Origin of the sequence: Anaerostipes sp. MSJ-23 (genome assembly GCF_018918155.1) — a bacterium.
Taxonomy (GTDB): domain Bacteria; phylum Bacillota; class Clostridia; order Lachnospirales; family Lachnospiraceae; genus Anaerostipes.
Genome location: NZ_JAHLPY010000020.1, coordinates 1 through 44,092 on the forward strand (window position 1 = coordinate 1; position 44,092 = coordinate 44,092).

At 35.0% G+C, this 44,092-nt stretch carries 40 protein-coding genes, 2 pseudogenes and 1 riboswitch; of the genes and pseudogenes, 13 read left to right on the forward strand and 29 right to left on the reverse strand.

Annotated features, from left to right (window positions below; all coding sequences use genetic code 11):
- Nucleotides 1-108: 108 nt before the first annotated feature.
- Both KQI71_RS10905 and KQI71_RS10910 read right to left on the reverse strand, forming a co-directional pair.
- A pseudogene (locus KQI71_RS10905) lies at nt 109-501 on the reverse strand (ATP-binding cassette domain-containing protein); the annotation flags it as partial.
- 4 nt (nt 502-505) lie between these two features.
- Nucleotides 506-892, reverse strand: a complete 387-nt coding sequence (locus KQI71_RS10910; RefSeq protein ID WP_216436201.1) for an ABC transporter substrate-binding protein — start codon at nt 890-892, stop codon at nt 506-508.
- A gap of 399 nt (nt 893-1,291) precedes the next feature.
- Here KQI71_RS10910 and KQI71_RS10915 point away from each other — a divergent pair, with 399 nt between their 5' ends.
- A complete protein-coding gene (locus tag KQI71_RS10915) occupies nt 1,292-2,656 on the forward strand; it encodes an NCS2 family permease (RefSeq protein ID WP_216436163.1) in 1,365 nt (454 codons plus the stop codon).
- Nucleotides 2,657-2,751: 95 nt separating this feature from the next.
- Here the strand turns inward: KQI71_RS10915 and KQI71_RS10920 are convergent, their stop codons facing one another.
- The 4 genes from KQI71_RS10920 to KQI71_RS10935 all read right to left on the reverse strand — a co-directional run bounded on the left by KQI71_RS10920 (nt 2,752) and on the right by KQI71_RS10935 (nt 6,003).
- Complete coding sequence (locus KQI71_RS10920; RefSeq protein ID WP_216436164.1) at nt 2,752-3,411, reverse strand: C40 family peptidase; 660 nt, start codon at nt 3,409-3,411, stop codon at nt 2,752-2,754.
- 98 nt (nt 3,412-3,509) lie between these two features.
- Nucleotides 3,510-4,100 carry a GTP pyrophosphokinase gene (locus KQI71_RS10925; RefSeq protein WP_216436165.1) on the reverse strand — a complete coding sequence of 197 codons (591 nt, stop codon included), beginning with the start codon at nt 4,098-4,100 and terminating at the stop codon, nt 3,510-3,512.
- A gap of 14 nt (nt 4,101-4,114) precedes the next feature.
- Nucleotides 4,115-5,332, reverse strand: a complete 1,218-nt coding sequence (locus KQI71_RS10930) for a sensor histidine kinase (RefSeq protein ID WP_216436166.1) — start codon at nt 5,330-5,332, stop codon at nt 4,115-4,117.
- Nucleotides 5,329-6,003 (reverse strand): response regulator transcription factor, encoded by a 675-nt coding sequence (locus KQI71_RS10935; protein WP_216436167.1) that lies wholly within the window; start codon nt 6,001-6,003, stop codon nt 5,329-5,331. The genes KQI71_RS10930 and KQI71_RS10935 overlap by 4 nt, the downstream gene beginning before the upstream one ends.
- A 424-nt stretch (nt 6,004-6,427) precedes the next feature.
- On the opposite strand from KQI71_RS10935, the gene KQI71_RS13030 reads away from it, so the two are divergent.
- The 3 genes from KQI71_RS13030 to KQI71_RS10950 all read left to right on the forward strand — a co-directional run bounded on the left by KQI71_RS13030 (nt 6,428) and on the right by KQI71_RS10950 (nt 9,296).
- The gene (locus tag KQI71_RS13030) at nt 6,428-7,627 is read left to right on the forward strand and encodes a PucR family transcriptional regulator ligand-binding domain-containing protein (protein WP_334300765.1); all 1,200 of its coding nucleotides are present in this window, start codon (nt 6,428-6,430) and stop codon (nt 7,625-7,627) included.
- Nucleotides 7,585-7,866, forward strand: coding sequence for a helix-turn-helix domain-containing protein (locus tag KQI71_RS10945; protein ID WP_216436168.1), 282 nt, complete (start codon nt 7,585-7,587; stop codon nt 7,864-7,866). Before KQI71_RS13030 ends, KQI71_RS10945 begins: the two co-directional genes overlap by 43 nt.
- Before the next feature lie 176 nt (nt 7,867-8,042).
- Nucleotides 8,043-9,296 carry a dicarboxylate/amino acid:cation symporter gene (locus tag KQI71_RS10950; RefSeq protein ID WP_216436169.1) on the forward strand — a complete coding sequence of 418 codons (1,254 nt, stop codon included), beginning with the start codon at nt 8,043-8,045 and terminating at the stop codon, nt 9,294-9,296.
- Nucleotides 9,297-9,358: 62 nt separating this feature from the next.
- Here the strand turns inward: KQI71_RS10950 and KQI71_RS10955 are convergent, their stop codons facing one another.
- The 13 genes from KQI71_RS10955 to KQI71_RS11015 form a co-directional block, all read right to left on the reverse strand.
- A complete protein-coding gene (locus tag KQI71_RS10955) occupies nt 9,359-11,248 on the reverse strand; it encodes an ABC transporter ATP-binding protein (RefSeq protein ID WP_216436170.1) in 1,890 nt (629 codons plus the stop codon).
- Entirely contained in the window at nt 11,241-12,974 is a 1,734-nt protein-coding gene (locus tag KQI71_RS10960; protein ID WP_216436171.1) for an ABC transporter ATP-binding protein, read from the reverse strand. Before KQI71_RS10960 ends, KQI71_RS10955 begins: the two co-directional genes overlap by 8 nt.
- The gene (locus KQI71_RS10965; protein WP_216436172.1) at nt 12,967-13,449 is read right to left on the reverse strand and encodes a MarR family winged helix-turn-helix transcriptional regulator; all 483 of its coding nucleotides are present in this window, start codon (nt 13,447-13,449) and stop codon (nt 12,967-12,969) included. Before KQI71_RS10965 ends, KQI71_RS10960 begins: the two co-directional genes overlap by 8 nt.
- A 227-nt stretch (nt 13,450-13,676) precedes the next feature.
- Nucleotides 13,677-15,089, reverse strand: coding sequence for an oxaloacetate decarboxylase subunit alpha (locus KQI71_RS10970; protein WP_216436173.1), 1,413 nt, complete (start codon nt 15,087-15,089; stop codon nt 13,677-13,679).
- 21 nt (nt 15,090-15,110) lie between these two features.
- Nucleotides 15,111-16,232: a sodium ion-translocating decarboxylase subunit beta gene (locus KQI71_RS10975; protein WP_216436174.1), complete on the reverse strand. Its 1,122-nt coding sequence runs from the start codon at nt 16,230-16,232 to the stop codon at nt 15,111-15,113.
- A 25-nt stretch (nt 16,233-16,257) separates the two neighbouring features.
- Nucleotides 16,258-16,620: a biotin/lipoyl-containing protein gene (locus KQI71_RS10980; RefSeq protein WP_216436175.1), complete on the reverse strand. Its 363-nt coding sequence runs from the start codon at nt 16,618-16,620 to the stop codon at nt 16,258-16,260.
- An 18-nt stretch (nt 16,621-16,638) separates the two neighbouring features.
- Nucleotides 16,639-16,965: an OadG family protein gene (locus KQI71_RS10985; protein WP_216436176.1), complete on the reverse strand. Its 327-nt coding sequence runs from the start codon at nt 16,963-16,965 to the stop codon at nt 16,639-16,641.
- A gap of 14 nt (nt 16,966-16,979) precedes the next feature.
- Nucleotides 16,980-18,389 (reverse strand): acyl-CoA carboxylase subunit beta, encoded by a 1,410-nt coding sequence (locus KQI71_RS10990; protein WP_216436177.1) that lies wholly within the window; start codon nt 18,387-18,389, stop codon nt 16,980-16,982.
- Nucleotides 18,390-18,545: 156 nt separating this feature from the next.
- The gene (locus KQI71_RS10995; protein ID WP_216436178.1) at nt 18,546-19,190 is read right to left on the reverse strand and encodes a GntR family transcriptional regulator; all 645 of its coding nucleotides are present in this window, start codon (nt 19,188-19,190) and stop codon (nt 18,546-18,548) included.
- 2 nt (nt 19,191-19,192) lie between these two features.
- Complete coding sequence (locus KQI71_RS11000) at nt 19,193-19,768, reverse strand: GntR family transcriptional regulator (protein WP_253288058.1); 576 nt, start codon at nt 19,766-19,768, stop codon at nt 19,193-19,195.
- 190 nt (nt 19,769-19,958) lie between these two features.
- On the reverse strand, nt 19,959-20,585 hold the full coding sequence (ttdB, locus tag KQI71_RS11005; RefSeq protein WP_216436180.1) for a L(+)-tartrate dehydratase subunit beta: 627 nt from the start codon (nt 20,583-20,585) through the stop codon (nt 19,959-19,961).
- The gene (ttdA, locus tag KQI71_RS11010; protein ID WP_216436181.1) at nt 20,585-21,484 is read right to left on the reverse strand and encodes a L(+)-tartrate dehydratase subunit alpha; all 900 of its coding nucleotides are present in this window, start codon (nt 21,482-21,484) and stop codon (nt 20,585-20,587) included. Before ttdA ends, ttdB begins: the two co-directional genes overlap by 1 nt.
- A 71-nt stretch (nt 21,485-21,555) precedes the next feature.
- Nucleotides 21,556-22,827 carry an SLC13 family permease gene (locus tag KQI71_RS11015; protein ID WP_216436182.1) on the reverse strand — a complete coding sequence of 424 codons (1,272 nt, stop codon included), beginning with the start codon at nt 22,825-22,827 and terminating at the stop codon, nt 21,556-21,558.
- A gap of 336 nt (nt 22,828-23,163) precedes the next feature.
- Here KQI71_RS11015 and bioB point away from each other — a divergent pair, with 336 nt between their 5' ends.
- Nucleotides 23,164-24,117 carry a biotin synthase BioB gene (bioB, locus tag KQI71_RS11020; RefSeq protein WP_216436183.1) on the forward strand — a complete coding sequence of 318 codons (954 nt, stop codon included), beginning with the start codon at nt 23,164-23,166 and terminating at the stop codon, nt 24,115-24,117.
- A 79-nt stretch (nt 24,118-24,196) separates the two neighbouring features.
- Here bioB and KQI71_RS11025 read toward each other — a convergent pair whose 3' ends face one another.
- Nucleotides 24,197-25,219: an alpha/beta hydrolase gene (locus tag KQI71_RS11025; protein ID WP_253288056.1), complete on the reverse strand. Its 1,023-nt coding sequence runs from the start codon at nt 25,217-25,219 to the stop codon at nt 24,197-24,199.
- A 289-nt stretch (nt 25,220-25,508) separates the two neighbouring features.
- On the opposite strand from KQI71_RS11025, the gene KQI71_RS11030 reads away from it, so the two are divergent.
- On the forward strand, nt 25,509-27,149 hold the full coding sequence (locus KQI71_RS11030) for a SulP family inorganic anion transporter (protein WP_216436184.1): 1,641 nt from the start codon (nt 25,509-25,511) through the stop codon (nt 27,147-27,149).
- A 58-nt stretch (nt 27,150-27,207) separates the two neighbouring features.
- Here the strand turns inward: KQI71_RS11030 and KQI71_RS11035 are convergent, their stop codons facing one another.
- Nucleotides 27,208-28,440: a dicarboxylate/amino acid:cation symporter gene (locus KQI71_RS11035; RefSeq protein ID WP_216436185.1), complete on the reverse strand. Its 1,233-nt coding sequence runs from the start codon at nt 28,438-28,440 to the stop codon at nt 27,208-27,210.
- Nucleotides 28,441-28,617: 177 nt separating this feature from the next.
- Nucleotides 28,618-30,249, reverse strand: coding sequence for a hydroxylamine reductase (gene hcp / locus KQI71_RS11040; protein ID WP_216436186.1), 1,632 nt, complete (start codon nt 30,247-30,249; stop codon nt 28,618-28,620).
- Nucleotides 30,250-30,490: 241 nt separating this feature from the next.
- Here hcp and KQI71_RS11045 point away from each other — a divergent pair, with 241 nt between their 5' ends.
- The 4 genes from KQI71_RS11045 (at nt 30,491) to KQI71_RS11060 (ending at nt 33,863) form a co-directional block, all read left to right on the forward strand.
- Complete coding sequence (locus KQI71_RS11045; protein ID WP_216436187.1) at nt 30,491-31,273, forward strand: class I SAM-dependent methyltransferase; 783 nt, start codon at nt 30,491-30,493, stop codon at nt 31,271-31,273.
- Nucleotides 31,274-31,466: 193 nt separating this feature from the next.
- Nucleotides 31,467-32,447: a TAXI family TRAP transporter solute-binding subunit gene (locus KQI71_RS11050; protein WP_256442160.1), complete on the forward strand. Its 981-nt coding sequence runs from the start codon at nt 31,467-31,469 to the stop codon at nt 32,445-32,447.
- An 18-nt stretch (nt 32,448-32,465) separates the two neighbouring features.
- Complete coding sequence (gene gltS, locus KQI71_RS11055) at nt 32,466-33,653, forward strand: sodium/glutamate symporter (RefSeq protein WP_216436188.1); 1,188 nt, start codon at nt 32,466-32,468, stop codon at nt 33,651-33,653.
- 18 nt (nt 33,654-33,671) lie between these two features.
- Complete coding sequence (locus KQI71_RS11060) at nt 33,672-33,863, forward strand: hypothetical protein (RefSeq protein WP_216436189.1); 192 nt, start codon at nt 33,672-33,674, stop codon at nt 33,861-33,863.
- Between the two features lie 75 nt (nt 33,864-33,938).
- Here KQI71_RS11060 and KQI71_RS11065 read toward each other — a convergent pair whose 3' ends face one another.
- Both KQI71_RS11065 and KQI71_RS11070 read right to left on the reverse strand, forming a co-directional pair.
- The gene (locus tag KQI71_RS11065; protein WP_216436190.1) at nt 33,939-34,541 is read right to left on the reverse strand and encodes a class I SAM-dependent methyltransferase; all 603 of its coding nucleotides are present in this window, start codon (nt 34,539-34,541) and stop codon (nt 33,939-33,941) included.
- Nucleotides 34,538-35,929 carry an MATE family efflux transporter gene (locus KQI71_RS11070; protein WP_216436191.1) on the reverse strand — a complete coding sequence of 464 codons (1,392 nt, stop codon included), beginning with the start codon at nt 35,927-35,929 and terminating at the stop codon, nt 34,538-34,540. Before KQI71_RS11070 ends, KQI71_RS11065 begins: the two co-directional genes overlap by 4 nt.
- A gap of 147 nt (nt 35,930-36,076) precedes the next feature.
- Here KQI71_RS11070 and fliB point away from each other — a divergent pair, with 147 nt between their 5' ends.
- The gene (fliB, locus tag KQI71_RS11075) at nt 36,077-37,225 is read left to right on the forward strand and encodes a flagellin lysine-N-methylase (protein WP_216436192.1); all 1,149 of its coding nucleotides are present in this window, start codon (nt 36,077-36,079) and stop codon (nt 37,223-37,225) included.
- A 26-nt stretch (nt 37,226-37,251) separates the two neighbouring features.
- Here the strand turns inward: fliB and KQI71_RS11080 are convergent, their stop codons facing one another.
- Nucleotides 37,252-37,755: an NUDIX hydrolase gene (locus KQI71_RS11080; RefSeq protein WP_216436193.1), complete on the reverse strand. Its 504-nt coding sequence runs from the start codon at nt 37,753-37,755 to the stop codon at nt 37,252-37,254.
- 248 nt (nt 37,756-38,003) lie between these two features.
- Nucleotides 38,004-38,504, reverse strand: coding sequence for a GNAT family N-acetyltransferase (locus KQI71_RS11085; RefSeq protein ID WP_216436194.1), 501 nt, complete (start codon nt 38,502-38,504; stop codon nt 38,004-38,006).
- A 199-nt stretch (nt 38,505-38,703) separates the two neighbouring features.
- Nucleotides 38,704-38,792, forward strand: a riboswitch (glycine riboswitch).
- Between the two features lie 142 nt (nt 38,793-38,934).
- Between KQI71_RS11085 and glyA the strand changes: the two genes are divergently transcribed.
- Together glyA and KQI71_RS12625 are read left to right on the forward strand one after the other, a co-directional pair.
- Complete coding sequence (gene glyA, locus KQI71_RS11090) at nt 38,935-40,182, forward strand: serine hydroxymethyltransferase (RefSeq protein ID WP_216436195.1); 1,248 nt, start codon at nt 38,935-38,937, stop codon at nt 40,180-40,182.
- 134 nt (nt 40,183-40,316) lie between these two features.
- A pseudogene (locus KQI71_RS12625) lies at nt 40,317-40,886 on the forward strand (IS3 family transposase); the annotation flags it as partial.
- Nucleotides 40,887-40,975: 89 nt separating this feature from the next.
- Here KQI71_RS12625 and KQI71_RS11105 read toward each other — a convergent pair.
- The 3 genes from KQI71_RS11105 to KQI71_RS11115 form a co-directional block, all read right to left on the reverse strand.
- Entirely contained in the window at nt 40,976-41,467 is a 492-nt protein-coding gene (locus KQI71_RS11105; RefSeq protein WP_216436198.1) for a superoxide dismutase family protein, read from the reverse strand.
- Between the two features lie 76 nt (nt 41,468-41,543).
- The gene (locus tag KQI71_RS11110; RefSeq protein WP_216436199.1) at nt 41,544-42,422 is read right to left on the reverse strand and encodes a helix-turn-helix transcriptional regulator; all 879 of its coding nucleotides are present in this window, start codon (nt 42,420-42,422) and stop codon (nt 41,544-41,546) included.
- Between the two features lie 130 nt (nt 42,423-42,552).
- The gene (locus KQI71_RS11115; protein ID WP_216436200.1) at nt 42,553-43,758 is read right to left on the reverse strand and encodes a chloride channel protein; all 1,206 of its coding nucleotides are present in this window, start codon (nt 43,756-43,758) and stop codon (nt 42,553-42,555) included.
- Nucleotides 43,759-44,092: the final 334 nt, after the last annotated feature.

The following is a 44,092-nucleotide window of genomic DNA, read 5'->3' on the forward strand; positions in this document are numbered from 1 at the left end:
GTTTTTAATGGAAATTCAACAATAAAGTTTGCCATAATATTCACCTCACTTTCTAATATAATATTCTCTTTTTCTAATATCTCTTCTTTTGATTTTCTACATACTTTTTAATTGTTTCGGATATTTTTTCTCCGTTCCTTCCAACCCAAATTCCTGAAATAATGGAGCCACTTTTTCTCGCGCTTCTTTTTTCTTTTCTCCTTTTACAAGTAATGGGAGTATCACATTATCTTCAATCGTTCGATAAGGAAGTAAAAGATCCTTTTGTAACATATAGCTAACAAAGCCAGGCTTCCCTGTAATATCTTTCCCATTTAAAAGCACTCTTCCTTCATCTGGTTGATTCAATCCGGAAATAATATGAAATAATGTTGTTTTTCTGCCACCACTGGCCCCAAGAAGAGAAACCAGTTCCTGATCATGAAGTTCCATATGAATATTTTCAAGAATCTTTTGTTTCTCATGGGAAAAAGAAACATTTTCTATCACTAATTCTGCCATTTGTTTACTCCCGATAGTCGTTCGTAAATCCAGTATTTTCCGGAATATTTTTCTTCACCAACTTATTTTTATTTAACCAGTTATAAAATCTATTCCAACGTTTTGGATTAATGTATCCCCACTGTTTTACTTCTGCTTTGTATTGTTTGGTCATATATTTTTGACTGTTCTTTACAAGCTTCTTATCAAGTTCCGGTGAAGCTTTGCAAAGAATATTGGCTGCATCATCTGGATTTTTAATTGCATATTCATGCCCTTTTTTTGTTGCAGATAAAAATTTCTTTGCTGTTTCTGGATTTTTCTTCATCCAATCACTATTCCCAATAATCACTGGTGTGTAATAATCAAAAACTGGATCAATATCACGGAATGCAAAGAAATCTGTTTTCAGACTTTATTATAAAGACTTTATACATATAAAGCAATTCTTTTTCCTGTTCTTTATTGAAAATTCTTTTTATGTTTTTTAGATTCATAAGAATTCCTTAAGGTCATTTAGAAATCGTTTATATTTGTTTAGATTCCTTATATTGATTCTCATTCAGCTTGCATGTATACTTAAACCATACCTGAAAGGAACACCAAAACGAAGTGAGGCGCTCTGATTTTGGGATGGCCTTAAGGGTATAGTTTTTCATATATATTTTTTAATCCTCTCTTTTCAAAAAAGAAACCACCTGGCACCGGGTGGTTTCTTTTTCATTGCTTTCTATTTTTGATTATAATATAATCTTGTAGTAATAATTTTTTTATTTATAAAGAAAGGAGCGTATATTTTATACGAAAAACTATGTTAGAAAAAATTTTTAAACTAAAAGAGCATAATACCTCTGTCAAAACAGAAATTATTGCTGGAATTACTACTTTTATGACAATGGCCTACATTCTTGCTGTTAATCCAAGTGTACTTGGTGACGCCGGCATGGATGGCACAGCTGTATTACTTGCTACCTGTATTGCTTCCTTTATCGGAACAATTTGTATGGCACTTTCTGCAAATCTTCCTTTTGTTCTGTCTGCAGGTATGGGGCTGAATGCCTACCTTGCATACACGGTCGTTGGTGTCATGGGATATCATTGGCAGGTTGCATTACTAGCTGTATTTGTTGAAGGTCTGATCTTTATTGTTTTATCACTGACAAATGTCCGTGAAGCAATTTTTGATGCAATCCCATTAAACTTGAAAAAAGGTGTATCCGTTGGTATCGGTATCTTCATTGCTTTTATTGGGCTTCAAAATTCCAAATTAGTCATTGCAAATAGTTCTACGCTTGTATCTATCACAAACTTTACAAAAGATTTTCATTCTGCTGGAATTTGCGCACTGCTTACCGTAATCGGATTATTTATTACTGTTATCCTTTACATTAAACAAGTTCCTGGATCTATCCTGATTGGTATCCTTGCGACATGGATCATCGGTATGCTTTGTCAGGTTACTGGATTATATGTTCCAAATGTGAAAACTGGATATTATAGTCTCTTCCCGACATTCGCAATGACAGATTTTTCAAAACTCGGAGAAACTTTCGGAAAATGTTTTCAATATGATTTAAACAAAGTAGGAATCGTTAACTTCATCATCGTCGTATTCTCTTTCTTATTTGTTGACCTATTTGATACTCTTGGAACTTTAGTTGGAGTCAGCACAAAAGCAAATATGTTAGATGAAAATGGAAAACTTCCTGGAATCAAACCAGCTTTATTATCTGATGCGATTGCTACAACTGCTGGAGCTGTTCTTGGAACTTCTACTGTTACAACATTCGTGGAATCATCTTCTGGTGTTGCAGCTGGTGGACGTACTGGATTAACTGCTATTGTTTCTGGATTCCTATTTTTAATTTCTATGTTTTTTGCACCAATTTTTACAGCAATTCCATCCTTTGCAACAGCACCTGCGCTGATCATGGTTGGATTCTTAATGTTTGGTGCAATCACGGATATCAAATTTACAGATGATAATATGACAGAGGCTGTTCCTGCTTATCTTTGCATTATTTCCATGCCACTGTTTTACAGTATCTCTGAAGGGATCTCTATTGGAATTATTTCTTATGTAATTTTAAATCTTATCTGTGGAAAAGCAAAAAAAATTACTCCATTAATGTACATTCTCGCAATCTTATTTATTTTAAAATATGCATTCTTATAAACTTTCAATCAAAGCGGATTTTTCAAAATCCGCTTTTTTTATTATAAAAAAAAGAAAAGATATCTATAAAAAATACCTTTTCTATTTCTTCTATATTATTTTACAATTCTTCTTACACCCCATACACTGCGGAAATTTGCAGGTGAAGTATGAATTCCTGTTCTCGCGCTTCCGGCATGTACGACACGATTGTTACCAATGTAAATACCAACATGTCCAATACCATTTTGTGCATTATAGCAAATTAAGTCACCAGCTTTTTTATTGCTCCAACTTACGGCACGTCCATAATTTCTCTGGTCAATAGAGCTGTGTGTCAGTGAATATCCAAAATGTGCATAAACAGATTTTGTAAATCCTGAACAGTCTGCACCTCTTGTCAAACTTTCTCCACCCCACACATAAGGATTCCCAACAAATCTCAGTGCATAACTGGCAACGTCATCTCCGGTTGTTTTCTTTACTTTCTTGTCTGTTAAATATCTTGTTGCTACATATGCATCATTACCTTTAAATTTTACAATTGTCCATTTTCCAGATGTTCCATAACAGGTAACTTTTGTTCCCTGATCATATGCACCAAGGAGTTTACTGCTTGCAGAAGGCTTTTTTCTTATATTCAAGCTCTCTGTTGTGTATCTTGAATAAGTCGATGCTGCATAAACATCTTTTGATCCGGATACTGTAGATAATCCAAGCAGACAACAAAATGCTAACACGCAAGAAAACATAATACTAATAATTTTTTTACTCATGTTTCCTCCCTTGCAACTATGCTACAAGAGAACATTTTACTACTAAAGCATAAATTTGTAAACACTTTTGTAATATTTTTAATATTTTTTTATATTCGTTAAGAATCTGTATAAATCAAATCTTTAATTGTCTGCATAGATAAATCTACGGACGCAATCTCATCTGCACATCGCTTTAACTCTTCTCGAATTAGTTTCTCATTTTTTATATTATGTTTGTACTTCATTTGATGTTCGAGGCTCGCCCAGAAATCAAGCGCAATTGTACGAATCTGAACTTCCGCACAAAAATCAAATGGTTTTAGATAGAGAATCATATGATAACTTCGATATCCATTCTCCTTTGGATATGCAATATAATCTTTTATTTTTCGAACCTCAATTACATTTTGCTGGCTAATCCAATCTGCAATCTTATAAATATCATCTGAAAAAGAGCAAATAATTCGAATTCCAACGGCATCTCTTACTTCTTTTACAGCTGATTCTGCACAAACCTTAATTCCACGTTTTCTAAGTTTTTGTGTCATACTATCCGGACTTTTAATCCTTGATTTGCAATAAGCAACCTTACTCTCGCCATCTATTCCTCCACCAATTTTTTCGAATTCACTAACCATATGTAAAAGCATTTTCTCTGCCGCTCTTAACCTATCATAATATTTTCCATAAAAACTTTCGTATGTCATTCTTAACCTCCATACTATAAGATAACTGTGATAAGTAATGATTTTCCATCCATACTAGATGCCGTAATCTTTCCTTTATGTGCTGCCACTACTGCCTTTGCAATTGATAACCCAATTCCATAACCACCTGTCTCAGAATTTCTTGATGCATCCGTCCGATAAAACCGATCAAATAAATGTTCAATATTTTCTTTTGTAATAGACTGCGCCGTATTATAAACAGAAATCTTTAAGTTTTTCCCTTTCTTTCTAATATCAAGGCAAATTTTTCCACGATCTCCTGAATATTTCACCGCATTATCCAAAAGAATCGATAATAATTGCCGAATTGCATTCTCGTCTCCACACAAATTAAGCATTGGATCAATCTTCACTTCAAAAACTTTTCCCTGTACCTTTGCGAGATTTTGAAATGACTGCGCTATTTCCATGGCAACATCCGAAAATGGAAAATCAATCATTTGAAGTTTTGTATTTTCCTCTTCCATTCTGGAAAGATAAATCAAATCATTCGTAAGTCCTGCGAGTCTCTTGGTCTGCATTTGAATATCTTTGATCCACTCACTCTCCCCATATTCTATTTCAAGAATAGAAGTATCTGCATCAATAATTGTCAATGGTGTTTTAATCTCATGACCTGCATCCGTAATAAATCGTTTCTGCTTTTCATAACTTTCTGACACAGGATCTACTGCCATTTTTGATAATAAAACTACTAAAAGAAAAACTGCAACAATTCCTAATGCTGACACAAAAAGACTACTAAACAAAAATGCTCGAAATGATGTCACCGACCTTGTGCAATCCAAAAAGAAAATTTTTGTTTCTTCTGATGTTTGTTTCTTTACATAGCGATAAGAGGAAATAAATCCTCGTTCTTTTGAATGACTGTTTAGCTGCTGTGCAAAAAAAACTGCCTGATCTTCATCCACTGCTGCAATTTTATCTGTATCTACCTCATAAGTTGTATTATTTTTTTTCAGAAAAACAGAAAAATATCTTGATTCAAATGATGTTTCTGGGGATATTTTCCCATGATTTCCTTGTTTTGATTTATACACATTTTTGGGTAAAACTCCATTGTTTTCCACAAGAAGATTTAAGATCATATCTGAATTTTGTACCATTTCTCTATAATTTAATAAATTAATAGAACCAAGAATCACGAATAAAACAATCACCATTGAAAGCGTAGAAATTGCAATAAATTTCAATCGAAGTTTTTTGATCATTCCATCACCTCCAAAGAATATCCTGCGTTTCTTGTTGCTTTAATTTGAAGATTTGCATGCAAGGCCTCTAGCTTTTTTCGAAGGTATGAAATATATACCCAAACTACATTAATTTCTGCATCACTATCATATCCCCAAATTTTTTCCATCAAACGTTCTTTAGAAATCAAATGTCCAGGATTACACATAAAGATTTCCATCATTTGAAATTCTTTATTTGCTAACCGAAAACTTCCAGTCTTTGATGATAATTCAAAGGTTGCACGGTCGAGCGAAATATTTCCTACATGAAGCATAGAATCTGGCTGCACTGTCTGTGTCCTTAACATTGCCCTGATTCTTGCAAGAAGTTCTTTTGCTGCAAAAGGCTTCGTAAGATAATCATTTGCTCCAAGATCCAGTCCTTCTACTTTATCATCAATTTCTGCTTTAGCAGTCAGCATCAAAATTGGCATCAAATTTCCTTTGTCTCTTAATGTCTTCAAAACTTCAAGTCCATCTTTCTTTGGCATCATAATATCAAGAATTGCACCATCATAATTTCCTGTTTCAAGATATTCTAAAGCAGCTTCTCCATCATAAACTGGATCTACTGCATAATTATTTTTTTTAAGAATCGTCACTAATGCTCTGGATAACGATTTTTCATCTTCTGCAAGTAATAATCTCATTTTTTCTCCTCATTTCCTGTTGTTATATTTTATTTTATCTGCCTAACCTTAATTATACTTAAAATTACAATAAATTTCTGAAAAAGCCCTGTTACCATTCGAAATATGCATGGAATTGCAATACCTGTTATATTAACCTATAAAATATTCTCTGCTTCCTATCGTTTCTTTTGATTTTCTATCTACTTTTTTCTTCTTTTATATATATTTTTTAAATTTAATATTCATAAATCTTTTTCTATTGCATTCTTTTTTCATTTATGTTGTAATAATCTGTATTAATTTTTACAAAGGAAGGAGTTACTTATGGGACTTACTGTAAACTGGCTACTGCATAACAGTACACTAAAAGATTTGTCAGGAATTTTCTAACACAGAAATTACCGGTGTAAACATTTTAGATAACCCGGATTCTATCCAATGGATCAAACCTGGAGAACTCGTTCTTACAACCGGATATATTTTTATCAATAATCCTCCTTTGCAGGAAAATACCATTCGTGGATTAAAAAATGCTGGCTGCGCTGCTCTATGCATTAAAACCAGACGCTTTTTTGAAACCATTCCTTCTTTCATGAAAAATGCCGCACAGAAGACCGGTCTAATGCTAATCGAACTTCCTCTTGATTACTCCCTTGCAGACATCTCAAAAGAAGTTACAAAAAATTTATACCAACAAACATTTTATGAAATTGCCAGAGAACAAACTCTTTTCAATGCCTTATTTAACAGTCATTTTGAAGGGAAATCTTTTAAAGAAACCTTAAAGATTTTATCTGATTACCTAAATCAATCTGTCTTTGTCTTGGAAAATCATCAGCTTGGAGAATGGTATGCTCTAAGTAAAAAAGACAAAAATTTCTTGAAACATGAACAACCCAAATTAATCCTGCTTTTAGAAACTATCAAAGAGGCAAATCATTATAAGATTGGGTCTGTCCTGTTTGAATCTCTCACAAGAACTGCCGCTTTCCTCCCATTTTCAAATGCTTCCTATATATTATGTATTTTATCTGATAAACCAGAAAGTCTTCCGTGGAGTACTATTTCTCAAGCACTCAAAATTCTTGATTTTTCCAGAAATAACGAAACGATTCGTCGACCTTTCATTAACAATTATTTTGACTCTCTCTTTCGCTTTCTAATGCTGCGGGAGCATGTTTCTGAAACATTTATCCTTCAAATATGCGAATATTATGGAATTCCTCATTCTTCTGACAGTATCTGTATGTTGATTACATCCAGAAATTCTGCTTTTGATACACAAAATTTTGCCTTATTATGTCGGCAGACATTAGAACAGCTTTCTTTTTCTTCAAACTCTTTTTTTATTGCCTGGAATACAAAGATGGTTTATATTAGTTTCTTTCCGACTAATAACCCTCCCATTTTGGAAAAACTTGATAACTTTATTAAAAACATAAATTTGACTCCAAATATCACTTATAGCATCAGCCGATTAAATGGAAATACATTACAAAAAGCTTTTGAAGAAGCCTCTTTTATGCTTTCTCTTGCTAAGATATTCCCTGAAAAGCACTTTTTTTCCTTTCAGGAACATATTTCTGGGAAATTGCCCAAATGCTTTCTGAAGAAAAAGATTCTATTTATCATACAAGTGTGAAACCTCTTGTTGACTTTGATAAAGAACATCATTCTGATCTTGTACAAACACTTTTTATTTATTATCAGTGCAATTTTAATGCAAGCATTGCTGCAAAAAAACTTTTTATTCATCGAAATACTTTTTTAAATCGTATTCATAAAATTGAAAATATTCTTCATCTCCATACAGATAATTTTAATCATTTATTTTCTATTTATCACGGCTTATGTATTTATCTTCTTTCGACATTATCGTGACAGGAAAAGTCAATTATATGTATATTATGCATATAATTTTCTAAATAAAAATGTGCACTTTATCTATTGCAGAACCACTTATTATTTTTTATAATGTGTTGCATAAGAAAGTAAAAGTTCCAAGGATGGAAATTTCCTTGGGACTTTTTTGTGTTTACAAAAGAAAGGAGATTTATATGAAAAAATTCAAAATCAACAGCACATTAGCCATTTTTATTGCCATGATCATTGGTATGATCGCCGGATGTATTTTTCCAACCTTTATGGTAAAAACAAAATTTATCGGAGATATCTTTTTACGCTTGATCCAAATGACTGTCGTTGTTCTTGTTATGGGATCTGTCATTGAAGCCGTTGGATCTTTAAAACGCGGGGAAATCGGGAAGCTTGGTGGAAAAGCATTTATTGGATTTACAATTACCACACTAACTGCCTCCGTCTTCGGAATTGCTGCTGCTAACATCGTAAAACCTGGTTCTGGTATTCATTATGTTGGTAAATTAACATTCAATGTTAGCACAACAAATCAAAACATAACAGAAATTATTACGAATTTTTTTCCTTCCAACATTGTAACATCTCTAAGCGAAGGAAATACCATTCAAGTCATCGTCTTCGCTTTACTGGCCGGAATTGCTATCAGCCTTTTACAAGAAAAACAAAGTACAAATAAATATTTAAATGCAGTCAAGAGTATCAATGAAGTGCTACTTACCATTATTAAAATAGTTATGAAAACCGCACCTTTGGGTATCTTTTCATTGCTTGGATGGGCCATTGGTAATTATGGTTTTTCTGTTATTCTTCCATTATTGAAATTCCTTGCAGCATTTGGCGTTACTGCAACCATACTTCTCTTTATTTTTCTAATGATTACTTCTGCTGTTGTAAAAGTTAATCCAGCAAAACTTGCCAAAAAACTTCTACGTATGGGTGTCGTTGCCTTTACAACAACTTCTTCTGCAATTACATTGCCTACAAAAATGGAAGATTCCGAAAATAAAATTGGAATCAGTCGTCGTGTCTCTAGGCTCATTAATCCTCTTGGCATGTCATTAAACAGTGATGGACTTGCTCTTTATCTTGCTTTATCCTGTCTGACCATCGCACAGTTTTTCCATGTAAATTTAAGCCTACAACAGCAATTTGTGGTCGTCATTATGTCTACGCTTGCTACTCTTGGAACTGTTGTTGTACCTGGCGGCGGACTTGTAGCACTTGCCATTGTTCTTCCGACAGCAGGACTTCCTATCGAAGGAGTTGCTTTGCTAGCCGGTATCGACTGGTTTTCTGGTATGTTCCGAACAACACTAAATGTTATTGATGATGTACTAGTCGCACTGATCGTAGCCAACAGCGAAGGAGAATTTTACAGAGATATCTTTGATGAAAAAATAACTGCAGATGAATTTTATACAAAAGGAAACTAACATATTATAATAGAAGAAAAAAATCAGGGAAGCAAAAACTCCCCTGATTTTTTATTTCTTTATTATGATAATTCCAATTTTCCTGTATATAACTGGTAATAGGTTCCTTTCATCTTAATTAAATCTTCATGATCACCTCGTTCAATGATCCTTCCATGCTCAAGAACAATAATTGCATCACTATTTCGAATGGTAGAAAGCCTATGAGCAATCACAAATACCGTACGTCCTTTCATCAGATTATCCATACCTCTTTGTACAATACTCTCTGTACGAGTATCAATGCTTGAGGTTGCCTCATCAAGAATCAACACTGGCGGATTGGCTACTGCGGCTCTTGCAATAGAAAGGAGCTGTCTCTGTCCCTGTGAAAGTCCTTCTCCATCCCCACTAATCATCGTATCATATCCATTTGGAAGCATTTTAATAAATTGATCAGCATGTGCCAATCTAGCTGCTCCATAAACTTCCTCATCTGTCGCATCTAAATTTCCATAACGAATATTTTCTTTGATCGTTCCTGTAAACAAATGTGTATCTTGCAATACGATTCCAAGAGAACGTCTCAAATCATCTTTCTTAATCTTCTTAATGTTAATTCCATCATATCGAATTTTACCATCCTGAATATCATAAAATCTATTAATCAGATTTGTAATTGTTGTCTTACCAGCACCAGTAGAACCTACAAAAGCAAGTTTTTGTCCAGGTTTTGCAAATAAACTAATATCGTGAAGAATCACTTTATCCTCATTGTATCCAAAAGTAACATCTTCAAAACGTACATCTCCTGTTAATTCTGTATAAGAGACAGATCCATCTGCAGAATGCGGATGTTTCCATGCCCACATGCCAGTTCTTTCTTTGCATTCAACAATATTTCCACTTTCATCTTTTTTTGCATTAACAAGTGTTACATATCCTTCATCTTCTTCCGGTTTTTCGTCAATCAATGCAAAGATACGCTCTGCACCAGCCAACGCCATAACAATCGAGTTAAACTGCTGCGCTACCTGCATAAACGGCTGTGTAAAACTCTTCGTAAACTGAAGGTAAGAGGCCATAACACCAAGAGTAATTCCTCCAACACCTTCAACCGCAAGAACACCTCCAAATACTGCAGTCAGAACAAACTGAAGATTTCCAATATTTCCAATCACAGGTCCCATCATATTAGCATATTTATTAGCGCTTGCTGCACTTTCAAACAATGCTTCATTTAACTGATCAAACTCTAATTCTGATTTGCGTTCATGATTAAATACCTTGATAACACGTTGACCATTCATACGTTCTTCAATAAATCCTGTTACATCCGCCAAGGATTTCTGCTGACGAATAAAGTATTTTCCACTATTTCCTCCAATTGCTTTTGTTACAACTAACATAATTCCAATAACGATTACCGCAAGAATTGTCAATAAAGGACTTAATACCAACATTGAAATAAAAGTTACAATAATCGTAAAGAAGGACATCAAAGCCTGTGGAATTGCCTGACTAATCATCTGACGCAGAGTATCTGTGTCATTCGTATATAAACTCATAATAGATCCATTTGTATTCTGGTCAAAATAGCGGATCGGCAATGTCTGCATATGTTCAAACATATCATCTCTAACACGTTTTAAAACACCCTGACCAATATAAACCATCATTCTTGTATAAATAAACGTTGCAATAACTCCCGCTGCAAAAATACATCCAAGCACTGCCATTGCATGATAGAAGTTTGTAAAATCTGGATGACTATGTCCAACCAGCGGAAGGATAAAATCATCCAGCATAAACTTCAGAGAAAGTGATACAGACACAGATGCCGCTGCACTAATAAAAATGCAAACAAAAACAAGAATAAATTGTAACTTATAGGTTTCTGTTACATATTTCAAAAGACGCTTTGCAGTCTTGAGAGTATTTTTTGAAACTACTTTTTTCTGTTCTTTATTCATCGTCTTCTCCTCCTTTCACCTGTGATTCATATACTTCTCTATAAATATCGTTTGTCTTTAATAATTCTTCTGATGTTCCAACACCCATAATCTTTCCATTATCTAATACAATGATTTGATCAGCATCTTCAATAGAAGAAACTCTCTGAGCAATAATAATCTTTGTTGTATCCGGAATTTCCTCACGAAAAGCTTTTCGAATAAGTGCATCCGTTTTTGTATCAACTGCACTCGTAGAGTCATCAAGAATCAAAATCTTTGGTTTCTTTAATAATGCACGAGCAATACAAAGTCTTTGTTTCTGCCCACCAGAAACATTATTTCCACCCTGCACAATCTTTGTATTATATCCTGCAGGAAATTCATTTACAAATCCATCTGCCTGAGCTAATTGACACATTCTCTGGACTTCTTCATCTGTTGCATTTTCATCACCCCAGCGAATATTTTCATAAATGGTCCCTGTAAACAATACATTTTTCTGAAGCACCATGGAAACTTGGTCTCTTAACACTTCCAAATTGTAATCACGAACATCTACACCACCAACTTTTACACATCCTTCTGTAACATCGTAAAGCCTTGGTATCAACTGAACCAATGTTGATTTTGCACTTCCAGTTCCACCGATAATACCAATGGTCTGTCCGGATTTAATGTGAAGGTTCACATCTTTTAAAGAAAGATTTCCGCCTTCTCCTGCATAACTGAAGTTTACATGATCAAAAATAATTTCTCCGTCTTTTACTTCTGTAATTGCATTTGCCTTATCCTGCATTTCAGGTACTTCTGTTAATACTTCAGTAATACGGTCTGTTGAAGCTTCTGCAATCATAATCATAACAAAGACAAAAGTAACCATCATCAAAGACATCAAAATCTGCATAGCATATACAATAATACTCGTCAGCTCTCCCGTTTCCATTGTACCATGAACAATACCTGTTCCACCAATAGATACCAGAATCAATACAACAACATACATTGTAAACTGCATAACTGGTGAGTTCCAAGCAACGATCTTCTCTGCCTTTGTAAAAAGTTTGTATACATATTTAGAAATTCCATGAAATTTATCAATTTCATAATCTTCTCTTACAAATGCCTTTACAACACGAGAAGCATTTACATTTTCCTGCACAGAATTATTTAATACATCATATTCATCAAATACTTTAATAAAATGAGGATGTGCTTTTTTTGCAATAAACATCAATGTTCCGCCTAGTAGTGGGATAACAATTAAAAATAGTAATGCAACAGTTTTACTATAAGTTAATGTCATCACCCAAGATAAAATAATCATAATCGGGGCCCTTGCAAGCAATCGAATACTCATCATATAGGCCATCTGAATATTTGTAATATCTGTTGTCATTCTAGTAACAAGACCTGATGTTGCAAAGTGATCAATATTTTTGAAAGAAAATTGTTGTACTTTATAGAAAATATCATGACGAAGGTTTTTCGCATATCCAGCACCTGCAACAGCTGCCGTATTTCCAGCAGAGATACCGAAAAACAACGCAAGCATTGCCATAATTACAAGGATAATACCTCGTTGAATAATATAGTGTAAATCTCCATGCGCCATACCGACATCAATGATCTTTGCCATTTCCATCGGAATTAAAACTTCCATCAATACCTCGAGAACAACCAAAATCGGAGTGAGTAGCGATTGTTTTTTATATTCTCGGACTGACTGTAGTAAAGTCTTATTCATCTTTTTTTACTTCCTCCTTGTCTCTTTTTATAAGATTTTGTAACACATGATATAAAACTTGTTTACAGGTTATTACATCTTCATCTGGAATTCCCTCTACCATTAGCTTTTCATTTCGTTTAATATCTTCTAAAATTGCAACTCGAAGATCTTCTGCTTTCGCTGTTGGTACAAGTCGTTTCTTTCTTGCATCTTCTTTTGCACTTTCACGTGTCAGAAACCCATTTTTCTCCATTAATTGTACATAGCCTGTCACTGTGGATTTTCGGATTTGAAATTCTTCCTCAATGTCCTTTTGATAAATGTCCCTGTGCATTGTTTCTAATAAAATAAACTTTAAAATATGCTTCTGCATAATCGTTAAATCCTCATTGATTACTTTATCGATTGGATAATTTCTCTTCATTTCATGCGACAACATATGAATCAATTTTCCCATATGAATGTTGTTTATTTTATTATTTATATCTTGCATTCATTCATCTCCTTTGAAATTAGTTAGTTTCCTAACCTTTTTAGTATTATACAGATCATAATTTTTATTGTCAAGAATTTCTTCAAAACAATCTTAATAATCTCTCAAACTTCAGAAACAAAAAACAGTACCCCACCACTCCAAAAAGGGTACTGTTTTTCTATATAGGTTAATCAAGTAAGGAGATTGTTGACACAACAAATCCTGTTTGGGATAACAGGCATTTTTTAGACTGGATAAGCTCCATTTTCCATGTCAGCTTTTCCAAGATCAATTTTATTTTTCTGTGCTGCACGATATTTAAAGAAATCAGTTGCTACCTGTGGAAAAAGCGCATAGGACAATACATCTTCATCTTGCTCTTTCCATTGTGCCATTTCTTTTTCAAGTTTCTCGAGTTCTGGTTCCAGAGTATCTGCCAATCTACATGTAATCGGTTTTTCATCCCCAATTGCTTTTTTCTGGATTTCTTTGTTTACCGGTTTTACTGTTTGACCATATTTTCCCTGTAACAGATCTTTTGATTCTTTTGTAATCATCTTATAACGTTCTCCAGCCAGCACATTTAATACAGCTTGAGTTCCAACAATCTGGCTGGATGGTGTTACAAGTGGCGGTTCTCCAAAGTCTTTTCTGACTCTTGGAATTTCTGCCAGTACATCATAATATTTATCAGATGCTCCCTGTTCTTTTAACTGGGATAACAGGTTAGAAAGCATTCCTCCTGGCACCTGATACATTAATGTCTTAATATTGACACCTAATGCCCTTGGATTCAATAATCCAGATTCAATTGCATCTTCTCGAATCGGACGGAAATAATCCGCAATTTCACCTAACAGCTGCATATCAAGCCCTGCATCATATGGTGTTCCCTTAAATGTTTCCACCATAACTTCAGTCGCAGGTTGAGATGTTCCAAGTGCAAATGGTGAAATCGCTGTGTCGACCATATCGACTCCTGCTTCTACTGCCCTCATATATGTCATCGATGCAACACCACTTGTATAATGGGTATGCAGATCGATCGGAAGACTTGTTGCTTCCTTTAAAGCCTCCACAAGACGCGTTGCTTCATATGGAACAAGTAATCCTGCCATATCTTTAATACAAAGAGAATCCGCTCCCATATCTTCAATTCGTTTCGCTGTTTCTTTCCAATAATCTAATGTATAAGCATCTCCCAGTGTATAAGCAAGTGCAACCTGGGCATGTCCTTTTTCTTTATTTGCTGCCTTCACTGCTGTCTCCAAATTACGAAGATCATTTAGACAGTCAAAAATACGAATAATATCAATTCCATTCGCAATGGATTTTTGCACAAAATATTCTACAACATCATCTGCATATGGCCGATATCCAAGGATATTCTGCCCACGGAACAACATTTGTAATTTTGTATGTTTAAAACCATCACGTAATTTACGAAGTCTCTCCCATGGATCTTCTTTTAAGAATCTTAAAGAAGCATCAAAAGTAGCTCCTCCCCAACATTCTACTGCATGGTATCCAACCTGATCCATTTTATCAATGATTGGTAACATCTGTTCTGTTGTCATTCTTGTTGCGATCAATGACTGATGTCCGTCACGCAGTACAGTTTCTACGATTTTTATTGGTTTTTTCCCTTTTTCAGACATAATCTATTCTACTTCCTTTCCTTAAACTCCGAAAATAGCCATAAAGATTCCGGCTGCTACAGCTGTTCCGATAACTCCTGCCACATTTGGTCCCATCGCATGCATCAGAAGGAAATTTGATGGATCCGCTTCTGCTCCAACCTTCTGGGATACTCTGGCTGCCATTGGCACTGCTGATACTCCGGCAGAACCAATTAGTGGGTTTACTTTTCCATGTGTCAGTTTGCACATCAGCTTTCCAAAAAGAACTCCGCTGGCTGTTCCAACAGCAAATGCAATTAACCCTAAAATAACAATTTTGATTGTACTAACATTTAAGAAGGCTTCAGCACTTGTTGTCGCTCCTACCGATGTTCCAAGAATAATAACAACAATATACATTAATGCATTTGATGCAGTATCAGATAACTGCTTTACAACTCCACTTTCACGGAATAAATTTCCAAGCATTAACATACCAACCAGTGGTGCTGTTGTCGGAAGGATTAAACAAACAATAATTGTTACAATTACTGGGAATAAAATCTTTTCAGTCTTTGAAACCGGACGAAGCTGTTCCATTTTTATTTTACGTTCTTCTTCCGTTGTCAGTAATTTCATAATTGGTGGCTGAATAATTGGTACCAAAGACATATAAGAATATGCCGCTACAGCAATTGGTCCCATATAAGCAGTCTGTCCAAGTTTTCCCGCAAGGAAAATGGAAGTTGGTCCATCCGCTCCTCCAATAATAGAAATTGCTGCTGCTTTATCTGGAAATTTCATAAAAATTGCCAAAAAATATGCCGCATAAATTCCAAATTGAGCTGCCGCTCCAAGAAGAAAGCTCTTCGGATTGGCAATCAATGGTCCAAAATCTGTCAAAGCTCCAACTCCAAGAAAGATCAGAGATGGAAGAATACTCCACTCATCTAACAGATAAAAATAATGTAACAACCCGCCTTCCTGCATAATCTGCGGATATAAATTTACCAGTAACATTCCAAAAGAAATCGGCACTAATAATAATGGTTCATACTGTTTTGCAATCGCCAAATATAAGAAAACTAGTGCGACTACGATCATAATGAAATTTCCTGGTTTCAAAAAAGCAAAACCGGTCTGATTTGCCAGATTGGTCATGGTATTAATAACATAACTCATAGAATTTCCTCCATTCAGGCAATGACTAATCCATCGTTGCTAATACGTCTCCACTTTCAACACTGTCACCTGATGCAACATTGATGCTCGCTACTGTTCCATCCTGTGGTGCACAGATTTCATTTTCCATTTTCATTGCTTCCAGTACCATTAAAACATCACCTTTTTTTACTGCCTGTCCTGCAGATGCTTTTACTGAAAGAATATTTCCAGGCATTGGTGAATTAATTTTTACTGCACCTTCTCCGCCAGCAGATGCTGCTTTTTTTGGTGCTGGTGCTTTTGGTGCAGGTGCTGAAGTTGCTATTGGAGCAGATACTCCTTCTCCTGTTTCTTCCACTGCAACATCATAAGATACCCCATTGACTGTAATTCTATAATTCTTCATAAATAACCTCCAAATAATCTAAGCTCTTCTTCCACCAACACGATGGATGGATCTTACTACTAATTTATCTTCACTCGTAACATCTTTTGCAGACGCCATAATTGCTGCTGTAATAACGGCAATTAACTGTTCATCTTCTTCCTGAGATACCTCCACAACCGGCTGCTTTTGTTCTTTTGTTATTTCCTGAACAGGTTCCGGTTTTTTCCCAGCATTTTTTATTTTCTCTTCCAACTTTGGTATATACACAAATAGGGAAATCAATAATGAAATAAAGATTAACATTACAAAAACGGTTCCCATTCCCATCAAGGTATTTGCCAATGCGGTCGTCATATGTTCCATAACCCGTCACCTCTCTAAATGGTTGTATGTTTTTTATCTTCCGTTTTCTGCTTTTTACCATAAAGCATTTCATATGCCATGATCAGACGTTTTCTCGTAGCATCCGGAATAATAATATCATCAATCGCACCACGTTTTGCTGCGCTCTCGGCACTGTTCTGCATCTGTGCATACTCTTTCGTTTTTTCTGCAATCAATCCAAGCTGATCATCATTTTCTGCAATCTCTTTTGCATACATGATTCGTACAGCCTGTTCCGGATCCATCATTCCAATGCTTGCCGTAGGCCAAGCAAGAACAAAATCGGCTCCAATTGATTTAGAATTCATAATAATTCCTGCCGTACCAAAAGCCTTTCCAACAATTAAATTTACTTTTGGCACAGTACAGCTAATCATTTCTTTCGTAAAGATAGCAAGTGCCCTTGCCATTTTTCTTTCTTCTTCACGACTCGTTTTCATTCCTTCTACATCAGTTACTGTTAATACCGGAATTGAAAATGCATCACAGAATTTTAAAAATCTGGTTGCCTGATCAATTGCTGCTGTCTCAAGTGTACAGACGCCATTCGTTGGATGATTTGCAATTGCTCCTACCGTTTCTCCATTTAATTTAATAAATCCAATCACAACACTTGTTGCAACTTCTTTTTTTACCTGAACAAATAAATGATTATCAGAGATTGCCTGTAATAAATAATCTGCCTGATATGGTGTATCATTTAATTCTGGAATCACACGATTGAGGTCATCACTACAATCGGATAAAACATTTCCTGATTCATAATCGGAAGGAAGAATGCTAACCAATTGACGAAGATCTGTCAGTAACTCTTCTTCTGAATCACACATAAAATCAATATTTTCAAGCTCATCTTTTTGAACTTCTTTCGCATCTAATCTCTCATTTTCCAACGTATTCGGACTATTAATAAATAAGGAACCCTGATTACGTTCCATAAATGTAAAATCTGACATGGAGGACATGACTGCACATCCACCTCCGCACATACCAAATACCGCACTGATTTGAACAATTTTACCAGAAGCCTGTCCCTGTTTTGCAAAAATAGTTCCGAATGCATCTAGTGCATCCGAAGCTTCCTGTAATCGGATCCCCGCACAATCAATCATTCCAATCACTGGTGCCCCTGTTTTAATCGCTAAATCATAAAGAGCTACAATTTTTTTTGCATGCATTTCACCAACAGAACCTCCAAGTGCAGATGCATCCTGGCTGTATACATAAACCATACGGCCATCCATAACACCGTATCCTGTAATGACACCATCTCCTGGCACTTTTTTAGAATCCAGATTGTAATCTGTATTTCGTGCTGTGACTAATTTACCGATCTCAACAAAACTGTTGTCATCAAGCAAATATTCGATTCTCTCCCTAGCACTCATTTTACCCTTTGCCATCACTTTTCCTCCTGATTATTTTATTGTTAATATATGATAATGTATCCATTTCTTGTGTCTAATATAAAACAGAACGCCACTAAAGTCAACCTTATTTTTCATAATTCGGCATTCTGCCTTATTTTTTTAACAAAAATTATATAATTTTACCAGTATTTATTCATATCTTGTTAACATATCTTCCATACTACGATAAATATGATGTCTCATTTCTTTTCTAGAAGCCTCCGCGTCACGACGCTCCATTGCTTCATAAATTGCCTTATGTTCTTCATTTGATCTTTTTGCATATTTTTCTACTGTCGACTTGATGCCCATAGATAAACCATTCCATAATTCAGCTAACATCTGCTGCATTTTTTCATTTCCAGCTGCACGCCAAATTTCATAATGAAAGGACTGATTATAATTCACAAAGCTTCCAAAGTCATCTTTCTCCAGTGCCTTTGTCGCAGATGTCAAACAATTTTTAATTGCAGATAAATCTGCACCTATCTCACAACAAATTTCACAAGCTTCACTTTCCAAAGCTGCTCTTACCTGATAATGGTTTCGAATCGTTGTCTCATTCAATCCAAGAACAATTGCACCTTTATTTTGTTTTAATTCAATAAGCCCATCTCGTGCAAGAATTTGAAAAGCTTCCCTGACAGGGGTAATCGATACTCCAAGTTCCTGCGCTGTTGTATCCAATGTCAGTGATTCTCCTTCTTGTATTTTTTTTGAAATAATTGCCTCACGAAGAGCCGATGCTACTCTTTCCCTTGCAGGAAGTAATTTAATTGGTTTTAATCCTAACATACTCATACCCTCTCTTTCATAATCGTACTTAAAATTTCTTTATAATATTTCCTCAATACTTCCAAAAGGTCTCCCTCTCTTCCCTTCTGGAAATCTTTCACTGCCTCAAGAAGCATTGCTCCATTTGCTTTATTATAAGAAAAGCTATTAACTGCAAAAGAAACATAAATTTCTATTACTGTTTCCAACATTTTCTTTTGAAAACTATAAGGATATTTCTCATATAAGAATTTATGAAAATTCATTTCTTCGGTTGGTAGAATTATGTCATCTTCAGCCGTATCCAAAACATATAATATTGCATCTTTTTCAATATGAATACATAATTCAAAAATTTTGCGAAAGTATTCCTCTGATAATTGAGCCACTCGTACATGATTATTGGGCAATCGATCAATAAGCCCCTGATATTCCAACAAAATCAATGCTTCACGAACTGGCATACGTGATACACCAAGACTCGTTGCCAATTCATTTTGTGTCATCTCGGTACCGCTTGGTATATTACCCAGCAGGATTTCATGTTTTAAGATCTCGACAACACTTCCCTGCTTCTTCTGGATTTTAATTTTTTCCATCTTCACGATATCATTTCCCCTTTAAATTTCTTTTTTGTTACTTATATTGTATCCATTTTTTTCTGTTTCGTAAAGAACTTCCGATGAAAATTAAATTCATTTGAAAACCCCTGCTATCTTACGGTAACAGGGGTTCTTTTGAATGTACATATGAGTTATAAGGAAAATTTGACATGGTTTTAAATGTCTTTTATTTAATGAATCCTACATGTTTGCAGATTTCTTCAATGGCTTTATCTTTTCTCTGATTAAAAATCACTTTATTTTCTTCAAACAGATTGCGGCCTTCTGAATCGATAGATACGATCAGCGGTCCAAATTCTTTTACATGACAATGCCATAATGTTTCTGGCATTCCAAGATCTCTCCACTGGGCTTCAACAATCTCTTCTACTTCTGTTGCTGCCACAACAGCATTTCCAGCTGGGAATACACAATGAATTGCCTTGAAATTCTTACATGCATATTCTGTATTTGGTCCCATTCCTCCCTTTCCAATGATGACTTTTACTCCCGTCTGCTCTACAAATTCTTTTTCGAATTTTTCCATACGCATACTTGTTGTTGGTCCTACAGAAACCATTTCAAATTTATCATCCTCCAATGGACGAATGATTGGTCCTGCATGAAAAATTGCAGCATCTCTTACATCAACAGGAAGTTCTCTTCCTTCTTCTACTAAACGACGATGTGCAACATCACGGCAAGTTGTCATATCTCCATTTAAGTAAATAATATCTCCAATATGAATATCTGCCAAATCCTCTGCTGAAATTGGTGTTGTTAAAATTTTCTTTCCATCTTTTACTTCTACCATTATAAGGTCACCCCCGTATGTGTTGTGATTTTATAGTTCAAATCTTTATCAAAAATAATGTGTCCACGTCTGTGGGACCAGCATCCGACATTTACTGCAACTCCGATTGCAGATGGATGTCTTGCTGTATTTTCAATATGAACACCCATAACGGAATATTTTCCACCCATTCCCTGAGGTCCAAGACCGATATCATTGATTCCTTTTTCCAAAAGTTCTTCCATATAAGCAGCTCTTTCATTATCATTATGGCTTCCCAGAGGACGCATCAATGCTTTCTTAGAAAGAAGTGCTGCTGTTTCTACAGAAGTTGCAACTCCAACACCTACTAATAATGGAGGACAGGCATTTAATCCATAAGATGTCATAACATCCATAACAAATTTTGTAACACCTTCATATCCTGCACCTGGCATTAATACCATTGCTTTTCCTGGAAGTGTACATCCACCACCTGCCATGTAGGCATAGATTTCACATTCATCACTATCTGGCACAATATCCCAGAATACCGTTGGTGTTCCTTTTCCGACATTTTTTCCTGTGTTATATTCATCAAATGTTTCAACACTATTATGACGAAGAGGTGCTTCAAATGTTGCTTTTACAACTGCTTCTTTTAATAATGGTTCCAGTTCCCCGATTAATGGAAAATTTGTTCCACATTTTACCCAGAACTGAAGAACTCCTGTATCCTGACAGCTTGGACGATTTAATTCTTTTGCCAGTTTCTGGTTCTGTTTCATTGTTTTATAAATCGTCTTGGATAATGGACTGTCTTCTTTCTCAGCTAATTCATCTAATTTTTTAATAATGTCATCTGGCAATACTTTTCCAATATATGACACAAAATTTGCCATATAATTGGTAAGCTGTTCTACCTGTTCTTTTTTACTCATTATTTCCCTCCTGAAATTTTTATAATAAAATATTTTTGTTTACATAATTTTGATATTTCCATGTTTTTGTTCTATGGATAGAACGGAAATGCAATCGGTAAAATAATCATACTGATCACAGTTGCGATAATAATCAATGGAAATCCGGATTTTACATAATCCATAAAAGTATATCCCCCGGCTCCGACAACCATTGTATTTGCAGGCATTCCGATTGGTGTTGCATAAGCACAAGAACCTCCAATAACGCATGCCATTAATACTGCTCTTGGGTCTGCTCCCATTCCTTGAGCGATCGAAATACAAATCGGAACCATCAATGCAGTTGTTGCAGTATTCGACATAAAGTTTGTCATAATACAACATAAAATAAACACTACAAATGTTAATACGTATGGAGATGGATGATTTCCTAAAGCTCCTATTACTTTATCTGCAATTAACTGACCTGCTCCCGTTTTATCCAAAGCAGAAGCAAGCGATAAAGTTCCTCCAAATAAAAAGATTGTTTTTAAATCAATTGATTTTAATGCTTCTTTTTCTGAAATAACTCCAGTCACAATCAAAGCCAGTGCTCCCAGGCATCCCGCAATACATAATTTAATTCCTGTCTGTTCTTCAAAAATCATTCCAAGTAATGTCAGTACAAGGATAATCAGTGATAAAACTTGTTTCCACTTTGGAACATTACTAAAATCTTTTACTTCATCAAAAACACTATCATCATCTTCTGGTGGATTCTTGTCTGGAAGAAGTCGAAAACCAATCGTTGCATAAAAGATAATCCCTACGATTAAAATTGGAAGACCAACAATAGCATACTCAAAAAATCCAAAAGAAAGATTGATATTTTTTAAAGCACTCTGAGCAATTAGGTTTCCAGGTGCTCCGATCAAGGAAAGATTTCCTCCCATCGCTGCTGCAAAAACAAGTGGCATTAAAAGCTTAGATCTTTTATACCCTGATTTTGCTGCAATTCCAATAACTACTGGAATTAAAACAGCTGCTGTTCCCGTGTTTGATAACACTCCGCTCATAAAACCTACGATTATCATAATTGTTACAATAAGCATGCGCTCAGATTTTGCGAACTTTGTAACAATACCGCCGATTTTATTAGCCATACCAGTTTCAAATAATGCTCCTCCTACGATAAACATTGCCACAAACAAAATAACATTGCTGTCAATAAAGCCCGCAAATGCTGTCTGTATGTCAAGAACTCCAGTCACGACCAATCCACAACAGACAATCATGGATGTTAATCCCAATGGAATCTTCTCAAGTACAAACATTACAACCGCAAATAGGAGAAATAATAAAGTAATGGTTGATGGACTCATGTAAATACCTCCCTTTTTATGAATTCACGATCTACATCATCTTATTTTTGATCTTTTATATTTGATAATGTATCCATTTCTTAATTATTACTATAAAGCAGATTTGGCATGATGTCAATCTATATTTAACAATTCAGCAATCTGCTCTATTTAAAGATAGCGTTTTTGTTCAACTTTACCAAGGTCCCATATGATAACTTTTTTCTTATGTATTTTATAACTCTTCTTTTTCAATTGTCAACTTTGTTTTTATGTTTTGTTGACAATTATTCTCATCCATGTTAAAGTTCTCGTATAAATAAACATAAGATTTTGAAAATGAAGGAAGGTACTATTATGATTTCTGAACAAACACTTTCCCGCGAGGAAGCAATTAAAATTTTAAATACACCAAATGAAGAACTAAACCATTTAATTGATCAGGCAGGAGCTCTTCGTAAAAAATATAAAGGGAACCATGTAAGCATTCATTTACTGACAAATGCTCGTAGCGGAAATTGTTCTCAAAATTGCGCATACTGTGCCCAATCCTGCCGTTCTCATGCAGACATTGATAAATATAAATGGGTTGATGATGATAAGCTTTATGGCGATAATACGTTTGTTCATGATCATAATCTTTCCAGACATTGTATCGGTCTAAGCGGTATGAAATTTAATGATGAAGAAATTGAAGAACTTGCAAAAAAAATTCGAAAAATGAAAGAAGAAGGCACCCATCTTTGCTGCTCTATTGGATTTTTGACAAAAAAACAAGCCTTAATTTTAAAAGAAGCCGGCCTTGACCGCATCAACCACAATCTGAATACAAGCCGTTCTAATTATCCAAATATTTGTACAACACATACCTATGAACAACGCGTAAACAATATCCATATGCTTCAAGATCTTGGTTTTGAAATCTGTAGCGGAGGTATTATTGGAATGGGTGAAAGCAAAGAAGACGTTGTTGACATGTTACTGGATCTTCGTGAAATCCAGCCAGAAGCTCTGCCAATTAATTTTCTCATTCCAATTCCAGGAACACCACTGGAAGGAACGGACACTTCTAAATTGACACCAGAATATTGTATGAAAGTTTTATGTCTTGCAAGATTGATGGTTCCAAAAGCTGATATTCGATGCGCTGCTGGCCGTGAAATTTACTTTAAAGGCATTGAAAAACAATTATTGACGGTTGTGAACTCAATTTTTGCCTCTGGTTATTTGACTGCAGATGGACAAGGAATTGAAGATACAATAAAAACTATTACTGATGCAGGATTTACCTGCGAAGTAGAATCTGATTAAAAGATGAACCCATGGAAGTTTCATAAGTAATCACTTTAGAAAAACCTGTAGAATTTCCATGGGTTTTATACAATTTTTTCTACAAAGTCTGAAAGAACTTTAACATCTCTTCACTCCATTCTTTCGCTGAACATCCGTATCCAAGTCCAATTCCATGATCTCCCTGTGGATAAATTTGACACAAATGTTTTACATTTGCTTCTTCCAACTTCTGATCAAGGCGAATTGTATTGCTTACCGGCACACAACCATCATCTTCATTTGCAAATGCATACGTTGGTGGATAATGTCGATCTATATGTAATTCTATCGATAATTTTTCTTTTAATTCTGGTTTCTCTCCTGTCAGATTTATATAACTTCCTTCATGATAATCTTCTGAAAAACTAATAACCGGATACAATAATCCTAATGCATCAGGCCTGGCAGATATTTTCTCATATTTTTGTTTTAGAGCTTGCTGATTTTCCATATTGATATTCAAAAGTCTCCTAACTACTTCTTCTTTTAGTTCTTTATGAAGATATGCTTCACTAGCACAGAGATGTCCGCCAGCTGAAGCTCCAACAATAAAAATCTTTTCTGGGTCAATTCCATATTCCTGTGCATGAGCACGTACGTGTAAAATTGCCATTGCAAGATCCATCTGTGGCTGTGGATATGTATTAGGACGAATTCGATAATTTAATACGAACCCTTTATAACCTCCATCTCTTTCCATTCGTTGCGCCAGTTGAATTCCTTCGGAATAATAAGAAAGCATTTCATATCCACCTCCTGGGCAAAAGATAACTGCCGGGCGCTTATTCCCATAAGAACATTTTTCTTTTTCTGACACTGCATTTGACGGATAAGGCGGGATCGATCCATTTCCAGAAGTATGAGCAAAAGCCTGTGAATCTCTTTGAGGATTTCCAGTAAATAACCAAACACTCTCCTCACAATTTCCATCTGCATCTGGAATCCATCCAGATGAAAAATTCAAAGTTTCTTGTTCTTTCCATAATGGCACAAAACAAAAGCTCTGATCATGTACAGTTTTCATTAAAAGATTTGCACATTCTACAAAAGGCTCTGACCAAAAATCTTGTCCCCATTCCATTTTATCTTCTTTCGCAATTTCCAATAGCTCTTTGCACAGGTTCTGTTTTCATAATATTTGTCATTGTATCTTTTTCTGTAAACATAGTTAAAGTCCTTTCTTTTTGTCTTAAAGATAACGTTTGCTGTCATATAAAAAAACAAATATATTGTATCCAATTTTAAACATTCGCTTTTTCTATTTCTTAACGCTTTCTTTATATGCTATACTCTTAACGTTGCTGTCACCAGCAGCCGTCGTCAAAGTTAATTACACTATAGCACAAAAGAAAGGATATTACGTACGTATAATGAATTTTTTAAAACCTATGTTACTGACATCTTTGCAAACTTACACTCGTTCTCAATTTCTAAAAGATATAACGGCAGGAATTATTGTTGCAATCATTGCACTTCCTCTATCCATTGCCTTGGCACTTGCCTCTGGTGTTGGTCCTGAAGCCGGTATTTTTACTGCTATCGTCGCTGGTTTCGTGATTTCTGCACTTGGTGGGAGCAGCGTACAGATTGCTGGGCCAACTGCTGCCTTTGCAACCATCGTTGCTGGCATTGTTGCAAAGGATGGACTAAATGGTCTTATTATTTCCACGATTCTTGCCGGAATCTTTTTAATTCTGATGGGTCTTTGTCATTTTGGAAGTCTAATCAAATTTATTCCCTATACAATTACAACCGGTTTTACATCCGGAATCGCCGTTACCATTGTTATCGGCCAATTAAAAGATTTTTTCGGTATCACTTATCCAAAAGGTCTCAAACCAATTGAAACAACAGAAAAATTAAAAGCTGTGTTTGAAAATATTTCTACAATCCACGTAGATGCTGTTATTGTCGGAATCATTAGTCTTGCAATTCTGATCATCTCACCAAGATTTTTTAAAAAAATTCCAGGATCTCTTTTAGCCGTTATTGTTGGAATTCTTATGGTGCGATTTCTTTCATTAAACGTATCAACCATTGGAAATCTCTATACTATCAGTAACTCTCTTCCGACTTTTCATATGCCTTCCTTAAGCCTTAAATCTATACAGGGAGCAATTCCAAATGCATTTACAATCGCAGTTCTTGCTGCAATTGAATCATTACTTTCCTGTGTCGTTGCTGATGGAATGATCAATGGAAAACACCGATCCGATATGGAACTTGTCGCACAAGGTGCCGGAAATATAGCTTCTGCATTATTCGGTGGAATTCCTGCAACTGGTGCTATCGCAAGAACAGCAGCCAATATCAAAAATGGAGGACGTACTCCAATAGCCGGAATGGTACATTCTATTACCTTGATTATTGTACTTGTAATATTAATGCCATTTGCTGGAATGATTCCAATGCCAACAATTGCCGCAATTCTTTTTATTGTAGCCTATAACATGTGTCAATGGCGCACCTTCGTACACCTTGTCCGCACAGCACCAAAAAGTGATATCATTGTTCTACTGATATCTTTTATCCTAACGGTCGCATTTGATCTTGTTGTTGCCATTGAAGTTGGAATGGTCATTGCCTGTCTTCTGTTTATCAAAAGAATGAGCGAAGAAACTCATGTAAACAGCTGGGTTTACATTGATGATGATACTCCAGATGTCGATGATCATTTAAAAAGGCTTCCTCTTGCAATTCGCGTGTATGAAATTACAGGGCCATTATTTTTCGGAGCTTCTGACACCATTGAACATATTGTAGTAAAAGATTTTACAAAATGCCTCGTCCTTCGTATGAGAAGTGTACCCGCTTTGGACAGTACTGCTATGAATGGACTTTTTGATCTTACAAAAACATGTGAATCTAAAGGAATTGCATTAGTATTCTCACATGTAAATGAACAACCAATGAAGGTTATGAAAAAATCAAACTTTATTGAACTTGTAGGAAAAGAAAACTTCTGTCCAAACATTTCTGCCGCCCTAGAACGAGCAGAAGAACTTATTTAATATAAAAAGGACATGGATTCCTTTTTTAGAATCTATGTCCTTTTTCTCTTCTAATCATTTATTTATTTTTCTTGTTTGCTTCACGTTTTCTTTCCAAATTTGAAACAATAATACTACAGCTTGCATCACCAGTAATATTGACGGTTGTACGTCCCATATCAAAAATACGGTCTACGCCAGCTACAAGTGCGATACCATCGACTGGAAGTCCAACAGATGTCAATACCATAGCAAGCATAACCATACCTGCACCAGGAACTCCCGCTGTACCAATAGATGCCAATGTTGCTGTCAAAATAATCGTCAACATCTGCGACATTGTCAGATTGATTCCATAACAGGATGCAATAAAGATTGCACAAACCCCCTGATAAATAGCAGTTCCATCCATATTAATCGTAGCTCCAAGCGGAAGTACAAAAGAAGCAACATCTTTGTCTGCTCCTAAAGCTTCTACACATTCTAAGTTGATTGGAAGTGTTCCAACAGATGATGCACTAGAAAAAGCAAACATGATTGCCGGAAGCATTCCTTCAAAGAATTTTGCTGGGCTTAAACCACCCATTGTCTTTACTGCAATAGAATAAACAACAACTGCATGAATAATATAACAAATATATGCCGCTAAAAGTACCATTGCCAAAGATCCAATAATCATTGTACCATTTTCAGCAATAACTGGGCATAATAAGCAAAACACACCGATTGGTGAAAGTTTTAAAATCATTTCCATACACTTCATGAAAACTTCATTCAAATCATTAAATGCTGTCACAAGACGATGATTCTTTTCTTCTCCAATTAAAATAATCGCGAAGCCAAGAATAACTGCCATAACAATGACCTGCAGCATATTCGAATCTACCATCGGAGATACAAAGTTGGATGGAAAAATATTAACAATTGTATCCATAATGGACATTTTTTCCCCGACCTTATAAGACAAATTAGAGGTTGTAATAATAGGAAATAATCTCTTAAAGAAATTACCACCAAGCAATCCAATGGTAATTGCAAACGCTGTTGTACACATATAATAAACAACTGTTTTTAATCCGATCGAACCTACTTTTTTAATATCACGCATAGAAATAATACCACACATAATAGAAAATAATACAATTGGAACAACGATAAATTTAACAAGATTTAAGAAAATTGTTCCGAATGGTTTAATGTACGTGTTTGCAAATTTCGCCTGACTTTGCATCAACAAGCCAACGATAATTGCCAGAACCAACGCAATAAAAATCTGCATAGCCAATGATAATTTTTTCTTCTTTGGTTTCATTGATAACTCTCTCTCTTTCTTTTGATTGAACCTATATTTATTTGCTCGGACACATATGCAAAGAAAGGCATTGCTTCGTGCAATGCCCTCCTTTGAGATTGTAACCTTTGAAATTTTATCACAGTATATCGTTTAAATCAAGTAAATAAGCCCTTTTTCATGATTTTTCCTATTTTATTAAAAGAATAATTCCATGTCTTTTTCTACATTCTGAATTCCTGCGATTCCAAAGTTCTCTATTAAAACCTTTGCTACATTTGGTGATAAGAATGCTGGAAGCGTTGGTCCAAGATGAATATTTTTTACCCCAAGATATAATAATGCAAGTAATACAATGACTGCCTTTTGTTCATACCATGCGATATTGTAAACAATTGGAAGGTCATTAATATTATCCAAACCGAAGACTTCTTTTAATTTTAATGCAATCAAAGCTAATGAATATGAATCATTACATTGCCCTGCATCTAAGACTCTTGGAATTCCATTGATATCTCCAAGATCTAATTTGTTATATTTATATTTTGCACAACCTGCTGTTAAGATTACAGTATCTTTTGGCAGTGCTTTTGCAAATTCTGTATAGTAATTTCTGCTTTTGGCTCTTCCATCACATCCTGCCATAACGACAAATTTCTTAATTGAACCACTCTTTACAGCTTCTACAACACTATCTGCAAGTGCAAAAACCTGTTCATGTGCAAAACCGCCGACAATAGATCCTGTTTCAATTTCTGTTGGAGCTTTGCAAGTCTTTGCCTGTTCAATTATTTCTGAAAAGTCTTTTTTCTCTCCATAAGTGCCACTAATATGTTTGCATCCAGGAAAACCTGTCGCACCTGTTGTCCAGAGTCTATCCTTATAACTGTCTTTTGGTGGTACAATACAATTTGTCGTCATCAAAATTGGACCATTAAAACTTTCAAACTCATCTTTTTGTTTCCACCATGCATTTCCATAATTGCCTGCAAAATGTTTATATTTCTTAAAAAATGGGTAATAATGTGCTGGCAACATTTCTGAATGTGTATAAACATCTACACCGCTACCTTCTGTTTGATCCAAAAGCATTTCCAAATCTTTAAGATCATGACCCGAGATCAAAATACCTGGATTTTTTCTAACTCCAATATCAACGGTTGTAATTTCTGGATTTCCATAAGCCTGTGTATTGGCTTTATCAAGAAGCGCCATACCCTGCACACCATATTTTCCTGTTTCTAAAGTTAATGCAACAAGATCATCCACACTTAAAGAATCATCCAATGTTGCCGCTAGTGCTTTCTGCATAAATGCATCTACTTCTTCATCATCTTGAAGCAATGCATTTGCATGTTTAGAATAGGCAGACAGACCTTTTAATCCATAAGTAATCATCTCACGAAGAGAACGAATATCTTCATTTTGAGTTGAAAGAACACCAACCAGAGCAGCTTTCTCGTCAAACAGATTTTCCTCTTCATCCCAAAATGCAGCTTTAGGAAGATTTTCTTTGTGTTCAACCTGATCTAACAAAGACATTTTCACTTTTAATGTCTCTTTCACTCGATCAATCACCATCTGACGATCAAAATTTGCATTCGTAATTGTTGTAAATAAATTTAATGATACAAGATGATTCATCTTAGCATCTACTTCTTTTCCTTCTTTTCTTAATTGCGTTGTAATTGCAGATAACCCTTTCGTTACATACACCAAAAGATCCTGCATTGCAGCAACCTCAGGCTTCTTTCCACAAACACCGCTTATTGTACATCCCTTACAACCAGCAGTCTCCTGACACTGGTAACAAAACATTTTATTCTCCATAACAATAATCTCCTTTATTGGAATCAATCATAATTTTCCTTTCGGATGCTATCGTAACAGATTACATAAAAGAATTCCGTTGTCAGGACAACAGAATATGAAAATTTTTAAATTTGTTATGATCTATCATACCTTAAATTTTCCATTAATTTCTCTTCCTTTTTCCTACAAAAATATTGACCTTTTTCGTTTAACATCTTAACATTAACCTATAAATAATTACTAAGGAGATTTCTCATCTATGATGACAGAACTTGAAAAATATTATAATAAATTTAATGAAGAAAAACGTTTATTAAGCCGTCATGGTCAGGTTGAATTTACAACTTCCATGAAGTATATCCATGAATATCTGCCAAAAGATAAATCAGCAAAGATTCTAGATGTTGGAGCTGGAACTGGCCGTTATTCTGTACAACTTGCAAATGAAGGTTATGATGTAACTGCCGTGGAATTGATTAAGTATAATCTTGGAATTTTAAAGAAAAAAAATAGCTCTGTAAAAGCGTATCAAGGAAATGCTCTGAAATTATCAAGATTCCCTGATCATGAGTTTGATCTTGTCCTTGTTTTTGGTCCAATGTATCATCTTTATTCTATGGAAGATAAAGTACAGGCACTTTCTGAAGCAAAACGGGTATTAAAAGATGACGGTGTTATTCTTGTCGCCTATTGTATGAATGAATATAGTGTAATTACTTATGGCTTCAAGCAAAATCATATCCTTGAATGTTTAGAAAATGGAAAATTAGATAAAAACTTCCGTGTTCAACCAGAAGAAAAAGATTTATATGATTATGTCCGCCTGGAAGATATGGATGCTTACAATAAAGCAGCTGGTCTCAAAAGGATCAAAGTTATCTCCGCCGATGGTCCTTCAGACTATATGCGTCAGACATTAAATGCTATGGATGAACGTACTTTTGAAACCTTCATCCAGTATCATCTTTCTGTCTGTGAACGACCAGAACTTGTTGGTGCTGGTTCTCATACGGTTGATATTCTAAAGAAATCAATGATTTAGAATTTGATATTTAAAAGCAAAAATTGATCATTCTTTCTAATTTTTTGTCGTATATATCTTCCAAAAAGTTTTCTGATTTTACCTTCTTTTTTCATATATCTTACAGAACTTAAATGTTTAGTTAACAGATTTATAAATTAATGGTAAAATAATGAGTGGATTTATAAAATTTTGAAAGTAAAGAGGTGGTTTTTTGAAGAAAAAATTGATGATCCTTTGTATGTCGGTCCTGGTTATCATCGGATGTCTGACAGGCTGTGGAAAAAGTTCTAGCAAAATCCGATTTGGGGCTGCCGGTCTTGGAGGTATGTACCACACATTTGCTGATACCTTTACGAACTTAGTAACATCCAAAAACAAAGACTATAATCTTGAAGTAAAGACAACTGCTGGTTCTGCAGCGAACTTACGTCTTTTATCAAAAAATTATATTCAGATGGCTGTTGCTCAAACAGACCTTATTCATGATGCGTACCAGAAAACTGGAATTTTTAAAAACGAAAAGAAAACACGTGGATATAGTGCGGTAGCTGCGCTTTATACAGAAGCATGCCAGATTGTTGTTCCTGCTGATTCTTCTATCAAATCTGTAGATGATCTTCAAGGCAAAAAGGTCAGCATTGGTGAAAAAGAATCTGGAACAGAACAAAATGCGAAACAAATTCTTAGCATTTACGGTTTAAATGAAAAACTGGTCAATGAAGTAAATTTAAATTATACGAATGCTGCTAAACAATTAAAATCTGGAAAAATTGATGCTTTTTTCTGTACTGCCGGTGTTGAAACAACCGTCATTGGAGAACTTGCAAAACAATGCAATATCCGTCTGATTAGTCTTGATCAAAGAGGTATTGATAAGTTGAAAAAATCTTATGGTTTTTATTCTGAATGTACCATTCCAAAAGAAACTTATGCCAAACAATCAGAAGATGTAAAAACCGTTGGAGTAAAAGCGGTATTACTTGCCAGTGATAAATTACCAGAAGAAACTGTTAAAAATATGACTGAAATTTTATTTAAAAACAAACAATCAATTCAATATGCACTTCCTGTCGATATCTCTCTTGATGAGAAATCTGCAGTGAAAGGAATTACCATTCCATTCCACAAAGGTGCCGCTGCCTATTATAAAGCGCATGGAATGAATGTATCAACTAAGAAAGGAAGCAACTAAGCAACAAGGTAAAAACAAATGAAAATTCAATTAGATATGTATCAGACAATCGCTGTTGCAGTTGTTGTCCTGATGTTAGGAAAATTTTTAAAACAAAGATTTGATATTTTGGAAAGATTTTGTATCCCTGCACCCGTCATCGGTGGTGTTATATTTGCAATTTTCACATGCCTTTGTTATGTGACTGGAATTGCAGAATTTTCTTTTGATGATATTTTAAAGGAAGTTTGTATGGTCTTCTTTTTCACCTCTGTTGGTTTCCAAGCAAACCTAAAGGTTTTAAGAAGTGGCGGAAAAGCATTGATCGTATTTCTTGCACTTGTTATTGCATTAATCATATCGCAAAATTTCCTTGCGATCGGTCTTGCAAAACTATTGCATATTAATCCATTGGTTGGATTATGCACTGGTTCCATCCCAATGGTTGGTGGACATGGAACTGCTGGAGCTTTTGGACCTGTCCTTGAAGACTTTGGTGTCAAGGGTGCAAGTACCTTATGTACTGCTGCTGCTACTTTCGGTTTGATTGCCGGAAGTATCATGGGTGGACCTGTTGGAAAAAGACTGATTGAAAAAAAAGATCTTTTAAAAACAGCCGTAACAGAAGATGATAGCTTACTCGTAGAAGAAGAGAAAAAACATGAACGTCATACAAGCATGTATCCTTCCGCTGTTTTTCAGCTCATTATCGCAATGGGAATTGGAACAATCTTTTCTAAACTTTTATCCTTGACAGGTATGACCTTTCCAATTTATATTGGAGCTATGATCGCTGCTGCTTGTATGAGAAATATTGGAGAATATTCCGGAAAATTTACGATCTATATGGGTGAAATCAATGATATTGGTGGAATTAGCTTGTCATTATTCCTTGGAATTGCTATGATCACATTAAAGTTATGGCAGCTTGCTGATCTGGCATTGCCACTGATTACTTTATTGGCAGGACAGACCATCTTGATGATCTTATATACATATTTTGTTGTATTTAATGTTATGGGCCGTGATTATGATGCAGCTGTTCTATCATCCGGTGTCTGCGGATTTGGTATGGGTGCAACGCCAAACGCCATGGCAAACATGCAGGCTGTTTGTGATCGTTACGTACCATCCGTAAAAGCTTATTTATTAGTTCCCCTGATCGGGAGTTTATTTGCCGACTTTTTAAATAGTTTGGTAATTACATTTTTTATTAATTTTATCTAAAAACGAGGAGATTTGAAAATGTTTGGGAAAAAGAAAAAACACTCACAACATCATTCAGAATATAAAGTAAAAAGTGAAAATCTTGCTGTTCCTGAAGTTTATATTGGACAAGAGCAAGATAACGATGACAAAACAAATAGTAATGCAGATAAGGACCATATTATTTATGACAATGTGGCCATCCCGGAAATTCATATTAAGAAAAAATAATCATAATAAACGATAGGCCCATAACATTTTCAGGGTTCCGTCAATGTTTTTGACGAAACCCTGATTTTTTTATACCTAATAAACCCATCCAAAAATCAATATTTTTTCTCTGGAATCTTCTCCATCAAATAAATCTGTACATTCAATTTCATCCAAAAATTCTAGCTCGTCTACTGTCATAAGATAAGAAACATATTCATCTGATGGATAATAAAAAAAGAAGAGCAATTCTCTTGGATCTTCAACTATAGATTCCCGAATTCTTGCTATCACACTTTGCAAAATCTCTATGGAAAATGGATTAAAAAAATAAAATCGATCAATATCTGTCATCACTTGAAATTTAGCCGCATTTCCTAAGCAAAACTCTGTTTTTCTCGAAGATACTGCTGTTTTATGATTTTCCATCGCTGTCTTATACATCCGTTCATCATACTCAATCCCAATGGTACGGCATCCTACCTGATAAGAAAGGAAAAAATCAACCCTTCCCTTTCCGCATCCATAATCAGCTAATTTATTTTTCTTTTTAATATATCCACTATTAGCAAGTCTCTCTAAAACAGGATATGGTGTTGGTTCATATGGATAACAGTATTGATCTGACCTGCTATCATCCCTTCCTGTTGTTTTTATTTTTAACAATTGATCCCATGTCCGTTCTTCTTGTTTTATCATAATCCTTCTTCCCCTTCTATGGTTTCTTTAATTTCTCTATGTACTTTTTTTCTAACAAACCAAAAACAGATCACCTGCATTACAATCGTAATAATCCAAGATGCCGGATAAGAAATAAATAAAATATCAAGCGAACGATGCATTGGAAAAATCCAAAAGATCCATACAATTCTTGTACCAACCGTACCGATAATCGATAAAAGCATTGGAACGGTGGAATGCCCCATTCCTCTTAAAGCTCCTGGAAATAAATCCATCAATCCGCACAAAAAATAAGTAACAGTTGTATACAGAAGAATCTCTGTTCCACACTGAATAACTTTTATATTCTCTGTATAAATCTTCAAAAGTTCTGGTCCAAAAATATAAGCACTACTACCAAGAACCAACATAACAGAAACTGACAAAATAATACAATCAATCAATACACGATCCATACGTTTCCATTTATATACTCCATAATTTTGGCTTGTAAAACTCATGCATGCCTGTGTTACAGCATTAACTGTTACATATAAAAATCCAAAAATATTATTTGCCGCTGTATATCCTGCCATGGCAATGGATCCAAAAGAATTGACCGATGACTGGAGCAATACATTTGAAAAGTTAATAACTGTACTTTGAATTCCTGCCGGAATTCCAACCTGAAAAATTTGTTTTAAATAAACACCTTTAATTTTTAATTTGGAAAAATACAATTTATAACTTCCCTCTGACTTGCATAAGCAGCGAAGAACAAGGATGCTGGAAATTAGCTGTGAAATAACCGTTCCAATCGCAACTCCTGCAACTCCAAGATGACATACAATTACTAAAAAAAGATTTAGACATGCATTAACAAGTCCTGCTACAATCAAGAAAAATAAGGGACGTTTTGTATCTCCCACTGCTCTTAAAATTGCTGCCCCATAATTATATAACATAAAAAATGGCATTCCCATAAAATAAATACGCATATATAACGTCGATAAATTAATAACATCCGACGGTGTTCCCATCATTTCTAAAACAACTCTTGAAAAAATAAGACCTGCAAAAAGCATAATGATTCCACTGATCAAAGCGAGTAAAATCGCTGTATGCACTGTCTCTGACATTTCTTTTTTCTTCCCTGCTGCATAAAAACGTGCTGACAGCACATTTGCCCCAAGAGAAATTCCAATAAAAAGATTTGTAAATACATTGATTAATGCTGTTGTTGATCCTACGGCTGCAAGTGATTGACTTCCACTAAATCTTCCAACAACGATAATATCTACGGCATTAAACATTAGCTGTAAAATCCCAGATAGCATCAATGGCAGTGAAAAAGAAATCAACTTGTCCATGATTGTACCATTGCACATATCAATTTCGTATTTATTACTTTTTGATATCGAACTCATATATTTTCCCACCTTTTCTATTTTTATCAATTTTTCTTCCCCATTATACTGCATTTTGAAAAAGATTGAAACACATGCAGCAAGCCTTTTCCATAGCTTCCAAACATGTTAATATGAAAATATTGAAAAAAGAAAGTGAGAAAGAGAATGAAACGAATTCGCCCAGATTATTACAATCTGTTTACATGCACTGCCAATCAGTGCCCGATTACCTGCTGTCAAGAATGGAAAATTTCTGTTGATCCTGATACATATCATCAGTGGAAAACACTAGTACCACCCAAGACAATTTCTATGCCAAAATCAAATCTGGCAGATTATACGATACAGAAAGAAGATTGCACCATAATTTCTCTAAATGAGCAAAAGAAATGCCCTTTTCTTGATGAAAAGAAATTGTGTCAGCTAGTCACAGCTTATGGCGATTGTGTGTTGTCCCAAACCTGTAAGATTTTTCCGAGAGATGTACATGTTTTTGACACACATGAAGAAGAAACTATGATGCCATGTTGCCCCGCTGTTATTGATTTGTGGAACCAAAAAGAAATACTTTCCTTTCCAGAAGACTTTGAAAATGACTCTGTCCTATTTCAAATTCGTTCAGCCATTTTACATTTGATTCAAAATACAAAAATACCATTAGAAGAATGCCTTCTTGAAATTTTTTACATTTTACTAGAATTATATCGAAACGAACCTGTTACTACCGAAATGATAGAGGATTATTTTTCTTCTGCTACCGTCCGTCAGCTTAAAAGTGCCATTGAAGAAATTGATCTTCCTATTTTACATACAATGGAAGAATGTAATGAACTTATTCAGGATCTGTCTGTAAATTATAAAAAAGAAGGTCTTTATCTTTCTTATTTAAATCCTATCCTTTCACTTGCAGAACAGATTTCAGAAGGCTATGAACAAAAGGATTTACAATATCAATGGGAATCTTTTTATTATGAATTTTCCTCCTTTCAATCACTCTTGCGTAATTATCTTTCTAATGAAATTTTTTCCAATCTTCTTATGCCAGATGCTGATTTAAAAGATATGATTATTCAAATGCAATGGATCGCATTAGAATATACTGCCATTCGTCAAAGTCTCTTTTTAAAATGGATTTCGGATAGAAGCACTTCTCTTAAGTATGAAACCGTTCGAGACTATATTGTAATCATTTCACGAATGACTGGATATGAGGAAGATGATATTTATGAATATCTTGAAAATAGTTTTCAAGAACTTATCTGGGATTGGGGTTATTTTGCCCTGATTCTTTCCCATGGAAATGATATAAAATAAGAAGAGGGCATTTCGCCCTCTTTCACTTATAATTCAAAAGCTTTTTTTATACTATCATAATGAAGAAATTTTTCTTCCGCTGCAAACGCTTTGATCTGATCTAATGTTGCCAACATATAACCATCAATTTCTCTTTCCTGAAAATCAAGATCTTCTTCTTTAAAGTCCATAATAAAACGATATACATCTACAAAATAATTATCGCCCTCTCCTGGATTTTCTCTTTTATAAGTAAATAAATATCCACCCTCAGCATTCTTTACATCAAGTCCTGTTTCTTCCTTTACTTCACGTAGAACTGCATCTTTGGATGCTTCACCTGCCTGTACTGCTCCACCAGAAACTTCCCACCATCCAGGTGCCCATGCTTTTGTCATAACACGCTTTGTAATTAGAAATTTTCCATCTGGTCTTGCAACCACTCCAAGTACCGTCAAATGATATTCATCATCTTTTAAGCACCAATCATTTCTTTTCATTGTTCGTCCAGTTGGTTTCTTGTTTTTATCATAAATATCCCATAATTCCATATTTTTTATTTCCTTTCTGCAATTTCATGTGTTTCTGTCTTATGTCAGTCCAATCATTCATACATAGATTGATAAGGAAATCCGCAGCATCGCAATAGACAGATCCTATCTTTTTAAAGATGTGATAATGCTTTTTGATCTTTAAAGCGAGAATATCTTTATAGCGTAAGCTCATTTCCTTATTTATTCCTTATTTACAATAGTTATATTATACCATAAGTTCCTTATTTTCTATTTAGAATTTCACCTTAAGAATCTTTATCTTGAGATAAATAGTCATATGCAATACGAGGACTTCCATCTCTTACATAAATAATCCCACATCTTTGAAATCCATATTTTTGCACCGCATTTTGCATTGGGAGATTGTCTGCATGCGTATCAATACGCAAATATTTATTTTTTTCACTACAAAAATCAAAACACTTTTGTGTTATCCCCTTAATTCTTCCATCAGATGCGATCCTGTGAATTGTTCCATAAGTCATAGAATCATGCCATGCTCCCTGTTCGATTATCTGATATGTTGGATCTTCTCCTATGATAAATACAAATACCCCAACTATCTGATTGTCTTCTACACATACATAACATTGTTTCTGTTTTATATCATTTTCAAGCAATTCTTTCTCTGGATATCCTCCAGCCCACTGTGTCGGATTTCCATTTTCTTTCATAAAATTTCTTGCTTTTTCATAAATCTTTAAAATTGCCGGCAAATCATCAATCACGGCTTGTCTGATTTCCATATTTTTTATCCTTTCGCTTTGTATAATATCTTATTTGTACTATTTCTTTTTCAAAATGTCAATGATATTACTTTTTTAAATAAACTAATAGCAACGAATTTTTTTATATTATTTATTTTTTATAAAAATTTTCTTTTAACAATTGACACAAAAAAAGCAAAATGCTAAACTAACGTCATAAAAATTTTAGAAGAATCGAATGAAAAATCCGGGAGAGATTATGATTAAAACATAACGCCGAAGGGGCAGACGCAATAAACTCTCAGGCAAAAGGACCGAATTTCGACGATACTCTGGAGAGCAATGGGGCACCGAAGAAGTAAAAATCTTTCAGGTTGAACAAGACAGAGGCGTAGAAAATATCTGACAAGATATCTGATATTTTCTATGTCTCTTTTTTATTATTTATTATACGAAAGCGAGGAAAATTATGGTATCAGAAATTATGAAATTTATATCTGGAAAAGATGAACAAGTAGGAAGTGCTATTTTAAAAGAATACGAACGCCAAAATCGCAATCTTGAATTAATTGCGTCTGAAAATATTGTATCGGAAGCTTCCATGCTTGCCATGGGAACAGTGCTAACAAATAAATATGCTGAAGGTTATCCGGGAAAAAGATATTACGGCGGCTGCGAAAATGTTGACGTTGTAGAAAGTCTGGCCATCGAACGTGCAAAAAAACTGTTTGGTTGTGACTATGTCAATGTGCAACCTCATTCAGGCGCACAAGCCAATCTGGCAGTACAATTTGCTGTACTAGAACCAGGAGATACAATTATGGGAATGAATCTGGATCAGGGCGGCCATCTGACACATGGTTCTCCAGTAAATATTTCTGGAAAATATTTTCATGTTGTACCTTATGGTGTCGATGATGAAGGATATCTTGATTATGATGAAATGAGAAGACTTGCTTTGAAATGCAGACCAAAAATGATCATCGCCGGAGCAAGTGCCTATGCAAGAACCATTGACTTTAAAATATTCCGTGATGTTGCTAATGAAGTCGGAGCTGTTTTAATGGTTGATATGGCTCATATTGCAGGACTAGTAGCCGCAGGCCTTCATCCAAACCCAGTTCCTTATGCAGATGTTGTTACAACAACAACCCATAAAACACTTCGCGGGCCAAGAGGTGGTATGATTCTTGCAAATAAAGAAGCTGCAGAAAAATTCAATTTCAACAAAGCTATCTTCCCTGGTATCCAAGGTGGACCTTTAATGCATGTGATTGCTGGAAAAGCAATATGTCTTGGCGAAGCCCTCAAACCAGAATTCAAGACATATCAAGAACAAGTCGTTAAAAATGCTAAGGCACTATCTGCTGCCTTAATCAATGAAGGATTTGATATCTTAACAGGCGGTACTGATAATCATCTAATGCTTGTTGATTTAAGAAATATGGACATTAGTGGAAAAGAATTACAAAACCGATGCGATTCTGCTTATATCACACTCAATAAAAACACTGTTCCAAATGATCCAAGAAGTCCTTTCGTAACTTCTGGCGTTAGAATTGGAACACCTGCTGTCACAACAAGGGGAATGAAAGAAGATGATATGAAAGAAATCGCAAAACTCATTCATCTGGTTGCTACTGATTACGATTCAAAAGCTGATTATGTCAGAAAACAGGTAGTGGAACTTTGCAATAAATACCCTATCTATTCATAAAAATTAAAAGAGGATGCAATTGTACCGCCCCCCAAAAGTTAGACCTAAAATCTAACGATTGGAGGTCGGTATTTTTATGGCTAAATATTCTTTTGAATTCAAGAAAAAAGTTGTTTTAGCATACTTGAATAAAAAAGGTGGGTACTGTTGCTCCTAACAGAATCCACAGACGTTTTAATACACATATACCTCATCAGAAAGTCACTACAGATACTAGTGAATTCAAGTACTATGAAGTTGATGAAAAAGGTCGTCTGACTATGCATAAGCTTTATCTCGATCCGTTTATGGATATGTGTAATGGTGAGATACTTAGCTATGGAATAGATCAGAGACCTTCTGCAAAGAACGTAATGGATGCTTTAGATAAGGCAATTAAGATCTCTGCAGACTGCCCGTACAGAAGAACTTTTCATTCTGATCAAGGATGGGCTTATCAGATGAAAGCATACTCTCATAGGCTAAAAGAAGAACGCATATTTTAAAGTATGTCGAGAAAGGGAAATTGCCTGGATAATTCTGTAATGGAAAACTTCTTTGGACTACTCAAGCAAGAAATTTACTATGGTGTTGTTTTCTATAGCTACGAGGAATTAAAATCTGAGGTAGAACGTTTTATAAAATACTACAATGAGAAACGAATAAAAGAGAAGTTAGGATGGATGAGTCCTGTTCAATACAGGCTTCAGCTTCTAGCTGTATAAAGAAAAACGAGACGACCAAAGTCGTCTCGCAAAAGTCTAACTTTAAGGGGTCACCTCAAATTTTGCATCCTCTTTTTTATTTTAACCCTCTATCGAAAAGCTCTTTTAATTACACCACAGGCTATTTTTTCTCCTGAATTTCCAGATGGCTGTGTCATAAAATCATCCGGATTCGCATGAATAATGACAACTCTTCCAATAATCTCTCTAATTGTAAAACGATCTGTTAAAAACACCGAAAGTGCATTACCATTTACACCAAGCAATGGTGGCATATCTCCCGCATGATAAGGGTGTTTACAATTTCCTGGATTATAATGCATTCCTGCATCCGCAAATTCATCTTTTGGATTGCCTTCACATTTTGTTCCGCTATGAATATGAAATGCAAACATTGGATTTTGACATGAGCCTCTACCTCTTGGCAGTCCTTCTATTTCTACACGAACCGCGACCGCATCTTCTACCCCATAAAATAAAACTCTACCTCTGATTCTTCTATATGCATCACTTCCACGCACCATGGCTACTGCATCCGGACGTCTTTCAATAAGTGAACATAAATTATTCATATTTCTCATAACAACCACATATACTCTTTTCTTTTAGTATATCGAAATATTTAGAAAATGACACAAAAAATTCACCTTCCGTTTTTTAACAGTCAACAGAAATAATAAGTTCACTTTTTATTCCATTTAATTCAATGATATTATCTGCATTAGTCACTGCAAAAACATCTGCCTGTTTTCCATTTTTCTCATAAGAAATTTTTGTAGCAATTCCCTTTGTAACAGCTGCAAACATTACATCTTCTGGGATATGTATTTTTGATACTGCCGATATCTGATTTATTTCTATTGCACCATTTAAGGAGTTGCAAAAAATATTCATATCGAGATTGCAATTGATCTCCACTGTTCCCAAAATATCTTCCAAAACCACTTCTGAAGTTTTTAAATCAAGCTCTATATTATCACATTCCAAAGAGTAAATCTCTACTCGCTCTGCATGAACCGCACATTCCATATTTCTAATATAAGTCACTGGAACCTGTACAAAAATATTAACTTCCTCCTTTGCTGCTGCTCGTGTTACCCCATTTTTCTGATTGATATCTACATCCATTCGTTTTTTTATGTCATCAATTTTTACCTTAAAATCACTTTGAAGTGTAGAAATAGTATTCGATGCCAGACAAACACGAATTTTTTCACCTTTATATCCCGACAACACCAATTTTTTAGCAAAACCAAACTTCATATCATAATGTTTTGATTCATCAATATCATATTCTGTGACACTTTCGAAAAGATAATCTTTCGGCAGGTTCATCTTCCTTTCATTTGAAAATAATTCATCCATCGAAATATCAAATAATTTAGAAATAGATAGAATATTTTCAATATCCGGAATTCCTGCTCCTGTCTCCCATTTTGTAACAGCTTGCCTTGAAACTCCAAGTTTTGCAGCTAGCTGTTCTTGTGACATGTTTTCTTGTTTACGAAGCAATTTTAATTTTTCTGCAAATACCATATTACAATATCCTCCTCTTCTTTTATATAACTAGTATAAAAAAACAGATATTTTATGAAAAGAAAACAAAAATAGCATTGTGTATTTTTCTGCTACGTTACGTGGCAATATCTTTATTTTCCTCTATTTTTTAAAATCTTTCCTGTGCTCCATAGATGGATTGATTTCCATTCACCGCATATGCAATAATACATACGATCACAAATGGTACCATATTTTCTGTCCCAAAAACTTCTAATCCAATCATCATTGGTGCGATCAGTGTATTAGTTGCACTTCCAAAAACTGCAACATATCCAAGTGCCGCACAAATCATCGGAGGAAATCCAAACAAACTTCCAAGTACAACTCCAAGAGATGAACCAATAGAAAATAACGGTGTTACTTCTCCACCCTGAAATCCAATTGATAAAGTAATAATTGTAAATATTAATTTTAAAATCCAATCATATGCATAAATTGACTTATTTTCAAAACTATTTGCAATTAAGTTTGTTCCAAGTCCACTGTAACGCCCTCCATAAAATAGAATCAGTAAAATAGCCAATGGAATTGCAATGATCCCAATCCTTACAAATGGATTTTCGATCTTATCTGCCATAATCTTTTTTGTCTTTTGAAGTGAAAAAGAAAATAAATGTCCTACAATTCCAAAAAGAACCCCAAGAATTAAAATTCCGACAATATTTTTACTTCCAGACAGCTTAAACGATTCTGTTAACGGCACTATAAATTTCTCGAGCCCTAAAGTATGAGAAGTAAAAGCTGCAATATAAGAAGCTGCCATTGCTGGTAATAATGCCTCATAATCCATCCGTCCGGCAACTATAACTTCAATTGCAAAAAATGTAGCCGCCAACGGTGTCTGAAATAATCCTCCAAACCCTGCTGCCATACCGATTATTAACATTGTTCGTCCATTTTCTGGAAAATGCATTTTCCTTCCAATAACATGAGAAAGCGTGGCTCCAATCTGCACAGCCACTCCCTCACGTCCAGCACTTCCTCCAAATAAATGTGTCATCCATGTTCCAATCATAACTAATGGAATTAATGCAATAGGAATCGCATCTGTCTTTCTTTGCCCTGCCTCAAACACCAAGGTCATCCCTTTTAAACTAACCTTACTAAAAGAATAATACATCCATGTGATCAATAACCCTGCAATTGGAAGAAATGGAATCAAATATAAATAATGTTTGGTTCGAAAAGTAGATAAAAAAATCAACACTCTTCCAAACAGTGCATCAATCGCACCAACGATAATTCCTACCACAACGGCCATAATCAAATGTTTTAACATGAAAATTAATTTCTCTTTTTGTTCTTTGTTCATAAGATTTTTATTCCTCTCTATCTTTCTTAAACCCAGAAATGAAGCCTCCTATAATCCAAGAAAAAATCCTGTTTTAAAGGATTCTCCGTCTTCGGCTGGTTGCTTCAGCGACAAATTTCCTATGAAACAAAAAATAGGCTTCGCCTATTCAACTCCCCTGCCCCTCAATCTTGAGGGGTGGGGGTTTTCTTTTGCTTCATTTTCCTGCATAATAAACATAGGAATATCTTACAAAAAATCTTTACCGACGATTATGAAGAAATCAAATATACTCTTCATCCCAGATCTTCCGAGATGGAAAATATCGAAAAAATGATCAACTGTGGTGACCCTG

Bases quoted from the DNA above. Each gene is read 5' to 3' on its own strand.
- KQI71_RS11015 (WP_216436182.1), bottom strand. From the start codon at position 22,827: ATGAGTCCATCAACCATTACTTTATTATTTCTCCTATTTGCGGTTGTA.
- ttdA (WP_216436181.1), bottom strand. From the start codon at position 21,484: ATGAGTAAAAAAGAACAGGTAGAACAGCTTACCAATTATATGGCAAAT.
- KQI71_RS10925 (WP_216436165.1), bottom strand. From the start codon at position 4,100: ATGACATACGAAAGTTTTTATGGAAAATATTATGATAGGTTAAGAGCG.
- KQI71_RS11065 (WP_216436190.1), bottom strand. From the start codon at position 34,541: ATGATAAAACAAGAAGAACGGACATGGGATCAATTGTTAAAAATAAAA.
- hcp (WP_216436186.1), bottom strand. From the start codon at position 30,249: ATGGAGAATAAAATGTTTTGTTACCAGTGTCAGGAGACTGCTGGTTGT.
- KQI71_RS11035 (WP_216436185.1), bottom strand. From the start codon at position 28,440: ATGAAACCAAAGAAGAAAAAATTATCATTGGCTATGCAGATTTTTATT.
- KQI71_RS10960 (WP_216436171.1), bottom strand. From the start codon at position 12,974: ATGAATAAGACTTTACTACAGTCAGTCCGAGAATATAAAAAACAATCG.
- KQI71_RS11060 (WP_216436189.1), top strand. From the start codon at position 33,672: ATGTTTGGGAAAAAGAAAAAACACTCACAACATCATTCAGAATATAAA.
- KQI71_RS11105 (WP_216436198.1), bottom strand. From the start codon at position 41,467: ATGAGAAATATGAATAATTTATGTTCACTTATTGAAAGACGTCCGGAT.
- fliB (WP_216436192.1), top strand. From the start codon at position 36,077: ATGAAACGAATTCGCCCAGATTATTACAATCTGTTTACATGCACTGCC.
- KQI71_RS11115 (WP_216436200.1), bottom strand. From the start codon at position 43,758: ATGAACAAAGAACAAAAAGAGAAATTAATTTTCATGTTAAAACATTTG.
- KQI71_RS10930 (WP_216436166.1), bottom strand. From the start codon at position 5,332: ATGATCAAAAAACTTCGATTGAAATTTATTGCAATTTCTACGCTTTCA.
- KQI71_RS10935 (WP_216436167.1), bottom strand. From the start codon at position 6,003: ATGAGATTATTACTTGCAGAAGATGAAAAATCGTTATCCAGAGCATTA.
- KQI71_RS10955 (WP_216436170.1), bottom strand. From the start codon at position 11,248: ATGAATAAAGAACAGAAAAAAGTAGTTTCAAAAAATACTCTCAAGACT.
- glyA (WP_216436195.1), top strand. From the start codon at position 38,935: ATGGTATCAGAAATTATGAAATTTATATCTGGAAAAGATGAACAAGTA.
- gltS (WP_216436188.1), top strand. From the start codon at position 32,466: ATGAAAATTCAATTAGATATGTATCAGACAATCGCTGTTGCAGTTGTT.
- KQI71_RS10950 (WP_216436169.1), top strand. From the start codon at position 8,043: ATGAAAAAATTCAAAATCAACAGCACATTAGCCATTTTTATTGCCATG.
- bioB (WP_216436183.1), top strand. From the start codon at position 23,164: ATGATTTCTGAACAAACACTTTCCCGCGAGGAAGCAATTAAAATTTTA.
- KQI71_RS10970 (WP_216436173.1), bottom strand. From the start codon at position 15,089: ATGTCTGAAAAAGGGAAAAAACCAATAAAAATCGTAGAAACTGTACTG.
- KQI71_RS11025 (WP_253288056.1), bottom strand. From the start codon at position 25,219: ATGGAATGGGGACAAGATTTTTGGTCAGAGCCTTTTGTAGAATGTGCA.
- KQI71_RS10995 (WP_216436178.1), bottom strand. From the start codon at position 19,190: ATGTTAGGATTAAAACCAATTAAATTACTTCCTGCAAGGGAAAGAGTA.
- KQI71_RS11070 (WP_216436191.1), bottom strand. From the start codon at position 35,929: ATGAGTTCGATATCAAAAAGTAATAAATACGAAATTGATATGTGCAAT.
- KQI71_RS11045 (WP_216436187.1), top strand. From the start codon at position 30,491: ATGATGACAGAACTTGAAAAATATTATAATAAATTTAATGAAGAAAAA.
- KQI71_RS10915 (WP_216436163.1), top strand. From the start codon at position 1,292: ATGTTAGAAAAAATTTTTAAACTAAAAGAGCATAATACCTCTGTCAAA.
- KQI71_RS11030 (WP_216436184.1), top strand. From the start codon at position 25,509: ATGAATTTTTTAAAACCTATGTTACTGACATCTTTGCAAACTTACACT.
- ttdB (WP_216436180.1), bottom strand. From the start codon at position 20,585: ATGGTAGAAGTAAAAGATGGAAAGAAAATTTTAACAACACCAATTTCA.
- KQI71_RS10985 (WP_216436176.1), bottom strand. From the start codon at position 16,965: ATGGAACATATGACGACCGCATTGGCAAATACCTTGATGGGAATGGGA.
- KQI71_RS10980 (WP_216436175.1), bottom strand. From the start codon at position 16,620: ATGAAGAATTATAGAATTACAGTCAATGGGGTATCTTATGATGTTGCA.
- KQI71_RS11085 (WP_216436194.1), bottom strand. From the start codon at position 38,504: ATGGAAATCAGACAAGCCGTGATTGATGATTTGCCGGCAATTTTAAAG.
- KQI71_RS10975 (WP_216436174.1), bottom strand. From the start codon at position 16,232: ATGAGTTATGTTATTAATACCATGACCAATCTGGCAAATCAGACCGGT.
- KQI71_RS11000 (WP_253288058.1), bottom strand. From the start codon at position 19,768: ATGGAAAAAATTAAAATCCAGAAGAAGCAGGGAAGTGTTGTCGAGATC.
- KQI71_RS10965 (WP_216436172.1), bottom strand. From the start codon at position 13,449: ATGCAAGATATAAATAATAAAATAAACAACATTCATATGGGAAAATTG.
- KQI71_RS10945 (WP_216436168.1), top strand. From the start codon at position 7,585: ATGCTTTCTGAAGAAAAAGATTCTATTTATCATACAAGTGTGAAACCT.
- KQI71_RS11080 (WP_216436193.1), bottom strand. From the start codon at position 37,755: ATGGAATTATGGGATATTTATGATAAAAACAAGAAACCAACTGGACGA.
- KQI71_RS10990 (WP_216436177.1), bottom strand. From the start codon at position 18,389: ATGGCAAAGGGTAAAATGAGTGCTAGGGAGAGAATCGAATATTTGCTT.
- KQI71_RS11110 (WP_216436199.1), bottom strand. From the start codon at position 42,422: ATGGTATTTGCAGAAAAATTAAAATTGCTTCGTAAACAAGAAAACATG.
- KQI71_RS10920 (WP_216436164.1), bottom strand. From the start codon at position 3,411: ATGAGTAAAAAAATTATTAGTATTATGTTTTCTTGCGTGTTAGCATTT.